The sequence below is a fragment of the Streptomyces sp. HNM0645 genome (assembly GCF_030056615.1).
Lineage (GTDB): Bacteria > Actinomycetota > Actinomycetes > Streptomycetales > Streptomycetaceae > Streptomyces > Streptomyces marianii.
Genome location: NZ_JASHLT010000048.1, coordinates 1 through 56,703 on the forward strand (window position 1 = coordinate 1; position 56,703 = coordinate 56,703).

At 72.6% G+C, this 56,703-nt stretch carries 49 protein-coding genes and 5 pseudogenes (1 of these 54 only partly in view); 38 read left to right on the forward strand and 16 right to left on the reverse strand.

The genetic code is table 11. From position 1 onward, the window contains the following. The first annotated feature begins 717 nt into the window (after positions 1-717). The 3 genes from QMZ92_RS27905 to QMZ92_RS27915 all read left to right on the forward strand — a co-directional run bounded on the left by QMZ92_RS27905 (position 718) and on the right by QMZ92_RS27915 (position 2,695). Positions 718-918 carry a hypothetical protein gene (locus QMZ92_RS27905; RefSeq protein ID WP_283300274.1) on the forward strand — a complete coding sequence of 67 codons (201 nt, stop codon included), beginning with the start codon at positions 718-720 and terminating at the stop codon, positions 916-918. Between the two features lie 700 nt (positions 919-1,618). Continuing rightward, positions 1,619-2,116: a hypothetical protein gene (locus QMZ92_RS27910; RefSeq protein WP_283300275.1), complete on the forward strand. Its 498-nt coding sequence runs from the start codon at positions 1,619-1,621 to the stop codon at positions 2,114-2,116. Between the two features lie 393 nt (positions 2,117-2,509). Then, positions 2,510-2,695: a DUF1737 domain-containing protein gene (locus QMZ92_RS27915; protein WP_283300276.1), complete on the forward strand. Its 186-nt coding sequence runs from the start codon at positions 2,510-2,512 to the stop codon at positions 2,693-2,695. Positions 2,696-3,262: 567 nt separating this feature from the next. Here QMZ92_RS27915 and QMZ92_RS27920 read toward each other — a convergent pair. From QMZ92_RS27920 to QMZ92_RS27930, 3 genes are all read right to left on the reverse strand, one after another. Then, positions 3,263-4,150, reverse strand: a complete 888-nt coding sequence (locus QMZ92_RS27920) for a F510_1955 family glycosylhydrolase (protein WP_283300277.1) — start codon at positions 4,148-4,150, stop codon at positions 3,263-3,265. Positions 4,151-4,246: 96 nt separating this feature from the next. Further along, a complete protein-coding gene (locus QMZ92_RS27925) occupies positions 4,247-4,372 on the reverse strand; it encodes a hypothetical protein (protein WP_283300278.1) in 126 nt (41 codons plus the stop codon). 89 nt (positions 4,373-4,461) lie between these two features. Further along, positions 4,462-4,911: a DUF6153 family protein gene (locus QMZ92_RS27930; protein ID WP_283300279.1), complete on the reverse strand. Its 450-nt coding sequence runs from the start codon at positions 4,909-4,911 to the stop codon at positions 4,462-4,464. 347 nt (positions 4,912-5,258) lie between these two features. On the opposite strand from QMZ92_RS27930, the gene QMZ92_RS27935 reads away from it, so the two are divergent. The 3 genes and pseudogenes from QMZ92_RS27935 (at position 5,259) to QMZ92_RS27945 (ending at position 8,814) form a co-directional block, all read left to right on the forward strand. Continuing rightward, a complete protein-coding gene (locus QMZ92_RS27935; protein ID WP_283300280.1) occupies positions 5,259-7,781 on the forward strand; it encodes a heavy metal translocating P-type ATPase in 2,523 nt (840 codons plus the stop codon). A gap of 117 nt (positions 7,782-7,898) precedes the next feature. Beyond that, a pseudogene (locus QMZ92_RS36540) lies at positions 7,899-8,084 on the forward strand (response regulator); the annotation flags it as partial. Positions 8,085-8,226: 142 nt separating this feature from the next. Beyond that, the gene (locus QMZ92_RS27945; protein ID WP_283300281.1) at positions 8,227-8,814 is read left to right on the forward strand and encodes a class I SAM-dependent methyltransferase; all 588 of its coding nucleotides are present in this window, start codon (positions 8,227-8,229) and stop codon (positions 8,812-8,814) included. 211 nt (positions 8,815-9,025) lie between these two features. On the opposite strand, the gene QMZ92_RS27950 is transcribed toward QMZ92_RS27945, so the two are convergent. Then, a complete protein-coding gene (locus QMZ92_RS27950; RefSeq protein ID WP_283300282.1) occupies positions 9,026-9,424 on the reverse strand; it encodes a DUF302 domain-containing protein in 399 nt (132 codons plus the stop codon). A gap of 154 nt (positions 9,425-9,578) precedes the next feature. On the opposite strand from QMZ92_RS27950, the gene QMZ92_RS27955 reads away from it, so the two are divergent. From QMZ92_RS27955 to QMZ92_RS27965, 3 genes are all read left to right on the forward strand, one after another. Further along, positions 9,579-10,946, forward strand: coding sequence for an MBL fold metallo-hydrolase (locus tag QMZ92_RS27955; RefSeq protein WP_283300283.1), 1,368 nt, complete (start codon positions 9,579-9,581; stop codon positions 10,944-10,946). A 165-nt stretch (positions 10,947-11,111) separates the two neighbouring features. Further along, positions 11,112-11,477: a rhodanese-like domain-containing protein gene (locus QMZ92_RS27960; protein WP_283300326.1), complete on the forward strand. Its 366-nt coding sequence runs from the start codon at positions 11,112-11,114 to the stop codon at positions 11,475-11,477. Further along, entirely contained in the window at positions 11,474-12,217 is a 744-nt protein-coding gene (locus QMZ92_RS27965) for a sulfite exporter TauE/SafE family protein (RefSeq protein ID WP_283300285.1), read from the forward strand. The genes QMZ92_RS27960 and QMZ92_RS27965 overlap by 4 nt, the downstream gene beginning before the upstream one ends. Positions 12,218-12,254: 37 nt before the next feature. On the opposite strand, the gene QMZ92_RS27970 is transcribed toward QMZ92_RS27965, so the two are convergent. Continuing rightward, the gene (locus tag QMZ92_RS27970; RefSeq protein ID WP_283300327.1) at positions 12,255-12,542 is read right to left on the reverse strand and encodes a metal-sensitive transcriptional regulator; all 288 of its coding nucleotides are present in this window, start codon (positions 12,540-12,542) and stop codon (positions 12,255-12,257) included. An 81-nt stretch (positions 12,543-12,623) separates the two neighbouring features. Between QMZ92_RS27970 and QMZ92_RS27975 the strand changes: the two genes are divergently transcribed. Continuing rightward, positions 12,624-13,199 carry a rhodanese-like domain-containing protein gene (locus QMZ92_RS27975; protein WP_283300286.1) on the forward strand — a complete coding sequence of 192 codons (576 nt, stop codon included), beginning with the start codon at positions 12,624-12,626 and terminating at the stop codon, positions 13,197-13,199. Between the two features lie 282 nt (positions 13,200-13,481). Here the strand turns inward: QMZ92_RS27975 and QMZ92_RS27980 are convergent, their stop codons facing one another. Together QMZ92_RS27980 and QMZ92_RS27985 are read right to left on the reverse strand one after the other, a co-directional pair. Then, the gene (locus tag QMZ92_RS27980; RefSeq protein ID WP_283300287.1) at positions 13,482-14,102 is read right to left on the reverse strand and encodes a mycothiol-dependent nitroreductase Rv2466c family protein; all 621 of its coding nucleotides are present in this window, start codon (positions 14,100-14,102) and stop codon (positions 13,482-13,484) included. A 52-nt stretch (positions 14,103-14,154) separates the two neighbouring features. Then, on the reverse strand, positions 14,155-14,568 hold the full coding sequence (locus QMZ92_RS27985) for an ester cyclase (RefSeq protein ID WP_283300288.1): 414 nt from the start codon (positions 14,566-14,568) through the stop codon (positions 14,155-14,157). Positions 14,569-14,765: 197 nt separating this feature from the next. On the opposite strand from QMZ92_RS27985, the pseudogene QMZ92_RS27990 reads away from it, so the two are divergent. Further along, positions 14,766-14,992 (forward strand): annotated as a pseudogene (locus QMZ92_RS27990) (helix-turn-helix transcriptional regulator). Between the two features lie 505 nt (positions 14,993-15,497). Then, the gene (locus QMZ92_RS27995; protein WP_283300289.1) at positions 15,498-16,442 is read left to right on the forward strand and encodes an endonuclease/exonuclease/phosphatase family protein; all 945 of its coding nucleotides are present in this window, start codon (positions 15,498-15,500) and stop codon (positions 16,440-16,442) included. A gap of 159 nt (positions 16,443-16,601) precedes the next feature. Here the strand turns inward: QMZ92_RS27995 and QMZ92_RS28000 are convergent, their stop codons facing one another. Further along, positions 16,602-16,793 (reverse strand): hypothetical protein, encoded by a 192-nt coding sequence (locus QMZ92_RS28000; RefSeq protein ID WP_283300290.1) that lies wholly within the window; start codon positions 16,791-16,793, stop codon positions 16,602-16,604. Positions 16,794-17,005: 212 nt separating this feature from the next. Beyond that, the gene (gene msrA, locus QMZ92_RS28005; protein WP_283300291.1) at positions 17,006-17,527 is read right to left on the reverse strand and encodes a peptide-methionine (S)-S-oxide reductase MsrA; all 522 of its coding nucleotides are present in this window, start codon (positions 17,525-17,527) and stop codon (positions 17,006-17,008) included. A 418-nt stretch (positions 17,528-17,945) separates the two neighbouring features. Between msrA and QMZ92_RS28010 the strand changes: the two genes are divergently transcribed. The 3 genes from QMZ92_RS28010 (at position 17,946) to QMZ92_RS28020 (ending at position 20,271) form a co-directional block, all read left to right on the forward strand. Further along, a complete protein-coding gene (locus QMZ92_RS28010) occupies positions 17,946-18,293 on the forward strand; it encodes an alpha-amylase inhibitor (protein WP_283300292.1) in 348 nt (115 codons plus the stop codon). An 88-nt stretch (positions 18,294-18,381) separates the two neighbouring features. Next, positions 18,382-18,990, forward strand: coding sequence for a ribonuclease FAU-1 family protein (locus QMZ92_RS28015; RefSeq protein ID WP_283300293.1), 609 nt, complete (start codon positions 18,382-18,384; stop codon positions 18,988-18,990). Positions 18,991-19,506: 516 nt separating this feature from the next. Beyond that, the gene (locus QMZ92_RS28020; RefSeq protein ID WP_283300294.1) at positions 19,507-20,271 is read left to right on the forward strand and encodes an aldehyde dehydrogenase family protein; all 765 of its coding nucleotides are present in this window, start codon (positions 19,507-19,509) and stop codon (positions 20,269-20,271) included. 450 nt (positions 20,272-20,721) lie between these two features. Here the strand turns inward: QMZ92_RS28020 and QMZ92_RS28025 are convergent, their stop codons facing one another. Further along, positions 20,722-21,441: an SDR family NAD(P)-dependent oxidoreductase gene (locus QMZ92_RS28025; protein ID WP_283300295.1), complete on the reverse strand. Its 720-nt coding sequence runs from the start codon at positions 21,439-21,441 to the stop codon at positions 20,722-20,724. Positions 21,442-21,881: 440 nt separating this feature from the next. On the opposite strand from QMZ92_RS28025, the gene QMZ92_RS28030 reads away from it, so the two are divergent. After that, on the forward strand, positions 21,882-22,289 hold the full coding sequence (locus tag QMZ92_RS28030; RefSeq protein ID WP_283300296.1) for a hypothetical protein: 408 nt from the start codon (positions 21,882-21,884) through the stop codon (positions 22,287-22,289). Between the two features lie 379 nt (positions 22,290-22,668). On the opposite strand, the gene QMZ92_RS28035 is transcribed toward QMZ92_RS28030, so the two are convergent. After that, the gene (locus QMZ92_RS28035) at positions 22,669-24,744 is read right to left on the reverse strand and encodes a SpoIIE family protein phosphatase (protein ID WP_283300297.1); all 2,076 of its coding nucleotides are present in this window, start codon (positions 24,742-24,744) and stop codon (positions 22,669-22,671) included. Between the two features lie 122 nt (positions 24,745-24,866). Next, positions 24,867-27,296 (reverse strand): SpoIIE family protein phosphatase, encoded by a 2,430-nt coding sequence (locus QMZ92_RS28040; RefSeq protein ID WP_283300299.1) that lies wholly within the window; start codon positions 27,294-27,296, stop codon positions 24,867-24,869. A gap of 360 nt (positions 27,297-27,656) precedes the next feature. Between QMZ92_RS28040 and QMZ92_RS28045 the strand changes: the two genes are divergently transcribed. The 14 genes and pseudogenes from QMZ92_RS28045 to QMZ92_RS28105 form a co-directional block, all read left to right on the forward strand. Then, positions 27,657-27,752, forward strand: a complete 96-nt coding sequence (locus tag QMZ92_RS28045) for a K(+)-transporting ATPase subunit F (RefSeq protein ID WP_283300300.1) — start codon at positions 27,657-27,659, stop codon at positions 27,750-27,752. 346 nt (positions 27,753-28,098) lie between these two features. Next, positions 28,099-28,455, forward strand: a pseudogene (locus tag QMZ92_RS28050) (HAD family hydrolase); the annotation flags it as partial. 117 nt (positions 28,456-28,572) lie between these two features. After that, complete coding sequence (locus QMZ92_RS28055; protein ID WP_283300328.1) at positions 28,573-28,989, forward strand: cell division protein SepF; 417 nt, start codon at positions 28,573-28,575, stop codon at positions 28,987-28,989. 56 nt (positions 28,990-29,045) lie between these two features. Further along, positions 29,046-30,185 carry an AAA family ATPase gene (locus tag QMZ92_RS28060; protein WP_283300301.1) on the forward strand — a complete coding sequence of 380 codons (1,140 nt, stop codon included), beginning with the start codon at positions 29,046-29,048 and terminating at the stop codon, positions 30,183-30,185. Next, the gene (locus QMZ92_RS28065; protein WP_283300302.1) at positions 30,182-30,553 is read left to right on the forward strand and encodes a nucleotide pyrophosphohydrolase; all 372 of its coding nucleotides are present in this window, start codon (positions 30,182-30,184) and stop codon (positions 30,551-30,553) included. The genes QMZ92_RS28060 and QMZ92_RS28065 overlap by 4 nt, the downstream gene beginning before the upstream one ends. Positions 30,554-30,678: 125 nt before the next feature. Continuing rightward, positions 30,679-31,254, forward strand: a complete 576-nt coding sequence (locus tag QMZ92_RS28070; RefSeq protein WP_283300303.1) for a DUF6099 family protein — start codon at positions 30,679-30,681, stop codon at positions 31,252-31,254. A gap of 283 nt (positions 31,255-31,537) precedes the next feature. Next, positions 31,538-32,461, forward strand: a complete 924-nt coding sequence (locus QMZ92_RS28075; RefSeq protein WP_283300304.1) for an LLM class F420-dependent oxidoreductase — start codon at positions 31,538-31,540, stop codon at positions 32,459-32,461. 47 nt (positions 32,462-32,508) lie between these two features. Next, positions 32,509-33,423: a homocysteine S-methyltransferase gene (mmuM, locus tag QMZ92_RS28080; protein ID WP_283300305.1), complete on the forward strand. Its 915-nt coding sequence runs from the start codon at positions 32,509-32,511 to the stop codon at positions 33,421-33,423. A gap of 83 nt (positions 33,424-33,506) precedes the next feature. Next, positions 33,507-35,123 carry a 3' terminal RNA ribose 2'-O-methyltransferase Hen1 gene (locus tag QMZ92_RS28085; RefSeq protein ID WP_283300306.1) on the forward strand — a complete coding sequence of 539 codons (1,617 nt, stop codon included), beginning with the start codon at positions 33,507-33,509 and terminating at the stop codon, positions 35,121-35,123. Beyond that, positions 35,120-37,675 carry a polynucleotide kinase-phosphatase gene (locus QMZ92_RS28090; protein WP_283300307.1) on the forward strand — a complete coding sequence of 852 codons (2,556 nt, stop codon included), beginning with the start codon at positions 35,120-35,122 and terminating at the stop codon, positions 37,673-37,675. The genes QMZ92_RS28085 and QMZ92_RS28090 overlap by 4 nt, the downstream gene beginning before the upstream one ends. 469 nt (positions 37,676-38,144) lie before the next feature. Further along, positions 38,145-39,395: an arginine deiminase gene (locus QMZ92_RS28095; RefSeq protein ID WP_283300308.1), complete on the forward strand. Its 1,251-nt coding sequence runs from the start codon at positions 38,145-38,147 to the stop codon at positions 39,393-39,395. A gap of 85 nt (positions 39,396-39,480) precedes the next feature. Further along, positions 39,481-40,488: an ornithine carbamoyltransferase gene (gene argF, locus QMZ92_RS28100; protein ID WP_283300309.1), complete on the forward strand. Its 1,008-nt coding sequence runs from the start codon at positions 39,481-39,483 to the stop codon at positions 40,486-40,488. A 128-nt stretch (positions 40,489-40,616) separates the two neighbouring features. Beyond that, positions 40,617-40,742: a hypothetical protein gene (locus QMZ92_RS36545; protein WP_502962157.1), complete on the forward strand. Its 126-nt coding sequence runs from the start codon at positions 40,617-40,619 to the stop codon at positions 40,740-40,742. Further along, positions 40,727-41,169: pseudogene (locus tag QMZ92_RS28105) on the forward strand (APC family permease); the annotation flags it as partial. The gene QMZ92_RS36545 and the pseudogene QMZ92_RS28105, both read left to right, overlap by 16 nt. A gap of 125 nt (positions 41,170-41,294) precedes the next feature. Here QMZ92_RS28105 and QMZ92_RS28110 read toward each other — a convergent pair. After that, positions 41,295-41,760: pseudogene (locus tag QMZ92_RS28110) on the reverse strand (ATP-binding protein). A 240-nt stretch (positions 41,761-42,000) separates the two neighbouring features. Between QMZ92_RS28110 and QMZ92_RS28115 the strand changes: the two are divergent. After that, positions 42,001-42,828, forward strand: a complete 828-nt coding sequence (locus tag QMZ92_RS28115; protein ID WP_283300310.1) for an enoyl-CoA hydratase family protein — start codon at positions 42,001-42,003, stop codon at positions 42,826-42,828. Next, entirely contained in the window at positions 42,825-45,317 is a 2,493-nt protein-coding gene (locus QMZ92_RS28120) for a bifunctional salicylyl-CoA 5-hydroxylase/oxidoreductase (RefSeq protein WP_283300311.1), read from the forward strand. The genes QMZ92_RS28115 and QMZ92_RS28120 overlap by 4 nt, the downstream gene beginning before the upstream one ends. A 173-nt stretch (positions 45,318-45,490) precedes the next feature. Here QMZ92_RS28120 and QMZ92_RS28125 read toward each other — a convergent pair whose 3' ends face one another. Together QMZ92_RS28125 and QMZ92_RS28130 are read right to left on the reverse strand one after the other, a co-directional pair. After that, a complete protein-coding gene (locus tag QMZ92_RS28125) occupies positions 45,491-46,306 on the reverse strand; it encodes a PaaX family transcriptional regulator (RefSeq protein WP_283300312.1) in 816 nt (271 codons plus the stop codon). Between the two features lie 4 nt (positions 46,307-46,310). Beyond that, on the reverse strand, positions 46,311-47,951 hold the full coding sequence (locus tag QMZ92_RS28130) for an AMP-binding protein (protein WP_283300313.1): 1,641 nt from the start codon (positions 47,949-47,951) through the stop codon (positions 46,311-46,313). 145 nt (positions 47,952-48,096) lie between these two features. On the opposite strand from QMZ92_RS28130, the gene QMZ92_RS28135 reads away from it, so the two are divergent. Further along, positions 48,097-49,239 carry an acyl-CoA dehydrogenase family protein gene (locus QMZ92_RS28135; RefSeq protein WP_283300314.1) on the forward strand — a complete coding sequence of 381 codons (1,143 nt, stop codon included), beginning with the start codon at positions 48,097-48,099 and terminating at the stop codon, positions 49,237-49,239. Next, complete coding sequence (locus tag QMZ92_RS28140; RefSeq protein ID WP_283300315.1) at positions 49,236-49,634, forward strand: RidA family protein; 399 nt, start codon at positions 49,236-49,238, stop codon at positions 49,632-49,634. Before QMZ92_RS28135 ends, QMZ92_RS28140 begins: the two co-directional genes overlap by 4 nt. 27 nt (positions 49,635-49,661) lie before the next feature. Here the strand turns inward: QMZ92_RS28140 and QMZ92_RS28145 are convergent, their stop codons facing one another. Then, entirely contained in the window at positions 49,662-51,047 is a 1,386-nt protein-coding gene (locus QMZ92_RS28145; protein WP_283300316.1) for an aminopeptidase P family protein, read from the reverse strand. 207 nt (positions 51,048-51,254) lie between these two features. On the opposite strand from QMZ92_RS28145, the gene QMZ92_RS28150 reads away from it, so the two are divergent. The 4 genes from QMZ92_RS28150 to QMZ92_RS28165 form a co-directional block, all read left to right on the forward strand. After that, positions 51,255-53,630, forward strand: a complete 2,376-nt coding sequence (locus QMZ92_RS28150; RefSeq protein ID WP_502962158.1) for a collagenase — start codon at positions 51,255-51,257, stop codon at positions 53,628-53,630. A 69-nt stretch (positions 53,631-53,699) separates the two neighbouring features. Next, positions 53,700-54,890: an NAD(P)/FAD-dependent oxidoreductase gene (locus QMZ92_RS28155; RefSeq protein ID WP_283300318.1), complete on the forward strand. Its 1,191-nt coding sequence runs from the start codon at positions 53,700-53,702 to the stop codon at positions 54,888-54,890. Continuing rightward, on the forward strand, positions 54,887-55,201 hold the full coding sequence (locus QMZ92_RS28160; protein WP_283300319.1) for a (2Fe-2S)-binding protein: 315 nt from the start codon (positions 54,887-54,889) through the stop codon (positions 55,199-55,201). Before QMZ92_RS28155 ends, QMZ92_RS28160 begins: the two co-directional genes overlap by 4 nt. Beyond that, positions 55,182-56,703 carry the 5' portion of an FAD/NAD(P)-dependent oxidoreductase gene (locus QMZ92_RS28165; protein ID WP_283300320.1) on the forward strand. Its footprint extends 131 nt past the window's final position, so only the first 1,522 of its 1,653 coding nucleotides appear in the window; its start codon is at positions 55,182-55,184; the stop codon falls past the right edge of the window. Before QMZ92_RS28160 ends, QMZ92_RS28165 begins: the two co-directional genes overlap by 20 nt.

A 56,703-nucleotide genomic window follows, 5' to 3' on the forward strand; every position in this document is an offset into this window, starting at 1 on the left:
CCTGCGGCGCTGTCCCTGCCCGCCCACCACCGAGGAACCCGTTGGAGACCCCGACCCGAGCGTCGGGCCCAAGCCATGCCCACTCAACGACCAGGGGCCGACCGCACCAATCCTCCGCCATCACCCCAGCTCAACCACTCGAAGCGAAACGGGGAGGCTAGAGCACTTTCTGATGCATGGTCAAGCATCGGATCTGTCGGGGACGTAATGGACGAACGCCCCCGACAGGACGCAGGTACTGGGCTGTTGACTAATTCGCATTAGTTGCTTAGCGTCCCGAAGGGTCACCTCGAACCGTCTCGTGCTTTCGTCAGGAAGTTCCTGGTCAGGGGCGTGATGTTTGCCGAGCGTGGCCGATCTCCTCCTCCCGGGGCTTGCCCTTTCCGTGTCCAGGGGGTGGTCGCGGCGGTGCGTCCGACAGTCACGAGTGGAAAGCGGGGCCGTCGCAGCGTGAATGAGAAAGCCCCTGCGTCAGTAAACCTGGTGGCATGTCCTCGTGGCGGATGGCTATGGGAGTCCGGCGGAGTACGCCGCCCTGGGAATGGCTCAAGGTGGCGCCCGGGTCGGCGTCATCCCCATCAAGATGTTCCCCGAGGGCCTGTCTCCGGAGATGCCCGACCTGCTCATGGACTCCACACCGTACGAGGAAGGGCCCGTTCTCTTCTCCACTGCGCCCTGGAGCCTGAGCTCGGGCCCTGCGCGGGGACCGGGCACTTCGTGCACACCATGTGGGAGTCGAGCGAACCGCCCGCCGACTGGCCCCGCAAGCTGAACCGCGCCCGCGCGGTCGTCGTACCGGCCCGCTTCGTCGCCGACGTGTGCCGCCCCAACGGCATGACCGTTCCCGTCGGAGTGATCCCGAGGGTGTCGACCCCGAGCTGTGCCCGTGGAGCGGCCGCCCCGTCGGCGAGGGCGTGACGACCTTGATCGTGGGCGCGGTGCTGCCGCGCGAGCGCGCCTCCGAGGCGATCGCCCCCTGGCAACCGGCCTTCGAGGGCTACCCGGACGCGCGACCGACGTCGTTCGAGTAGTCCTCGCCCTGGATCCGACCTGATCGAACTGGGGTCGGAGAGGGCTCACCCTCGCTTGCGAGGTGCCTTGCTTCGTGGGACTGATGCGGGTGCGGGAACTCCCGTCATTCCAGGCCGGCAGGCATTTCTGCTCATTCCTTCGTTCAGTGGCCGACCGTCGCACGGTGGGTCCAGGCTCAGATCCTCCTGTGTTTCTTATGGGTTTCCTGTGCCTTGTGGTCTCTCTGTTGCCTGGGGCCGCCGTGCATACGTACGTTCCGGATGACGTCGGCGGTCAAGTGCGGCGTGAACGAACCGAAGAGCGACCGGGCGGGGGCTCTCGGTCGCGTGACCGGCCTTCCTGCCACGCGGGCGAGGCGGTCGGCCCGTCCATGCTCCACCTACCGGTGAGGTAACTTCCGATGTATCGAATCCGTGCTGCCGTTCTGTGTCTCCTGTTCTCTTCTTCGGTTGCCGCCTGCACGGCGGGAGCCGATTCACAAGGAGTGGATCAGGCGGACAGATCGGAAAGCACGTACCAAATTGACGTCTGGGCTGACAACTGGATGGCGGTCCACGTCGATGGTTCACCCGTCGGAGAGGACTCGGTGCCGATCACGACCGAACGCTCCTTCAATTCCGAGACGTTCACGTTCACGGCCACGGCTCCATTCACGGTCGCGATCGAGGCGAAGGACTACAAGGAGACGGATTCGGGGCTCGAGTACATCGGCACGGGAAAGCAGCAGATGGGCGACGGCGGCCTGATCGCACAGATCACGAACACCGAGAACGGGGAAGTCGTCGCGGTGACGGACTCCTCCTGGTCCGCGCTGGTCGTGCAACGCGCCCCGCTCAACACCGCGTGCGAGCAGAGCGACGACCCCACCACGTGCGAGTCCGAGACCATCGACACGCCGGAGAACTGGACGAGTGCCGACTTCGACAGCGCACCGTGGGCGTCGGCAACGGAGTGGACTGCCGACGAGGTCGGGCCGAAAGAGGGATACGCCGACGTCGACTGGGACGCCGGCGCCAAGCTGATCTGGGGTTCCGACCTCAAAGTGGACAACACAATCCTCTTCCGCAAGGAAGTCGGTGAGTGACGTGCCTCCACCGTGCCGCCGGTGAGGGGCAGGGCCCTGCAAGGTCGCGTTGTCCTGTGAGGTTGCTGGTCAGGGCAGGCCGATGGGGTCGAGGGGCCCGGGACTTGCAGGAGGCGTGGTGGAGGGCGGCGACGCTGCGGCGTGGACGGCCGGAGGCGATCCGCCGCGCCTCGGAACGCCGGTCCGATCTCGGCGCGGAAGCGACTCGATGAATGGATCTCGGCTCTCGCGGTTGCCGGCCTGCATGCCGCGGAGGCCGCTGACGCTGGCCTGGACCCGGTGGCGATACCGGGCGGAACCGACGAAGGGGAGCAGCGGCCTTGGGAGCCACCGAGTTCTGGACGTGACGGCCCGGCGGCTCGGTTGGCGGGTGAGTTTGAGATCCTTCTCCTCATGAGCACCCCACCAGACGGATTGCCTGTCTACCGAGTCTTGACCGGCCCGGACGACGCCGCGTTCTGCCGACGTGTGAGCGAAGCGATCGGACTTGGCTACGAACTGCACGAAGGCCCCGCCGTCACCTTCAACGGTGAGAACGTCATCGTCGCCCAGGCGTTGGTCTGGCCTGCACTGCCGTAACGCCTACGGGAGCAGCGGTGGCCGTGATCGGCCCGTGAAGTGAGAAGAGAGCAATCGCCGACCCCGAGCTGTGCGGTCACCTCGCCGTCGAGGCCGCTCGGGCAGACGCTGGAAAGCCGCAGGCCGGTTCCGGCCTGGAGGTCGGCTGTGACCTTCCTCGTCGGGAAGGCGGCGGGACGGGTGGCCGCTCCACGGCGCCCTGTGCGAGGGGGTGAGCCGGCGTCTGAGGCCACGGGGGAGGAGCCGGTGGGTGACCGGACCGTCGCAGCCTGTGCGTCCCGAATGCGGGGGACGGACCAAACGGCGGTGACGCTCGCCCCTGTCGCGACGTCGACGGCGAACCCGGCGGCGCTGTGGGGCGTGCCCGCGCACCGCGGTGGCGCGCCGCGGATTGCCGGAACGCCATACGGCGAACGTTGCCGGTGGCGGGCCTCGGGGGCCCTGGGCGGAGCCGGGTGCGCGTCGCCTGTTCGTACGCGTCGTCCGGCGTTGCCGGCCTGGACGAAGACCCCGCCGGAGCCGGTGCCGTGGGGCGCCGGCTCCGGCGGAGTCTTCCGGCCGTGTGGGTCAGTGGCCGTCGCCGGCCTCGACCGCGAACCGCTGGGTGAACGTCTTTCCACCGTCCCGGGACTCGTAGACGCCGCTCTGTGTGGCGGCGAGGATGTGACGGTCGTCGATCGCGGTGAGTGCCTGGGCCTGTCCGCCGGGAACGGTGCCCGCCTGCTGCCAGGTGGCGCCACCGTCGCCGCTGCGGCTGAGCCCGCCCGCGTCGTCGATCCCGTACAGAGCCCCGGACTCCGGCCATGAGAGGAACGCCATAGCCGGCTGCCGGCCCTTGGCGAAGGTCCTGCCGCCGTCGGTGCTCTGTGCGACGCCGTCGACGGTGGTGGCGAGGACGGTGTCCGGGCTGTCCGGGCTGACGGCGATGTCCAGTGCCTGGAGGCGGGCGCGGTCGTCCCAGGCCGTTCCGTCCTTGCTGATGCGCAGCAGGGCGTTGGTGCTGTCGTAGCCGTAGATGGTGCCGTGGGCGTATTCGAGGGCGTGGAAGTCGACCTCGCCGGACAGGGAGCGGGTCTTCCAGGTCTTGCCGGAATCGGTGCTCTCGATCAGGCCGAGGTTGGCGGGGCCGCCGGTACCGGTGGCGGGGTGGCCGCTGGCCAGGAACGTCCCCGCCTCGGCGACGGTGAATCCCATGAAATCGTCCGCGCTTGCGCTGACCCGCTCGGCCGCGCCGTCCTTGCCCGGCGTGAAGAGGCCTTCGTGGGTGGCGACGTAGAGCCGGCCGTCGGCGGGGTCCGTGCCCAGCCCGTGGACGTGGCCGTGCAGCGAAGCGGACGTCTCCCCGGCAGTGGTGCCGGTGCCCGTGCCGCTGTCGCCGGCGCAGGCGGTCAGTACGAGTCCGAGGGCGAGGGCCGCGGTGGCGGCCAGGGGGCGTTTGGGAATGCTGAGCTTCATCTTCTTCTTGTCCTGCCGAGGGATGGGGCGAGTAGGGCGCGCGCACGCTGTCCGGGCCTTGCGCGAAGGCTCGGACAGTGTGGAGCACGGCGTGGATCAGAGCCGGTCGAGGATGCTCCGCATCTGTACTACCTCGGCGGACTGGTTCTTGACGACCTCGTCGGCGAGCTTCCTGGCGGCGGCGTTGCGGCGCTTGGCTGCGGTCAACTTGGTTGTGGTCATGTTCCGGCCTCGTGGTGTCGATCGTGCGTGTGGATGCGTAGGCGTGACGGCAGGGCAGAGCCGATGGCCCCCTGCGCGGGAGATTCGGCCTAGATCCGCAGAATCGACAGTTGGGCGAGGTCGGGAGCTCTCGGGGGATCGGGGCGCGCGGCTGCGAGAACCCTGGTGGCGAGGCTCGCGAACAGGACGCGTCGCCCCACGAACACGGTGTGCAACAGTGCGGCCAGAGCCCAGGAGCCGAGGACGGCCAGACACAGCGAGGCCATGTCCAGCGCCGTACCGGGTACGTCCGCCGGTGCGGGGCCGATGGCCTGCTCCGGTCCGGCGGCCGCGTCCGCAGTGCGCGGAGCCGGAGGCAGCCCCGTGTCGGGGACGGCGTCCGCGCCGCGGCCGTGGCCGGGAATCCCGGCCATGCTCGTCATGTGCGAGGGGGAGGCCGTCCCCGTCGCGGAGCCGTCAGCGGGGTGACCCACGGTGTGCATGATGAACACGCCGAGTGCCAGCACCACGACGAGCAGGAGACGCGCTGCGACGCCCATTGCCCGTGTGTACTGCTGCACCTTTACGTTCACCTCCGCAGTCGAAGATAGCCGAGGCTCCGGGATCCGCGCTGCGGCGGCCGGTTCGTCAGCGGCTCCGGCCCGACCGGACCGATCCCACGCGGCCGGCGGGCGTGGCGGGCGACAGCGGGGGCGCGGCCGGGATCAGCCCGTACGGTGGTGGCCGTGCCCGGGAGTCCCCGCCGCCGGGCATCGTCTCCTTCCGTCCCCGGCACCGCCCACCGCCGCCTTGCCACCCCTGGGGGGAGGCGTAGCTTCGGATTCAGGAGCCCGGGTGATGCTGCGGCCGGCACCGCTGAACGACCGGCCCGCGGAGGGAGGACGTCATGAGCGCCGCGGATATCGGGGTCGTGGCTGGGGCGGTCGCGCTGATCGCGTTCCTGGCCTGGTACTTCTTCGGTTCGAAGAAGTCGAGCCGGGCCGTGCTCAGAGACGGCTTCCAGGAGATCGGCGTCACGGTCAAGGGCAGCTACGCGCCGGACCTGATCCGGGTCCGCCAAGGGGTACTGGTTCGGATGGTCTTCGACCGACAGGAGGCGGGGGACTGCACCTCCCGGGTGCTCTTCCCCGACTTCCGGATCGCCGCCTCGCTCCCGGCGTTCGCCACGACCGTGGTGGAGTTCACCCCGGACCGGCCGGGCCGGTTCGGCTTCGTGTGCGGGATGAGCATGGTGCACGGAACGTTGCTCGTCGAGCCGAGCGACGGCGAGATCCCGGCGCCCGCCGCCGGCGCCGCCGAGGAGGAGCGGGCTCCGCTCGCGCGGCCCCAGGCGGGCGCCGCGGAGCGGGAGGACGCCGAGGCGGCCGCGCGGCGAGCGGAGATCGCCGATCTGACGCGGCGTGTCACCGTCGGGGCAGTGCTGTCGCTGCCGGTCGTGGTGGCCGTCATGCTGCACGAGGTGTTCGGTGTGGACGTGCCCGGCCTGCTGCTCAACCGGTGGTGGCAGTTCGCGCTGATCACGCCGGTGATGTTCTACACCGGGTGGCCGATCCACCGCACCGGCTGGCTCGCCCTGCGTAACCGCACCGCCGAGATGAACGCGCTGATCACGCTGGGCACGTCGGCGGCGTACGGCTACAGCGTGCTGGTCACCGTGGCGCCGGGACTGCTGCCCGTGGGCGTGCGCGAGGTGTACTACGAGGCGGTCGGCGTCATCCTCACCCTGATCCTGCTCGGCCGCCTCTTCGAGGCGAAGGCCAAGGCGGGCACCGGGCAGGCGATCCGTGAACTGCTGAACCTGCAGGCGAAGACCGCCCGGGTGGTGCGGGACGGCGCGGAGGTGGAGGTGCCCGTCGAGCAGGTCGCCGCCGGGGACGTCGTCGCCGTCCGCCCCGGGGAGAAGGTCCCGGTGGACGGGGTGATCGTGGACGGCCGATCCACGCTGGACGAGTCCATGGTGACGGGGGAGTCGATCCCGGTGACCAAGAGCGCGGGTGACGAGGTCGTGGGCGCGACCATCAACCAGACCGGGGCCTTCCGCTTCCGGGCGACCAAGGTCGGCGCGGACACGGTGCTCGCCCAGATCGTCCGGCTGGTGCAGCAGGCGCAGGCATCCAGGGCACCCATCCAGCGGATCGCCGACCTGGTCGCGAGTTACTTCGTACCGGTGGTGGTGTTCATCGCCGTCGCCTCGTTCACCGTGTGGTTCCTCGTCGGGCCTGCCCCGGCGCTGACCCTCGGGCTGGTGGCCGCCGTGGCGGTGCTGATCATCGCCTGCCCGTGCGCGCTGGGCCTGGCGACCCCGCTGTCGATCATGGTGGGCACCGGGAAGGGAGCCCAGGCGGGGATCCTGATCCGCTCCGCCGAGGCGCTGGAGACCGCCCAGCGGCTGGACGTGGTCGTGCTGGACAAGACCGGTACCGTCACCCGGGGGCGGCCCGAGCTGACCGACGTACTCGCCGCCGAGGGCACCGCCGAGGACGAGATCTTGCGCCTGGTCGCCTCGGCCGAGCACTCCTCCGAGCATCCTCTGGGCCAGGCGATCGTCTCCGGTGCCACCGGCCGTGGCATCGCCCTGGCCCGGGTCGGCGAGTTCGACTCGGTCACCGGACACGGCATCACCGCCGTCGTCGACGGCCGCCGGGTGCTGGTGGGCAAGGAAGCGCTCCTGTCCGACCAGGGCATCGACACGGCTGGCCTGTCGGCGGAGGCGGACCGGTTGGCGGCAGAGGGCAAGACAGCCGTGTACGCCGCCGCCGACGGCCGGCCGCTGGGGCTGGTCGCCGTCGCGGACACGGTCAAGGAGGACTCGGCCGCCGCCGTCACCGCGCTGAAGCGGCTCGGCCTGGAGGTCGTGATGATCACCGGGGACAACGCGCGGACCGCCGAGGCCATCGCGGCCGAGGTCGGCATCGACCGGGTGCTGGCCGAGGTGCTGCCCGAGCACAAGGCGGACGAGATCCGCCGCCTCCAGGAGGAGGGCAAGCGCGTCGGCATGGTGGGCGACGGCATCAACGACGCCCCGGCGCTCGCCCAGGCGGACGTCGGGTTCGCCATCGGCACCGGCACCGATGTCGCCATCGAGGCGGCCGACATCACACTGATCTCCGGGTCCTTGGGCGGTGTGGTCAGCGCGGTGACGCTGAGCCGGGCCACGATGCGCAACATCCGCCAGAACCTGTTCCTCGCGTTCGTCTACAACACCGCGGGCATCCCCGTCGCGGCCGGTGTGCTCTACCCGTTCACCGGCTGGTTGCTCAGCCCGATCGTCGCGGCCGCGGCGATGGCGCTGTCCTCGCTCTCGGTGGTGGGCAACGCCAACCGGCTGCGCCGCTTCGCCCCCGGCCCGCTCCCCGGCGCCCCGCCCGCACGGGCCGAGGCCGAGGCCCCGGCTCACGTGGCCGCATGAGCGGATCCACACGGGAGGAAGGCGGACTGCTGATGGCGACGGTGCGGGTCGCCGACGACGAGGTGAAACCGCGCGGCCTGCCGCGCGACTACCCGGAGCGCGACGGCTGCACGGTCGCTGGAGGCGGGCGACGGCCGCCGTGCCCTCGACCTCGCCACCGCGGCCCACCCCGATCCGGTCGTCCTCGACCTGGGCCTGCGGGGCGTGTCCGGCGAGGAGGTGGCCCGGCTGCTGCGCGAGGGCGGCGACGTGCCGATCGTGATGCTCACCGCCGGGGCGAGCGAGAACGACCGGGTGACGGGGCTGCGCCTGGGCGCCGACGACTACGTGGTCAAGCCGTTCCGCCCGCGCGAACTGGTCGCCCCATGTCGCCGACGACCTGGCCGGCGGCCGACGCGACCGGCGCGCGAGCGGCACCGGCGGCCGGGATCCGAGGAGGAGGGACATGGACGCGAACGCCTGGGACGAGCGGTACAGGGTGTCGGAACGCGTGTGGCCGGCCGAGCCCAACAGATGGGTGGTCAGGGAGGCATCCGGGCTGGCCCCCGGCCGGGCCCTGGACCTGGCCGCGGGGGAGGGGCGCAACGCCCTGTGGCTGGCCGGCCGCGGCTGGCGCGTGGACGCCGTCGACTTCTCCCCGGTCGCCGTCCGGCGTATCGCCGACGCGGCGGACGGCCGGCAGGCGCAGGTGCGGGCCGAGGTCGCCGACGTCACCCGGTACACCGCCGAAGAGGCCGCGTACGACCTGGTCCTCCTGTCCTACCTCCAACTCCCCCGGCAGGACATGGCGGGGGTCCTGGAAACCGCGTGCAGGGCCGCACGGCCCGGGGGAACGCTGCTCCTCGTCGGTCACGACGTCGCCAACCTCGCCCAGGGGACGGGCGGGCCGCAGGATCCGCGGGTGCTCTCCAGCGTGGAGCAGGTCAGGGCGGCGTGGGAACGGTGCGCCGATGTCGTCGTGGCCGAGGTCGCACGCCGCCCGGTGGGGCAGGAGGAGGCACTGGACACGGTGGTCCGCGCCGTCCGCCGGTGAGGTCGACCGGCGGTCTCCGCGCGCCCTGCCGCCTGACCGCCGGCGAGGCACCCTGCACGACGGCGCTCGCCGGGTTCGTGCCACCGGCCCGGCGCCGGCGGTGCCGGCGCCGGGCGGACGCGTCCCCGCCCACGGGCGGCGGGGGACCGGCTGCGGCGGTGGCCTTGGACGGGCCGTCGTCGCGGGACCTGGCGCGCTGAGGGCGCGGCCGTCATGCGCCGGCGGCCTTGAGGGAGGCGAGGGCCGCGTCGAGACGGCGGGTGGCCTCACGCGCGACGGGTGCCATGGCGTCCAGGCCGGTGAGGGAGACCATGGCGCCGGGGTCGAGGGCCTGCACGACGACCTGGTCGCCGTCGGCCCGGACGACGACGTTGCAGGGCAGCAGGAGCCCGACGGAACGGTCGGCCTCCAGGGCCTGGCGTGCCAGGGGCGGGTTGCAGGCACCGAGGATCAGGTACCGCTCCATGTCGTGGTCGAGCCTGGCCTTGAGCGTCGCCTGTACGTCGATCTCGGTCAGGACGCCGAAGCCCTGCTCGGCCAAGGCCTGCCGGACGGCCTGCTGCACCTGCTCGAACGGTGCCTTCAGCGTCACGGTCCGTTCGTAGGACACGGTCCTCCACCTCGTTTCCGGTACGGCCGGGGTACCCGGCGGTTGCGCTGCACATGTGACGTCCGCCACTCGGGGAAATATACCCCCGGGGGTAAGAGTGTTAGGGTGGGTGTCATACCCCTGGGGGTAATTTCCATGCGAAAGGAGTATCCCGGTGTTCTTCGTTGACACGATCGAGCTCGAGGGCCTGGGCAACCGCAGCTACCTCGCCGGCGGCGAGCGGGCGGCGGTGGCGGTGGACCCACCCCGTGACGTCGACCAGGTGCTCGCCGCGGCCGCCCGGCGGGGAGTGCGCATATCCCATGTGGTGGAGACGCACCTCCACAACGACTACGTCACCGGCGGCCTGGAACTCGCACGCATCACCGGAGCCGCCTATCTCGTGCCGGCCGGCGCGCGGGTCTCGTTCACCCGGACCCCGGTCGTCGACGGCGACACCGTCGACATCGACACGGACCTGACCCTGACGGCCGTCGCGACGCCCGGGCACACGCCCCATCACACCGCTTACGTCCTCCGAGTGGAGGGGCACCCGGTCGCCGCGTTCACCGGCGGCTCCCTGCTCATCGGCACGGTGGGCCGTCCGGATCTCGTCGAGCCCCGCCTGACCGAACAGCTGGCCCGCGCGCAGCACGCCTCCGCGCACCGCCTCGCCGACGCCCTGCCGGATGACACGGCGGTTCTGCCCACGCACGGGTTCGGCAGCTTCTGCTCGTCCGCGCAGGCCGACGGCGACGCCACGACCATCGGCAAGGAGAAGGCCGCCAACACGGCTCTCACCGCCGATGTGGAGACCTTCGTCGCCGACCTGCTCGCAGGACTCGAGGACGTGCCCGCCTACTACGCCCACATGGGTCCGGCCAACGCCGCCGGCCCCGCCCCCGTCGACCTGACCCCGCCCGCGGTCGCCGACCCGGCCGAGATCGCCGCACGGCTCGCGGCCGGAGAGTGGGTGGTGGACCTGCGGAACCGGATCGCGTTCGCCGAGGGCCACGTCGCCGGTTCGTTCAACTTCGAGGCGGACGGCAAGCTCGCCACCTACCTCGCCTGGATGATCCCGTGGGGCAAGCCGGTCACCCTGCTCGCCGACACGGCCGGGCAATTGGCCGCCGCTCAGCGGGAACTGGTGCGCGTCGGCATCGACCGCCCGGCCGCCGCCGCGACCGGCGGTCCCGGTGACTGGCTCCGCGCCGGCGAGAGCCCCGCGTCCTTCCCCCGTGCCACGTTCGCGGAACTGGCCGAGCGGGACGGGCAGGGCGGGAACGGGATCGTCGTGCTCGACGTGCGCCGCGACTCCGAGCGCGCCGAAGGCCGGATAGCGGGATCGGTCCACATCCCGATCCACCAGCTGCACCGCCGCCTCGGTGAGGTGCCCGACGGCACGGTCTGGGTGCACTGCGCCGGCGGCATGCGCGCCGGTATCGCCGCCTCGCTGCTGGACGCCGCCGGACGGCGGGTGGTGGCCGTGGACGACGGCTTCGACGCCGCCGCCGAGGCCGGGCTGACCGTCGTCACCGGCTGAACCGGGCGGGGCCCGGCGGCCCGGCACGCCCCAACAGGGCACCTGGGCAGGGCGCCTGAGCAAGAAGACCGCACAAGAAGACCGCACAAGAAGACCGCACAAGAAGACCGCACAAGAAGGCCGCACAAGAAGCAAGAAGGCCGAGAGAAGGGTGAAGTGGAGACGATGTTCCTCTTCCGTAGGAGCGCACCGCGCCTGTCCGTGGACGAGGCCCGTACCCGCACCAGTGGGGACCGGCCGGAAGCCGTCCTGCTGGACGTGCGGGAGAAGCCCGAGTGGCAGGCCGGGCACGCCCCGGGTGCCGTGCATGCCCCGCTGACCCGGCTGGCCGCGGGCGCGGCGCTGCCCGCCTCCGCGCAGAGCCGTCCGCTGGTGGTGATCTGCCGGAGCGGACACCGCTCGCAGCAGGCCGCGAAGCTCCTCACGGAACGGGGTGCGGACGCGACGGACGTCGAGGGCGGCATGAACGCGTGGGCCGCCGCCGGATTCCCGGTGGTCGACCATCGCGGGAACAGCGGCTCGATAGCGTGAGCACCCTGGTCCTCGCCCTGATCGCCGGGGCCGTCATCGGCCTGGCCCTCGGCGCCCTCGGCGGCGGTGGCAGTGTGCTCGCGGTCCCCGCGCTGATCTACCTGCTGGGGTTCTCGCCCGCGTCGGCGACCACCGCGAGCCTGATCATCGTCGCCGCGACCTCGGCCACAGCCCTCTACGCCCACGCGCGAGACGGCAACGTCGTCTGGAAGACCGGGACGCTGTTCGCGGCTGCGGGCATCCTGCCGGCGTTCCTCGCCGGAGCGGTTGCGGGTCGCCTCCCGGCAGAGGTGCTCACCGCCGCCTTCGCGGTCATCGCCGCGCTGGCCGCCCTGCGCATGCTGCGACCCGCGAACTCCCCGCCGCCGGAGCGGATACGTCCCGCCAGGGCGGCGGGAGCGGGGGCCGGGCTGGGAGCCGTGACGGGCTTCCTCGGCGTGGGCGGCGGGTTCCTCGCCGTCCCGGCCCTGGTGGGGGTCCTCGGTCTGCGGATGAAGCAGGCCGTGGGCACGAGCCTGCTGGTCATCACCGTCAATTCGCTGGCCGCGCTCACCGCGCGGACCGGAACCGGCGGGGACCTGCGCTGGGAGGTGATCGCCCCGTTCACCGGAGCCGCGGTCCTCGGTGCCTGGGACGGGAAACGCCTTGCCGCGAAGATCACCGGCCAGGCCCTGCAACGGGCCTTCGCCTTCGTCCTACTGGGTGTGGCGGCCTTCATGCTCGTCGACGTGGTCGTCTGAGCGCGGGCCGCCGCGCCTCCGGGCGGCTGAGGACGACTCAGGCCAGCGAGAGGAAGAGCTTCTCCAGCCGGCCGCGCATCTCGTCGCGGTCCTCACCGGAGCGGCTGCCGTCCTCCGTCTCGGTCAGGCACTGCTGCAGCCCCGTGGCGATGATCGCGAACCCGGCCCGGTCCAGCGCGCGGGACGCGGCAGCCAGCTGGGTGACGACCTCCTCGCAGTCCCTGCCCTCCTCGATCATCCGGATCACTCCGGAGATCTGGCCCTGTGCCCGGCGCAGCCGGTTCAGGACCGCCTTCAGCTCCGCTCCCGCCAGATCAAGTTCCATCATCACTCCTCACTAAATACCCCCAGGGGTAAGATACTCCCCTCGTCGGGGGCACTGCTGACAGAAAGGATGACATCCGCCATGGTCACGCCCACCACCCTCGGTCCCGGCGAAGCCCGCACCCGGCTGCACGAACTGACCGTCATCGACGTACGCACCCCGGGTGAGTACGCCGGCGGCCACCTGCCCGGCGCACGGAACATCCCCCTCGACCACATCCAGCGGGCCCTGCCCGACATCCGCCACGCGGCCGACCGCGGCGACGTCCTCGTCGTCTGCGCTTCCGGCGCCCGCTCGGAGAACGCCTGCCGCATCCTCGCCGAGAACGGCATCGCCACCGCCACGCTCTCCGGCGGCACCGGTGCCTGGGCTGCCGACGGCCATGACCTGCACCGTCCCCAGGGCGCCACTCGCGCCACCTGGGGCATGGAACGACAAGTCCGCCTCACCGCCGGCGCCTTCGTCCTCCTCGGCCTCCTCCTCGGCCTCCTCGTCCATCCCGCATTCCAGATCCTGTCGGCGGGCATCGCCGCCGGACTGGTCTACTCCGCCCTCACCAACACCTGCGGCATGGCCGCCATGCTCGCCAAGCTCCCCCACAACCGCCCCCGCGCCGCCGAGCTCGACCACACCCTGGCCCGACTCCGCGACCGCTGAGCCGGGGAGAGGTGGGGACCCGGCTCGCCGGGTTCCCACCCCCTCTCTTCCGGAGGGCCCGAGGCCCTGACTGCGTCCCCCGCGCGTCGACAGCTCCTGAGCACCGGGGGTCGTGCGGCCCGGCCGAGTGCGGCAGGGCGGCGGAGGACGCCCGGAGCTTGGTGGGGACCGCGGGCACGGGGCACGCGCTGCCGGGCCCGGTGCGCCGGCCGCTCGCCGATGCCGTGCTCCGGCGCGTGCACCGGCAGCGGTGGGCGGCGCGGCCGCCACCGGACGTGCGGGTCAGTCGGCCATGTCGAACCGGGGCTCGCCGGTCCGGGTGCGCTTGACCTCATGGAAGCCCGGAACAGCGGCCATCAGCACGAAACCGTCCCACAGCCGTCCGGCCGCCTCCCCGGTGGGCGCGGGGGAGACGACCGGACCGAAGAAGCCGACACGTTGGCCACCGGGACCGGCAACCGAGATCACCGGGGTGCCGATGTCACCGCCGGCCAGGGCGACGGCCTGCGCGTGCGAGGACCGGATCACCTCGTCGTGGGCGGTGGACTCGGCGGCCTCCGCGATCTCCTCCGGCAGCCCGGCATCCGCCAGCACCGCGGTGAGGTTCCCCCAGTCCCCCTGGAGGTGGAAGCGGGTGCCCATCGCCGTGAAGAGGTCGCCGAGCGCCTGCTGGCCGAACCGCTCCTCCACGGCGGCGCACACCCGCACCGGAGCCCACATGTAGTCCTCCCAGTCGCCCTCGGGGTTGTCGTCCCGGTGCTCGTTGAGCACCGAAAGACTCATCACCCGCCAGCGGACGTCCACCGGCCGGACCTTGGTGACCTCCACCATCCACCGCGAGGCGATCCACGTGTACGGGCACACGGGGTCGAACCAGAAGTCGACGGCCCGCAGTTCGGTCATGATCGGCTCCTCGCACGGTCGCGTTCTGTCGGCGCCGGCCCTGCGACTCCGGTCACGGCTCACCGAGCCGGCGGCACGTGCTCCGGTACTCGGGCCAGTCCCGATGGTCCCTGACCTTGCCGTCGACGACGCGCAGCGAAGGGATCCGCTCAACCGTGAAGCGGCGGCCGGTGGGTGCGAAGCCCGCCAGCGGTCCGATGCGCCGGCCGCAGAGTGCCGGGGACGCCCGGACCCAGTCGCCCCGCTCCTCGACTCGACGTCCTCCAGATGCGCGACGCGCGTCCTCGGGGAAGGTCATCCGCGGCCAGGCTACCGCCATCGCGAACGCCTCGGGCCCTTTCCCGAACTCGTGCTCGATCGTGGCCCGATTCAGGTGCTCCGGGTCGAAGAGTGCGTGGACGTCGCCGGTCCTGCCCGTGTTGTACGCCCGGATCATCCGTCTTACGGCTTCGATGCTCTGACTCATCGTCATGCCTTCGGGTCTCGGCGTGCTCGTCGCCGACGAGCATCGCGACACCGCCGACGCGCCGCGGCACGTCGGCGCCTGAGCCGGAGACCGGGGCGTCGGATCCCCGGCCCGGCACCGGCACCGACAAGCCCGCCGCGGGCCGACGGGCAGCCCGTGAACAGGGACGCCCCCGGGGCGGCGCCGGGACCGAGACGGTGCACAACCGAATCGCCGTGCTGCGGGTGGAGCGCGCCATCACCCGCAGGCAGCTCGCCGATGCCCTCGGGGTGCACTACCAGACGGTGGGCCATCTGGAGCGCGGTGAGTACAGCCCAGCCTGTACCTGGCCCTGCGGATCGCGGAGTACTTCGAGGTCCCGGTCGAGGTGATCTTCTCGACCACCCCGTTCCCCCGGATCGGGAGCACCCCACCCTCCGAGTGAGGGATGCCGTGGCCGCGCGGGCGTCGATTCCCCCGCGGCCACGGCGCGCCGGACACCGGGCGGTCGGATGCCGGATGCCGTGGAGACGGTGCGCGTATCGGCGGAGCAGGTGTCGGGCAGGTGCTGCCGGCCCGCCCCATGTCCGCGGTCCGGCAGGGCGTCGGGTCGGTTTGCCGCGGGTTCGGTGGCCGCTGCGCCGTCGTCGGGGGCGGCGGAGGGCCGCCCGGCCGGACCGGACGGTTGTGCCCGGCCGTCCCCGACCGGGAAGATGAGTTTATGACAACCCGTCAGTTCGAGCCGGCGCGCGTGTTCCACGCCGGAGCGGTGTCCGCGCCCGCACGGGCCGGAGCCGGCGGCGTCACGACGGGTGCCGTGCCGCAGGCGGCGACCTGCGTGCCGCAGACCCGGTGCGGCCACCCCGGCTGCGCCCGGCGTCGGCCCGCACGGGCCGTGGTCTCCCGTGGTGCAGACGTCCCCCGCCGTCCCCCCAGAGAAGGGCCAAGACATGTCCGCACCACGTGAAGCAGCACGGTTCGGCATGCTCTGCGTGAGCCTGACGGCGGTCGTCGCGGCCACGGTCGCGTCCCCCGCCGCATACGCGGACGACTCCCCGACCGCGCCCCTCACCGGCACCTTCGACGTGCTGACCTACAACATCGCCGGACTTCCCGAACCCCTGTCGGGCAGTCGGCCCGCGCGGAACACGAAGGAGATATCCAAGAGGATCAACGCCTACGACGTCGTGAACGTCCAGGAGGACTTCGCCTACCACGCCGACCTCGTCAAGTACGACGAGCACCGCTACCGGACACCTCCGTCGGTTCCCTCGTGGGTGCCGGTGCCCGGTGTGCCCTTCTCGGACGGTCTCAACACGCTGTCCGCTTTCAAGCTCAGGAAACTCGACCGGGTGACGTGGAACCGGTGCACCAACGCCGACTGCCTCACGCCGAAGGGCTTCACGTACCTGCGGCTGGAACTTCCCGGCGGGCGGTCGCTCGACCTGTACAACGCGCACATGAACGCGGGTTCCGGCACGGAGGAGATGCTGCGCGCCCGCCGTGACAACGTCCGCCAGCTGTCCGGCTACATCAAGAAGCACTCCGCCGGGAGGGCCGTCATCGTCAGCGGTGACACGAACAGCCGATACACGAGGTCCGGCGACGTCATCCGCGAACTGCGGGACGGCAACGGGCTCACCGACGCCTGGGTCCAGCTGGTCAGGGGTGGCTCGACGCCCGGAGTCGACGACTCGGCACCCACGTGCAAGGAGTCCACCGCGTGCGAGCTCCTCGACAAGATCTTCTACCGCAGCGGTCCGGGGCTGACGCTGGAAGCGGTCCGCTACGGCAACGAGTACGAGCGGTTCCTCGACGGCAAGGGGAAGCCGCTGTCCGACCACAATCCGCCGTCCGTCACGTTCACCTTCACCGCGGACGGCGACGACGGCTGACGCCCGCGCCTCCTTCCGGGCGGCGCGTACCCGGCGATCCGCCGGAGCGGACTGCGCGAGAACCGGGGAGGGGCACTGGCGCCCTTCCCCGGCTCCGGGGCGTGTTGGGAACGTCCCCGGAGCCCCTGCGGGCGGACCGGGCCACTCTCGCGACAGCCCTCAGAAGACGAGCACGCCGACCGCGAACACGGACAGGGACACCGCCACGCACACGCAGACCAACGCGATGCGGTTCCGCCACGCGACGGACCTACGGTAGTGAGCCAGGAACCGGGCCGTCTCCCGTAGGTCCCGCTCGAAGCTGTCGGAGCTCCGTCCGCCGTCCCTCATGGCCGGCCCCCCGTCCGTCATCGCGTCCCGCCTCGTCACGCTTCTTCGGCCCCGGTCGCCGGCACCGGCCGGTGACCCCTGTCGAACCGGGCTGGTCACGCTATGCCTGCCCGGCTCAGGAGGTCAAGCCGTGCGCATCCCGTGTGCAGGGCCTGCCGGCAGGCCCGGTGACCTGGGTCTGCGGCGCGGCCGCACCTGGGCCGGACAGCCGCAGGGGCTTGCCGTGCGGGCGGTCAGCTCGCCGCGTCGGCGGCGCGCCGGGGGAGCTTCCAGCCGGGTCGGGGGAAGTGGCAGGTGTAGCCGTCCGGGTACCGCTCCAGGTAATCCTGGTGCTCCGGCTCCGCCTCCCAGAAGTCGCCCGCGGGCTCCACCTCGGTCACCACCGGGCCCGGCCACAACCCGCTCGCCTCGACATCGGCGATGGTGTCGACCGCGACGCGCTGCTGCGCCTCGTCCGTGTAGTAGATCGCGGAGCGGTAGCTGCGGCCGATGTCGTTGCCTTGGCGGTCCTTGGTGGTCGGGTCGTGGATCTGGAAGAAGAACTCCAGCAGATCCCGGTAGCTCGTCGCGCCGGGGTCGTAGACGATCTCGATCGCCTCGGCATGGTCCCCGTGGTTCCGGTACGTGGCGTCGGGGGTGTCGCCCCCGGTGTAGCCGACCCGGGTCGCCAGCACGCCCGGCTGCCTGCGGATGAGGTCCTGCATCCCCCAGAAGCAGCCGCCCGCCAGAACGGCCTTCTCGGTTCGGGCAGTCATGTCCCACTTCCTTTCTGTCCGGTCCCCAGTCTCCTCCGGCCGGTGTGTCCTGTGCGAACGGGGGTGTCCCGTGGCGCCTGGTGCCGCCCGGACCCCGGTCCACGCGAGGGCCGTCCCACGGTCGTCGTCCCGCCGTCCGTCGGCGGGCGCGGCAGGGGCCTTCGCCACCCTGCTCCCGCGCTCGTCCCCACGCCGGGCCCGTGTCCTCCGGCATGGTGAGTTGCACGGTCGGTTCGGACACCGCGACCGGGCGTCCGGGCGCGGTGCCCGCGTGGTGGGAACGGCGGCCCAGGACCCCTCCCGAGGTCCACTCCCGTCGCGATGCCGACGCCGTCCGCGCAGGTTTCACTTCATGATCTGAAGTCACCTCTCCAGGAAAAGGGCACTGGATTGCGCCCTAGTGCCGCAGACTGGGTACATGGATTCAATATCTGAACTCGAATTACCGAATCGGCAGTTGATTGTTCCACTTGTCGTCGCTGCGGTGGTGGCGGCGTTGTTCTCGGCCGGCGCGGCCCGGGCGGCGCCGGCAGCGGCCCCGGGAGGCGAACCGGCTCCCGGATGCGTCCGGTACGCGGCGAGCTGGCGCTACACCCATGTCGGCAACGGCTGCGACACCGCGCACCGGCTGACGGTCGAGTACGCCGACGGCACCGACGTACCGTGCCGTGAGGCGCAGCCCGGGACGACGGTCACGTTCCCCGGGTACGGCACCGGCGGCAACGCCGTGCTGGGGGTGCGGCTCTGCCCGTCGCCGTCCGGCTGACCCCCTCCCGCGAGGCCCCGCGGCGGCACCGGTCGGCCGCTCACCGGCGTCGCCGGCGCGTCTGACCGCCACCGTAGGGTGGCGCCCCATGGACAGACGATTCCGCGTGGGCGAGGCCATCGTCCGCAGAGAGATGCTGGACGGGCGCGAATGGCTGGTCCACCCCGTGCGGGTGGCCGGTGACGACGAGCACGCGCTCGCCGTGTACCTGGCCCAGGGCACGCCCCTCACCTTCGGGCAGGGGGACTTCCGCTGGGGCCCGCACCCCTGGCGCGAGTTCCCGCACGTGTGGCAGTCGAGCGGTGTGCTCCAACTCCAGCGCCCGGGCGAGGGGTACGCGGTGTGGGGCCGCTGGGAGGGCGGTGGACTGAGGGAGTGGTACGTCAACTTCCAGGCGCCGTACACCCGTACGGCGCATGGGTTCGACACGCTCGACCATGAACTGGACCTCGTCATTCCGGGCGACGGTTCCCCGTATCGGTGGAAGGATGTCGAGCATTTCGAGGAGCGCGTGCGCACGGGCGGTTTCACGCCCGGGGAGGCGGCCGCCGTGCGGGCGGCCGCCTCCCGCGTCGCCGGTCTCGTCGAGCGCGGTGAGTGCTGGTGGGAGCGGTGGCGGGAGTGGACACCGCCCGCCGGATGGGACGTCCCCGCACCCGTCGCCCTGACGGACGGCGGCTCCCCGGGCGCGCTCTGAGGGCCGCCGCGCCCCGGCCGCACCGGCGCGCTCGGCGGCCCCGCCCGGCACGACCGCCCGGACCACGGCACGACCGCCCGTACCAGGAGGGAAGCCCGGAACAGGGGGGTCCCGGGGTTCGCGTTGCGCCCGGCACCCGGGGACGGCAGCATGGTGGGGCGGCCCGTGGGACGGGCCACCCGCCGATGAACCGGCGGCGACCGCCGGGACCACCGGCGTACAGGCGGTGCGGCGATTCCTCCCAGATCAGCCGGTCACTCCGGGAACGGCTGAGCGGGCGCCCCGGGCGCCACGGAAGTCCGAGCGACTCCACCACGAGACCGATCAGCGTTCTTGCACGAGACGGATCTGCCACTCGGGTACACCGGCGGCGTCGGCGCGGAGACGGCCGATGCGGGCCGCGGCGCGTTGCACGGCGCCCGGCCTCGTCCGGTACGGCGGCCATGTCGGGCGGCGAAGCACCGAACAACGACGTGTCCGTTCACTCATCGCTCCGGACGAAGCTGGGAGTGAGCCATGACGACTGGGACCGCGTTGCACTGGATCGACGGCACCTGGGTGGGTCCGGGCGGCCGTGGCGGCGCCGGCATCCGTCCGGCGCTGGGGGAGCGGGGCACGCATCGACGCGCCGGCGACGGGCAGGAGATGGCGGCTCGGGCGCTCGCGGCGGCCCGGCGGGCCTTCGGCGAGACCCGCTGGAAGGACGACCGGCATCTGCGTGCGAGGACCCTGCACGAGATGGCGGACGTGTTCGCCGCGCACATCGGGCAGTTGACCGAGGCACTGGCCCAGGCGGACGGAAGGCCGAGGCAGCACGCGCGCTTCGAGGCGGAGGCGGTGCCGTCGCGGCTGCGCTACTTCGCCTCGCTCGTGCGCACCGGTCACGGGCGCGCCCTCGAAGTCGCCCCGGGGAACTGCTCCCTCGTCCTGCGGCGCCCGCGCGGTGTGGCCGGAATCGTCGTGCCGGGCCGGTCACCGGTCGTCCTGCTCATCTGTTCCCTGGCTCCGGCACTGGCGGCCGGTACGACCAGCGTGGTGCGGATGCCGGGGCAGACCGCCCGCGTCAACGCCCTGGTCTTCGGGATGTTCTCCGAGGTCGAGTCCCTGCCGCGCGGCGTCGTCAACGGGTTCACGGAGGACGACGGCGCGGGTGCCCGGTACCTGGTCGCCGCGGCCGATGTGCCGTGCGCTCTGGACGGGACCGCCGGGGAGGCGTCGGCGATGGAGGACTTCATCGAGTGCGAGCGTGTGACGATCACTCCGGGAACCATCCAGCGCTAGGCCCCTGTACTCCCGAAGCTGCCGCGAAGTGACAAGTAGCTCTCTGCGGCCGGTCCGACGGCCTGTTGTCCCGGTTTCTCGCGTTCTGGCCCTGACTCTGTTGTGCTCGCGTCACCTTGGTCGCGTTGTGGTGATCAAGGAGAGGCGCCGGGCGGGCTTCGTAGCGGCGGCGCAGTCTGCGGCATCAGGCGAGCCAGGACATCGTGCGGTCGATGGTCCAGCGGTGGCGGCCCAGCCGGGCCGAGGGCTCGATGCCTTTGCAATGCGATGCGATGAGTGCACGTCAGGAAAATCTATCGCCGCGGCGGAGGCGGGGGTCACCTCGCCGGAGGATCTGCGGACGTCTGCCAGGGTTGGCGCCCATCTTCTTGGCGCGAACATGCCTAGAAAGTTGACGGTGCCGGTACTGGTCCGGCTCGGGCGAGATGCGCCCTGGCACGGGTGATGGCGTTACCAGGGCAGTTGCTCTCTGCCGAGGAAGAAACCGCCAGTGGGGCCGTCGGGTGGGCAGCAGGTCAGCCACAGCAGGGAATCAGCCGCCTGGTCAGCGGAGAGCGCTGGCGTGCCGCGAGTCATCCGGGTGTCCACGCCACCGCCCGGGCTAGCGGCGTTCACCTTGATGTTCTCGTCCTCGGTCTCGGCTGCCAGGATGCGGGTCAGTGCGTTGAGGGCGGCTTTGGATATCCGATAGGCGGGACAGTCCGCTTCCATTCGTTCCAGGGAGCCCAGGCAACTGGTGACATTGACGATCCGGCCGTAGTCGTGGACCCGCATCAGGGCGATGGCTGCCTGAGCGCAGCGCCAGGCGCCGAACAGGTTCGTCTCCAAGGTGGCGCGTGCGGCCTCCATGTCGATGGTGGTCGCCCGCAGGTGCCAGTCGATGGCTATGCCGGCGTTGTTGACCAGTGCATCCAGGCGCCCGTAGTTGCGTTCGACGTCGGCGAACAGCTGGCAGACGCTGGCGGGGTCGGTGACGTCAAGCGTGTGCGCCATGACCTCGGTGTCCCGTCGCAGTCGCGCGGCTGCCGACCGGGCGTCTTGCTCGCTGCGCCCCGTGACAACCACAGCATGATCACCGGTGCGGGCCAGCGCGCGGCCGATGGCCAAGCCCAGGCCGCGGTTCGATCCGGTGACCACAGCGACGCGCGGGGTGACCGAGGAGCGGTTCACAGATCCCATGTAATCAGACCACGGTTCCGTCCGCACGCGCTCGGTCGCAGAGAGCCAACGCCGCATCCTCGTAGGTCACTCGCGCATGTTCTGCTGAAGACCCGCGGGGAGCCGGGAGCGGCCAAACCAACAGGGTTGACCATGCTCCGGGTCTCCTTGACAGTCCCGGCACTGCCCAGTACGCGAGCCGGGCCTTCGTCGATGTCCGCAGGCGACACGGCATCCGTCGCAGCATGGGACGCGTCGGGTCCAGCCATGACTGTGCGGATGGTCAGGTGCCGCTCCGGGGGGTGGCCTGACTCGGGCCACGACCGGCGTCGTTGCCTTGGCGTTGAGCTGTCGGCCGCTGTCCGGAGCGGTATCCGCTGCCGCCGGGCGGCAGCCGCTACCCCGCAGAAGCGAACGTTCTCAAGGCCCTCGACACCGTAGCGGTCCGCCCCTTGAACGACGGGGTCCGACGGCTTCGGCTCGGCCTGGGTGGTGGCGGATCGTGGCTCCGGGCCCATCTCGCCCCCGACGGCGTCCACGATCTCCTCCCGGTTCCGGCGAACTGCTACTGGCTCGGTACTCCGAACGCTCGCGGCGACGAGACCGGTTGGTGGCAGTGCACCATGCTGCTGCAGATGTACGACGGAGAGCAGGTCGGCGGCATGGTCGCCGTACTCCCGGGGACCTTCACGGCGTTGCCCTCGACATCGCTCCGCAAGGACCAGCTGCGACTCGTCCACCGCGTCCGCTCCATCGAGCGAGAACACCTCCCATGGGGCCGAGACCACAAGGCCGAATGCGCACCGCAGCTTTGCGGCTACGTCCCCGAAGCAACCGATGACGCCCCGACGACTACGTGACCGCAGCACGGTGGCATCGCTACTGAGAGCCAATTGACACTCGGCGGCAGCTTCGGGAGTGCAGGGCCGGTAGGGCGTCCCGGGCGGGAAACCGGCCCGGGACGGCCGGTTGACGGCACGTCACACGGAAGGGTGGGACCCGGCCCCGATCCGTCGCGGACGGGGACCGGTGCCACCGACGCCCCCGCTGCACGATCCCGCGGTGGTGCGGCCTCTCCGCCGGGCGCCTGTCCTCGGCCGGCCCCTCGCCCGAGGACGGTGCCCTCCACGTGCTCCACGTCCTGGGCGCCTCCCGCGACCGGTCGGCGCGCAACGGCACCCCGGCAGGGCGGCTCCGCGCACGCCGGCGCCACCCCGCGATGACGCCGCCGGCCGGTCCTCACTCCCGCACACGGGCGATGAGCAGCGCCACGTCGTCCTCCACGGGTCCCCGCCGCAGCGAGTCCAGGAGGCGGTCGCACGTCTCCTCCAGCCCGGCCGGTGGCCCCGCCAGCAGCGTCAGGAGCACATGCAGCCGCGCGTCGATGTCCTGGTCGCGAGTCTCCACCAGACCGTCGGTGTAGAGCACGAGGGTGTCCCCGGGGCCCAGTGCGAAGTCGACGGAGCAGAACTCCACCCCGCCGACGCCCAGCGGGACACCGGTGGGCAGGTCGAGCAGCACCGGCGCCTCACCGGGCCGCTGCAGCACCGGCGGCAGATGGCCGGCCGTGGAGATGCACACCCGGCCCTCGTGCGGGTCGTACAGCGCGTACAGGCACGTCGCGATGTACGGCTCCAGCTCACCCGTGATCGCGTCCAGGTGCCGCAGTACCTCGTCGGGCCCGAGGCCCAGCGAGGCGAGGGTCTGGGTGGCGGTGCGCAGCCGCCCCATGGCCGTCGCCGCGTTGATCCCGCTGCCCATCACGTCCCCCACCACCAGCGCGGTCTTCCCGCCGCTCAGGGGGAGGATGTCGAACCAGTCGCCGCCGACCTCGCTGACCGCTCCCGCGGGCTGGTAGCGGGAGGCGACCTCCAGTCCGACCAGGTTCGGCGGATGCCGGGGCAGCAGACTGCGCTGGAGGGCGAGTGCCGCGTTGCGCTGCTGGTGGTACCAGCGGGCGTTGTCGATGCACACCGCGGCCCGGCTCGCCAGTTCGCTGGCCAGCAGCACGTCGTCGGAGTCGAACGGGACGGGATTGCGGAAGCGCTTGAGGTCCAGCGCCCCGAGCACCTCCCCGCGGGCGATCAGCGGCACGGCGAGGTACGAGTGCACCCCCGCCGCGGCCAGGAGCACCGCCGCCGAGGCGTCCCGAGCGATGCGGGGCAGGTCCTCGTTCGCCACGTGCGGCACCACGATCGGCTCGCCCGTCTGCACGCACTGGGTGACCAGCCGGTCGGCCTCGTAGCGGGTGATCTCGCCCGGAGGGTCCGCGGCCTGCACGGCGACGGTCGGGTGCGCGGCGGCGACGGCGAGGGCGCGGAACACCGCGGTGCTCCCGGCCTGCACCGACTCCCGGCGCCCCTCGACCGCCGAGTCCAGCACGTCCACCGCGGCGATGTCGGCGAGCTCCGGCACCGTCACGTCGGCCAGCTCCCGGGCGGTCTCCCACAGGTCCAGGCTGGTGCCGATGCGCATCGACGCGTCGGCGACCAGGGACAGCCGGTGCCGGGCCCGCTCCGCCTCCTTGGCGGCGTGGTGCCGGTCCGTGACGTCCACCACGGACGCCGCGACCCCGAGGATGCGGCCGCGAGGGTCCTCGAGCCGGTACAGGGACACCGACCAGGCGCGCTCGGTGTCCCGGTCGGACGGCGTGTGCCCGAGCACCTGGCGGTCCACCATCGGCGTGCCGGTCTCCAGCACCCGGCGCATCGCCGCCTCGATCCGGGGGGCGTCCAGGAACGGCAACGTCTCGCTCACCCGCCTGCCCACGTGCTGCTCCGCCGGGAGCCCGCTCACGCCCGCCAGCGCCGGGTTGACCGTCACACACCGCAGATCGGGGTCGAGCACGGCCAGACCGATCGGCGACTGGTCGACCAACCGCACCGACAGGGCCAGGTCGCGCTCCACCTGGCGCAGGGTCTCCTGGCTGGTGGACAGCCCCAGGGCGTAGAAGCCGCCGTGCCGGTCCTGGAGGCGCATGTTGCGGAACTCCAGCTGACGGAGCGCGCCGTCCTTGTGCCTGACCGGGAACACCCCGGCCCAGTTCTCGCCGCTCTCCATCACGCTGGAGAACAGTTCGAGGACGGTCTCGATGTGCTCCTCGTCGACCAGCAGCCGCAGCGCGTACTCCCCGAGCGCCTCTTCCGCGGTGTAGCCCAGCAGTTCCTCGGCCTGCTGGCTCCACAGGGCGATCCGTCCCTCGGCGTCCAGTACCACCGGTGCCAGACCGAGCACGTCGAGCAGCCCGCCGGGCGGGGCGGGGCCGGCCTCCACGCTCGGTACCAGGTCACCGGGGAACGCTTCGGTGCCACCCATCCGCAGCTGCTCCTCCCGCCACCGTCACAGGGTATGTGTGCAGGTCATGCCCACCCCGCCGGAAACCTGGGCGCTCTCATCGTCCCTCCGAGCCCGGATCCGTGCAGCTTCGGCCCCACCGGTCAGCCCGGCAGCTCCTGCTCGGTCCAGACAGTCTTGCCCTCATGTGCGTGCCGCGTACCCCACCGCGACGTCAGTTGTGCCACGAGCAGCAGTCCGCGGCCGCCCTCGTCGGTGCTGCGGGCCCGCCGCAGATGCGGCGACGTGCTGCTGGGGTCGGAGACCTCGCAGATCAGACGGTGCAGACGGATCAGTCTCAGGGTCACCGGACCGCCGGCGTAGCGGTAGGCGTTGGTGACGAGTTCGCTCACGACCAGCTCGGTGGTGAAGATCATCTCCTGCAGGCCCCACTCGGTCAGCTTCTGGGAGGTCAGCACCCTGGCCCGGGCCGGGGTGGTCGGCTCGGCGGGCAGCACCCAGGTCGCGACCTGCTCGGGGGCGAGGGTCCGGGTCCTGGCCAGCAGCAGGGCCACGTCGTCGGAGGGCCGTGCGGGAAGCAGCGCGTCCACCACCGACTGGGCCATGTCCTCCAGCGGCCGGTCCGGGCCCCGCAGGGCCTCGGACAGCCGGTGGAGACCCGCGTCGATGTCATGGCCGTCGCCCTCGATGAGCCCGTTGGTGTACAGGGCGAGCACGCTGTTCTCCGGCAGCTCCAGTTCCTCGGACTCGAACGGCAGCCCCCCGAGGCCCAGTGGCGGCCCGGCCGGCAGATCGGGCAGGCTCACCCCGCCGTCCGGTGCGACGAGCGCGGGCGGTGGATGACCCGCGCGGGCCACGGAGCAGATCCGGGACACCGGGTCGTACACGGCGTACAGGCAGGTGGCGCCGACCACCTGCTCGCCGGGGGAGCCCTCGTCGCCCTGCTCCTGCTCGCCGGCCAGCCGGGTGACCAGGTCGTCGAGGTGGGACAGCACCTCGTCCGGTTCCAGGTCCAGATCGGCCAGGGTGTGCACCGCGGTGCGCAGCCGGCCCATCGTGGCGGCGGCGTTGATGCCGTGGCCCACGACGTCGCCGACGACCAGCGCGACCCGGGCCCCGGAGAGCGGGATCACGTCGAACCAGTCACCGCCGACGCCCGCCGAGCCGCCCGCCGGGAGATACCGGTGCGCGACGCGCACCGCCGGCTGCGAGGGGACCTCGCGCGGCAGCAGCCGGCGCTGCAGGGCCAGTGCGGTCCGGTGCTGCTGGGTGTAGCGGCGGGCATTGTCGATGGCGACCCCGGCCCGGGCGGCGAACTCGTTCGCCAGCGTCAGGTCGTCCTCCTCGAACGGCTCCGGGGCGACGTACCGCCACAGGCAGACGAGCCCCAGCACCAGGCCTCGGGCGGTCAGCGGCACGACCATCAGCGAGTGGACGCCCAGCGCCCGGGCGTGCTCGGCCCGTCCGGGGTCCAGCCCCAGCTCCACGTCGTCGGGATCCATGTGGGGAACCAGCACCGGGCGCCGGCTCACCAGGCACTGGGCCTGCGGAGAGTCCCTCGGGAACGATCTGAGCGTGCCCACCGGGTACATCACCCGCTCGGGGTACGGCGCGACCGACTTGAACGCGGCCCTGCGCAGCGGCCCGCCGCGCTCCGGGAACAGCGCCTCGCCCAGTCCCACCGCCGGCAGGAGGTCGACCGTCACACAGTCGGCGATACCGGGCACGGCGACGTCCACCAGCTCCTGCGCCGTGGTCTCGACGTCCAGCGTGGTGCCGATGAGCTCGCTCGCCTCGTTCAGCATCGCCAGCCGGCGGCGCGCCCGGTGCCGGTCGGTGACGTCCTCGACGAGCTGGGTCACGCCGAGCGTCCGGCCGCCCGAGTCCTCCATGCGGAAGGCGGACACGGCGACGTACCGCTCGATCCCCGGCTCACCGAGCAGCCGGCAGGGCTGCTCGGTGAAGATCATCGGAATTCCGGTCTCCAGGACCTCCTTCAGCCGGGACTCGATCGTCTCGGCGTCCATGGCCACCAGGAAGTCGCCGATGCGATGGCCCCGGGCCTGGTCGCTGGTGATGCCTCCGATATGCGCTATCGGCCGGTTGATCCGCAGGATCGCGAGATTGGGGTCGTGCACCGCCAGACCGATGGGGGAGCGGCGGAACAGCCCCTCCATGACCGACCGGTCGATCTCCCACTGGGTGACCTCCTCGGCCGGCGCGCCCACCAGCAGCCACTCGTCCGCCCGGCCCGGCCGTATCACCCGTCCGGCCCGGACCCCGTAGCGCGACCTGCGGCCCTCCCGGTCGAGGACCGGCACCGCCCCGAACCAGCCGCCGTCCCGTACGCAGCCCGCCGCGGCCTCCCGCACGAGGCCGCGGTCCGGCCCGTCGACGAGGAAGTCCTCCGCAGGGCGGCCGAGGGCCTCCTCGTCGGTGAATCCCAGGAGTTCGCTCGCGCGCTCGCTCCAGCCGACCACCGTCCCACGCTCGTCCAGCACCAGGGAGAGGGCCCGCCCCAGCGAGAACGGGTCCTCCGGGCTCTCACTGATCAGGGTCATGGATCCGGTCATCACTCTCATGCTCCACCGGCTCCGACGGTTGCGCACGCCCCGCGGCCCGGTCGACGCCGATTCACCGGGAGGACCGCAGCGGCGGCGGCGGGCACCGTCCAGGCCCGCACGCACACGCCTCTGCCTGCGGTTTTGCCGCGTCGGGGCGCACCGGCCGTAAGCGACGCGCCAAGGAGGCACCCGGAGACGTCAGGGCATCGTCAAGGGAGCGCGCAACGGCCCGGCGGCGGGTTTTCCTCTGACCCGTCCGATCCGAACCTCCGAACATCGAGGAGCGCACGATGGCCGACGCGGCCTCCGTCGTCACCACGGTCGCGGTGTTCGCGCTGGTGGCTCTCGTCGCCGAGGGGTGGCGAAGCTGTGACCGCCGAGAACGTCGTCGGCCTGCTCGTGGCCGCCGCCCTGCTGGGCCGTCTCCTCCTCGCCCTCGTCAACCGGGGAGGTCCTGTGCACTGATATGGGCTCGTTCCTCGCCGGTGTGCTCCGGCTGCCGGCGCTGATCGCCGCGCTGGCTCCGGCGTACCGTCCCCTGGGCGACCACACGGCCCGCGTCCACTCGTCCGACGGGCATCCGCGGGTGGACCAGAGGATCTACAAGGCGATCTGCGCCGATCCGAGCACCGGGTTACGCCGGCCCGCGTATCTGCGTGGTGTCCTCGCCTTCTCCCCGGTCGGCGCGTTCCTCCGCTACCTGCTGCGGCGGCTGCAGCAGGCCATCTGCCCGGCTCGCTCGGCTGCTCTGTCGACGCCGACCCCCTCGACGAGGGTCGGCGCGCTGCTCTCGGCGATCGGTGTCGCCGGCATGGACCGGCTGGTCCAGCACGGTGTGCCGGCCGTGTCCGGGCGTGCGGTCGAGGCCGCCGGCGACACGGACGCCCTCGGCGAGCACATCTCGGAGGCGGGCGGCACGCCGCTGGTCGTCGCCGTCCACGATGCCGAAGGCGCCCGGATCCTCGGTGCCGTCCGTCTCAGGGCCGTCGTCAAGGACGGCATGCGGGCACCCTTCGCCGAACTCCGCCGCATGGGCATCCGCACGGTGATGGTCACGGGCGTCGATCCGCTGACGGCCAAGGCGATCGCTGCGGCGGTGGGCTTCGACGACTTCCTCGCCGAGGCCACCCCCGAGGACAAGACGGCCCTCGTCAAGCGCGTCCGCAGGCGACGTTCCGAAGCCTCCGCGGCCCGCCGCCGGAGCCGGTTCTCCCGTCCACGTGCGGGCGCGGACTCGTTCGTGTCGCTGTTGGGCCGAATGGGTGAGGGGCGCGAAGATGGTCGCATGAGCAGGTACGAGAGGTACGACGTCACCGACGAACAGTGGGAGGGCCTGGCCCAGGTCGTGCCGCTGCGGGGCCGCAACGAGTGGCCCTCACGCGTGGACCACCGCACGATCCCCCGGGAGGGCCTGGCCGCCGCGTCCGGTGCCGAGGTGGAGCAGCGTCGGATGGTCGTCCTGCGCGTTCAGGTCTTCGCCGATGCCCGCGACGTCGCCGAGCACCTGATCGCCCGGGTGCCCGTTCTGCTCGACCTCACCAGTGCCGACGCCGAAGTGGCCAAGCGCATCCTCGACTTCAGCAGCGGCGTCGTCTTCGGTCTCGGCTGCGGGATGCACCGCGTCGACCGCAACGTGTTCCTGCTCGCGCCCGTCGGCACGGAGGTCGACGGTCTCGCGGCGGCGGCCGTCCCCCATTCGTAGGAAGCGTTTGCCGAGGTAACGGTTCGGCGTGCCGGGCCCTGCGTAGCGTCCCCCGCATGGACGCACCAGCCATCCGCCCCACCGTCACCGAACTGCGACTCTCCTCCTTCGCCGCGCACCGGGGGAGAGTCCTGCCGGTCGGCCCCGTGACCCTCTTCGCAGGGCCGAGCGGCAGCGGCAAGTCGACCGCCCTGCGCGCGTACGAGGCCCTCGCCCGGCTCGGGGCCGGCGCCGCACTGGGCGAGGTCTTCACCGATCCGGCGGGCTGCGTGCCCGAGGGCGCGGCACGCGACGAGCAGGGCCGGCGGGGCTTCAGGATCGGTTGCACGGCCGACGGTCCGGAAGGCCCCGTCCGGCTCGACCTCGCCGTGCAGGCCGAACCCGAACTGCGCATCGTCGGCGAGCGGTTGACCGCCCGCGGACGGACGCTGCTGAGCACCGCCCTGCGCGACCCCGGGCGCTCGAGCGTCCAGGCGGCGTGGCACACCGCGGGCGACGGCCGGGTCACCCGCGCACCGTTACCCGACGACCTGCTCGGCACCGCGCTCCTGCCGCTGCGGGTCGCGGGGACGACGGACGGGCAGCGGCAGGTGCTCGCGGCCGCCGAGCAGGTCGTGGTGGCGCTGCGGTCGGTGTTCCCCTGCGATCCGCGGCCCGAGCGGATGCGGGAGCCGGTGGCGCCGGGGGAGGCACGGCTGCGGCGCGGCTGCGACAACCTCGCCGCCGTGCTCCACCGCACCCGCCACGAGTGCACGCGCCGCCATGCGCGGCTGACGTCCGCGGCCCGTGCGGCATGCGCCGGCCCCGTCAGCGACGTCGGGGTCGAGGAGCTCACCGACGGAACGGTCCGCGCGGTCCTCGGCCGGGGCCCGGCGGACGGCACTGGCGCCCGGGCGACCCCGCTCGGCCGCCTCGGCGACGGCGAACTGCGGTTCCTGGCGCTCGCCCTGGTCCTGCTGACCGGACCCGGAGTGCTGGCGGTCGACCAGGCGGCGGAGGTCCCGCGGGCGCTGCAGTCGCTGACCGTCCTCGCCGAGAACCTCGACCGCGCCCTGGACGCCGCCCAGTTCGGCGCCCTCCTCGCCCTGGCCGCGTCCGTCTGCGCCGACGGGCACCTCCGGCTGGTGGGGGAGGTGGGGGAGGCCGCGGCCGCCCGGGAGGTCCGGGGCGTGACGGTGGTAGACCTGGTGCGATGACGGAACTGGACGTGCGGGCGCTGCAGCGCAGACTGGCCGAGTTCGCCGAGGCGAGGAACTGGCAGCCCTACCACACACCGAAGAACCTGGCCGTGGCGCTGACGGTCGAGGCGGCGGAACTCGTCGAGATCTTCCAGTGGCTGACGCCGGAGGAGTCGGCGAGGGTGATGGACGATCCTCGCAAGGCCCACCGGGTGGCCGACGAAGTCGCCGATGTGCTCGCGTATCTGCTCCAGTTCTGTGAGGTGGTCGGGGTCGACCTGCTCCGGGCGCTGTCGGAGAAGATCGACCGGAACGAGCTCCGCTTCCCGCCGGCCGAACGGGCGTCCGACGGCCCGTCCGAACAGGATCGTCACTCTACGGAGTGACTGATCTTTCCCCAAGCGGCCACCTGTCCACAGATTTCCGAATTCCCCTGGCTTTTCGTCTGGAGCGCCTTCACTCTGGGTAGTGATTCAGTGGGCAGACAGTCGTACGAACGGGGGCGGCGTACATGGACGCGGAACGGCTCGTGGCAATCGGCAGGCGCGCACTCGCGGAGTGCCGCACGGCGCTCGACGTGGTGGAGGAGGCGTGGCAGGCGCAGGCCCTCGCCCAGGCGATCGGGGGCCGGCTGGCGGTGAGCGGACCGCAGGAGTTGAGAGGCGAGGCGCGCGGACTCAGCGAGGCAGGTGGCCGGGCCGGCATGCTCGCCGACCCGGCCGTCCTGCGCTCGGGCGGGCCGAGAGCCGCCCGCCTCTCCGAAGTGGCGGACCCCGGAGGCTCGTTGGACGCGCTCGGGACCCTGCTCGGCGAGGTCGGCATAGCACTCGTCGGCGTCGCCTGCGCCACGGACGAGGAGGGGCTCTACTGGCAGTGCATCGAGGCGATCGACGCCGCGGACGAGTCCAGCGACCACGTCCGCGCCATGCTCCACCGCCTCTTCCTGTGCGAGCGCGACTGGGAGCGCCGAAGAGACCGCGACCTCGACCACCACCGGGAGCGGGGACGGGAGGGCGGCGGCGCCGGTGGCCGCGGGCTCGCCGCGCGCCGTCCGGATGCGGCGGAACCGACGGCGAGCCCGCCTTGAGCCGGAATGTTCCGCACCCCCACTGACCGCGCGTCCCCCCAGTCGCGCGCCCGCTCCGCCGCAGGTCCACTCCCGCGGCCCGCGCGGTCGGCCCGCCCGGCGCCGCTGTCGGTGCGACCGGCCCGACGCGTGCGGACCGGCGCGGCACGAGGCGTCCGCCACGGCATGACGGTCGCGGCCTCCGCGGCCCGGCCCGGTCCGGCCCGGCCTGCGCGGCACGGCGCGGTGCGGTGCGGCACGGCACGGTGAGGTCGAAGCACGGACCGAGGTGCAGGATGGATGGATGGACCTTCGAATCTTCACCGAGCCCCAGCAGGGGGCCTCCTACGACACCCTGCTCACCGTGGCCAGGGCCACCGAGGACCTGGGCTTCGACGCCTTCTTCCGCTCGGACCACTACCTCAGCATGGGATCGGCGGACGGCCTGCCCGGACCCACCGACGCCTGGATCACCCTGGCCGGCCTCGCCCGGGAGACCAAGAGGATCAGGCTCGGCACCCTGATGACGGCCGGCACCTTCCGGCTGCCGGGTGTGCTCGCGATCCAGGTCGCGCAGGTCGACCAGATGTCCGGCGGCCGGGTCGAGCTCGGCCTCGGCGCCGGCTGGTTCGAGGAGGAGCACAGGGCGTACGGCATCCCCTTCCCCAAGGAGAAGTTCGCCCGGCTCGAGGAGCAACTGGCCATCGTCACCGGCCTGTGGAGCACCGACACCGGTAAGTCCTTCAGCTACGACGGCCGGTACTACCAGCTGCAGGACTCCCCGGCGCTGCCCAAGCCCGCCCAGCGAAAGGTCCCGGTGCTCATCGGCGGCCACGGCGCGACCCGCACCCCGCGCCTGGCCGCGCAGTACGCCGACGAGTTCAACATCCCGTTCGCGTCGCCGGAGGACACGGAGCGGCAGTTCGGGCGGGTCCGCGCGGCCGCCGAGAAGGCCGGACGCTCCCCCGGCGACCTCGTCTACTCCAACGCCCTCGTCGTCTGCGTCGGCAGGGACGACACCGAGGTCGCCCGACGCGCCGCCGCCATCGGCCGCGAGGTCGACGAGCTGAAGGCCAACGGCCTCGCCGGCTCGCCCGCCGAAGTCGTCGACAAGCTCGGCCGCTACGCCGCCGCAGGGTCCTCCCGCGTCTACCTCCAAGTCCTCGACCTCGACGACCTCGACCACCTCGAGCTCATCTCCGCGCAGGTCCAGTCCCAGCTGAACTGAGGCCGTCCGCCGTCCAGGACGCCCGCCCACCGGAAGTGGGGCCACCCGTGAAGCCCGCCCGCAGCCTGGCCGCCGCCCTGGCCGGGGACGGTCCGCTCGTCCTCGACGGCGGACTGTCCAACCAACTGGAAGCACAGGGCTGCGACCTGTCCGACGGCCTCTGGTCGGCACGGCTGCTCGCCGACGGCCCCGAACAGATCGAGGCCGCGCACACGGCGTACGTGCGGGCGGGAGCCCAGGTGCTCATCACCGCCAGCTACCAGGCCACGTACGAAGGGTTCGCCAGGCGCGGTGCCGGCCCGGACGAGGCGGCCGCGCTCCTCGAACGCAGTGTGGCGCTCGCGCGCGCCGCGGGGGAGCGGACGAGGAGGGAGGTGTGGGTGGCCGCCTCGGTGGGCCCGTACGGCGCGCTGCTCGCGGACGGCAGCGAGTACCGCGGCCGCTACGGACTCACGGTGCGGGAGCTGGAGGCATTCCACCGGCCCCGCATCGAGGCCCTGGCCCGAGCCGGCCCGGACGTGCTCGCCCTGGAGACCGTGCCGGACACCGACGAGGCCACGGCCCTGCTGCGGGCCACGGCGGACACCGGCGTGCCGGTGTGGCTCTCCTACACGATCGAGGGCGGACGCACCCGCGCCGGCCAGGACCTCGCGGCGGCCTTCGCCCTCGCCGCCGGCCACGACCACGTGGTCGCCGTCGGCGTCAACTGCTGCGAGCCCGCCGACGCCGGACCGGCCGTGGAGATCGCCGCCCGCGAAACGGGTAGACCGGTCGTGGTCTACCCCAACAGCGGGGAGCGCTGGGACGCCCGGGCCCGTGCCTGGACCGGCGACATCACCTTCGACCCGGCCCGGCTCTCCGACTGGGCCGCCGCGGGGGCCCGTCTGGCCGGCGGATGCTGCCGCGTCGGCCCGGACCGCATCGCCGCCCTGGCCGCGCGCACCCGGACGGCACGCCCCTGAGCCCGGCCCCGCAGTCGCGCCGAGCGGCCGACGGCCGAGGAAACCGCTGGTCGGGAGGGAACGAGTCGGCGATACTCGGACATGTGTTCCTGACGATCAGTACGACCGGCACCCCCGAGCGCCCCGCCACCGACCTGGGCTTCCTGCTGCACAAGCACCCCGACAAGGCGCAGGTGTTCTCCACCTCGCACGGCACGGCCCACGTCCTCTACCCCGAGGCGAGCGCCGAACGCTGCACGGCCGCACTGCTCCTGGAGGTGGATCCCGTGGCGCTGGTGCGCCGCGGCAGGGGCAAGGGCAGCGGCGGAGCCCCCGACGCCGCGCTCGCCCAGTACGTCAACGACCGCCCCTACGCCGCGTCCTCGCTGCTCTCCGTCGCCATGAGCAGCGTCTTCAAGAGCGCGCTGCGAGGCGTGTGCGCCGCGATGCCGGAGCGGGCCGCGAGCCCGCTGCCCCTGCGGATCGAGGTGCCCGCACTGCCCGCGCGCGGCGGAGCCGAACTCGTCCGAAAGCTCTTCGGGCCCCTGGGCTGGCACCGGGTGGAGGCCGAACCGGTCGCCCTCGACGCGCAGTTCCCGGAGTGGGGCGACTCCCGCTACGTACGGCTGGCACTCCAAGGGGAGCTGCGCCTCGCCGACGCGCTCCGCCAGCTCTACGTCCTGCTTCCGGTCCTCGACGACGCCAAGCACTACTGGGTGGCACCCGACGAGGTCGACAAACTGCTGAGGGCCGGCGAGGGCTGGCTGGCCGACCATCCCGAACGGAACCTGATCACCAGCCGCTATCTGTCCCGCCGCTGGGGCCTCACCCGGCAGGCGACGGAACGACTCGAACTGGTACGGCTCGCCGAGAGCGACGACCTCGAGGTGGAGGACGTCGACAACGCGGTGGACGAGACCAAGGACACCGACGAGCGTCCCGTCCCGCTCGCCGAGCAGCGCCGCGCCGCGATCCTGGACGCCCTCCGCGCGGCGGGCGCGTCGAGCGTCCTCGACCTCGGCTGCGGTCAGGGCCAGCTCGTCCAGGCGCTCCTGAAGGACGTCCGGTTCACCGACGTCGTCGGCGTGGACGTGTCCGCGCGGGCCCTCGCGGTCGCCGCCCGCCGGCTGCGCCTGGAACGCATGGGCGAGCGGCAGTCCGGCCGCGTCACTCTCCTCCAGGGCTCGCTCACCTACACCGACAAGCGCCTGACCGGTTATGACGCCGCGGTCCTCAGCGAGGTGATCGAGCACCTCGACCTGCCGCGGCTGCCCGCCCTCGAGTACGCCGTGTTCGGTTCCGCACGCCCTCGTACGGTGATCGTCACCACGCCGAACGTCGAGTACAACGTGCGCTGGGAGACGCTGCCGGCCGGTCACGTACGCCACAGCGACCACCGCTTCGAGTGGAGCCGCGAGGAGTTCCGGGCCTGGGCCGCCCGGGTCGCGCAGCGGCACGGCTACGGCGTCGCGTACGCCCCGGTCGGCGACGACGACCCGGTGGTCGGCCCGCCGACCCAGATGGCGGTGTTCACCCTGGTCTCCCCGGAGCCGGCGGCCGGCGGCCGGACCGCCGCAGCCGCGGGCACCGGGACCCCTGCGCCCGGGACGCCTGTGCCCGGGAACCCGGACGCCGACGCCCACCCGAAGCCCGCGGCAGCCACGGCCGGCACGACCGGCACCACGACCACCACGACCACCACGAAGGAGGGGGCGGCATGACCACCACCACCCGCGAACTGCCCGTCACCGACCTCTCCCTCGTGGTCCTCGTCGGCGCCAGCGGATCCGGCAAGTCCACCTTCGCCCGCAGGCACTTCAAACCCACCGAGGTGATCTCCTCGGACTTCTGCCGCGGCCTGGTCGCGGACGACGAGAACGACCAGAGCGCGAGCGGGGACGCCTTCGACGTGCTCCACTACATCGTCGGCAAGCGGCTCGCCGCCGGCCGGCTGACCGTCGTCGACGCGACCAGCGTGCAGCGGGAGAGCCGCCGCGAACTGGTCCAGCTCGCCCGCCGGCACGACGTCCTCCCGATCGCCATCGTCCTCGACATGCCCGAGGAGGTGTGCGCCGCCCGCAACGCCGCCCGCCCCGACCGGGCCGATATGCCCCGCCACGTCATCCAGCGCCACCGGCGCGAACTGCGCCGCTCCCTGCGGGGCCTGGAGCGCGAGGGCTTCCGCAAGGTCCACGTCCTGCGGAGCGTCGAGGAGGCAGACGCCGCCGAGATCGTCCTGGAGAGGCGCTACAACGACCTGCGCCACCTCACCGGCCCCTTCGACATCGTCGGCGACATCCACGGCTGCCGCTCCGAACTGGACACCCTGCTCAGCCGGCTCGGCTATGTGGACGGAGCACACCCCGAGGGCCGTACCGCGGTCTTCGTGGGCGACCTCGTCGACCGCGGGCCGGACAGCCCCGGCGTGCTGCGCCGCGTGATGGACATGGTCGCCGCCGGCAACGCCCTGTGTGTGCCGGGAAACCACGAGAACAAGCTCGGACGCTGGCTCAAGGGCCGCAACGTCCAGCACACCCACGGGCTCGCCGAGACCGTCGAGCAGCTGGAGCGCGAGGACGCCACCGACCCCGAGTTCCGCGAGCGGGTGGCCGCGTTCATCGACGGGCTCGTCAGCCACTACGTCCTCGACGAGGGCCGGCTCGTCGTCTGCCACGCCGGCCTGCCCGAGAAGTACCACGGCCGCACATCCGGCCGGGTCCGCTCCCACGCCCTCTACGGCGACACCACCGGCGAGACCGACGAGTTCGGTCTGCCCGTGCGCTACCCCTGGGCCGAGGACTACCGCGGCCGCGCCGCGGTGGTGTACGGACACACCCCCGTGCCCACGGCCACCTGGGTCAACAACACCATCTGCCTCGACACCGGCGCCGTGTTCGGGGGCAAGCTGACCGCGCTGCGCTGGCCGGAGCGGGAACTCGTCGACGTCCCCGCCGAGCGGGTCTGGTACGAGCCCGTCAAGCCGCTCGCCACCGAGGCACCCGGAGGGCACGAGGGCCGCCCGCTCGACCTCGCCGACGTCCACGGACGCCGCACGGTGGAGACCCGCCACATGGGACGCGTCGCCGTCCGCGAGGAGAACGCCGCCGCCGCGCTGGAGGTGATGAGCCGTTTCGCGGTCGACCCGCGCCTGCTCGCCTACCTCCCGCCGACCATGGCGCCCACCGCCACCTCGCAGAAGGACGGCTACCTGGAGCACCCGGAGGAGGCGTTCGCCCAGTACCGGGCCGACGGGGTCGACCGGGTCGTGTGCGAGGAGAAGCACATGGGCTCCCGGGCCGTCGCCCTGGTCTGCCGCGACGCGCACGTCGCGCGGGAGCGCTTCGGCGCCGACGGCGTCACCGGCACGCTGCACACCCGCACCGGCCGCCCCTTCTTCGACGACCCTGCCGTCACCGAGCAGATCCTGGCCCGCCTGCGCACGGCGGTCACCGGAGCCGGGCTCTGGGAGGAACTCGGCACCGACTGGCTGCTCCTGGACGCCGAACTGATGCCGTGGTCGCTCAAGGCGTCCGGGCTGCTCCGCAAGCAGTACGCCGCCGTCGGCGCCGCGTCCCGCGCGGTGCTCCCCGGAGCCACCGCCGCCCTCGAGGCGGCCGTGGCCCGAGGGATCGACGCCGGGGCCCTGCTGGCCCGCCAGCGGGAACGCGCCGTGGACGCGTCCGCGTTCACCGACGCCTACCGCCGCTACTGCTGGACCACGGACGGCCTGGACGGTGTGCGCCTCGCGCCCTTCCAGATCCTCGCCGTCCAGGGCCGGTCCCTGGCCACGCTGCCCCACGACGAGCAACTGGAACGGCTGGACGCCCTCGTGGAAGCCGACGGCACGGCCGGCGGAGCGGGGCTGCTCCAGCGCACCCGCCGCCTCGTCGTGGACACTGCGGACGAGGCGTCGGTGAAGGCCGGCACCGACTGGTGGCTGGAGATGACCGCGGCGGGCGGCGAGGGCATGGTCGTCAAGCCCCTGCACGCCCTCGTCCGCGACGCCGGGGGGCGGCTCGTCCAGCCGGGGATCAAGGTCCGCGGACGGGAGTACCTGCGGATCGTCTACGGCCCGGAGTACACCCGCCCGGACAACCTGACGCGGCTGCGCGGCCGGTTCCTCGGCCACAAGCGCTCCCTGGCACTGCGCGAGTACGCGCTCGGCCTGGAGGCCCTCGACCGTCTCGCCGACGGCGAGCCGCTGTGGCGCGTCCACGAGGCCGTGTTCGCGGTGCTCGCGCTGGAGTCGGAGCCGGTCGACCCCCGGCTGTAGACCGGCCCGAGGCGGACCCGGAGCCGTGCGGTCGCCGTGCCGGAGCATACGGGGAGGCACTGTCGGTGCCTCCCCGTACGGTGGGACCACCCGCTCCGGGCAGGCTCTTCGGGACGGCGTCCGGGCGGGTGCGCACCGTGTGCGCAGTGGGACGGCGTGGGAGGACGGCGTGGGAGGACGGCGTGGGGGAAAGGACCACCACCGGGTCGGGCGCCGGTCCGGGCGACCGGAGGAGACGCGGCGCCACAGCCGCGGCCCGCGGGCGGTCGCGTCCGCGTCACCCACCACCGGCGGGCCCCGCGGTCCGCGTACCGCTCCGGGGCCGGGAGCCGGAGCGGGCCGGCGGGGCGCCCCTCGTCCCCGAGCCGGCCGCCCAGGAGCGCCCGGCGGCCGCGCGGCGCGGGATACGGCAGCGCACGGTCCGGGCGTTCGCCGGGTGAAGTGCCCTCCGGACGGCCAGGATGGGGGCATGGGATTCCACGTCGACTCCGAGACCGGGCGGCTGCGCCGGGTCGTTCTGCACCGGCCGGATCTGGAGCTGAAGAGGCTCACGCCCAGCAACAAGGACGCGCTGCTCTTCGACGACCTGCTCTGGGTCCGGCGCGCCCGCCAGGAGCACGACGGCTTCGCCGACGTGCTGCGCGACCGGGGCGTCGCCGTCCATCTCTTCGGCGACCTGCTGCGCGAGTCGCTGGAGATCCCGGCGGCGCGCAAGCTCGTCCTGGACCGGGTCTTCGACGAGAAGGAGTACGGTCCGCTCGCCACGGACCATCTGCGGGCCGCCTTCGACGAGATGGACACCCGAGGGCTCACCGAAGCGCTCATCGGAGGCATGACGAAGCGGGAGTTCCTCGCCGGCCACTCCGAGCCGTCGTCGGTCCGCTTCCACGTGATGGACCTCGACGACTTCCTCCTCGGCCCCCTGCCCAATCACATCTTCACCCGCGACACCTCCGCCTGGATCTACGACGGCGTCTCCATCAACGCCATGCGCTGGCCCGCCCGTCAGCGCGAGACCGTGCACTTCGAGGCGATCTACAAGCATCATCCGCTGTTCACCGGCCCCGAGGCGGGCGAGTTCCACCACTGGTCCGAGGGCCAGGACGACTACCCCTCCACCATCGAGGGCGGCGACGTCCTCGTCATCGGCAACGGGGCCGTGCTCATCGGCATGAGCGAGCGCACCACCCCGCAGGCCGTGGAGATGCTCGCCCGGGGACTGTTCGCCGCCGGCTCGGCCCGGACGATCGTCGCGCTCGACATGCCCAAGCGCCGCGCGTTCATGCACCTGGACACGGTGATGACGATGGTGGACCACGACACGTTCACGCAGTACGCGGGCCTCGGCATGCTGCGCTCGTACACGATCGAGCCGGCGGGGGGCGACCGGCCCGTGTCCCTGCGGGTCACCGACCACCCGCCGGAGCACATGCACAGCGCCATCGCGGCGGCTCTCGGGCTGAAGGACATCCGTGTGCTCACCGCGACGCAGGACGTGCACTCGGCGGAACGGGAGCAGTGGGACGACGGCTGCAACGTCCTCGCCGTGGAGCCCGGCGTGGTCGTGGCCTACGACCGCAACGTGACGACCAACACACATCTGCGCAAGCAGGGGATCGAGGTGATCGAGATCCCGGGGAGCGAACTCGGCCGCGGCCGGGGCGGCCCCCGCTGCATGAGCTGTCCCGTGGAGCGGGACGCCGTCCAGCCGGGCGCCTGACGCCGCCACCCGACCCGGTCGTATAGCAATACAGGAGTGTGTATAGAATTCCATTGTCCCGTTCGCGATCCAGGAGCAGCCGACCATGGCGACACAACTCGAAGGCCGCCACTTCCTCAAGGAGCTCGACTTCACGGCCGAGGAGTTCCGCGGCCTCGTCGACCTGGCCGCCGAGCTCAAGGCCGCCAAGCGGGCCGGCGCCGAGGTGCCGCGTCTGCGCGGGAAGAACATCGCGCTGATCTTCGAGAAGACGTCCACCCGCACCCGCTGTGCCTTCGAGGTCGCCGCCGCCGACCAGGGGGCGTCGACGACGTATCTCGACCCGGCCGCGTCCCAGCTGGGGCACAAGGAGTCGGTCAGGGACACCGCACGCGTGCTCGGCCGGATGTACGACGGCATCGAGTACCGGGGGGAGAGCCAGGCGGCCGTCGAGGAACTCGCCGCGTACGCCGGGGTCCCGGTGTTCAACGGGCTCACCGACGACTGGCACCCCACCCAGATGCTCGCCGACGTGCTCACCATGACCGAGCACACCGACAAGCCCCTCACCTCGATCACCCTGGCCTACCTCGGCGACGCCCGCTTCAACATGGGCAACTCCTACCTCGTCACCGGAGCCCTGCTCGGCATGGACGTGCGGATCGTCGCCCCCAAGGCCTACTGGCCCGCCGACGACGTCGTCGCCGCGGCCCGCGCGGCCGCGGAGGCGAGCGGGGCGGCGATCAGCCTGACCGAGGACATCGCCGAGGGCGTCGCCGGCGCGGACTTCGTCGCCACCGACGTCTGGGTCTCCATGGGCGAGCCCAAGGTGGTGTGGGACGAGCGCATCGCGGCCCTCGCCCCCTACGCCGTGACCATGGACGTCCTGCGCGCCACCGGCAACCAGGACGTCAAGTTCCTCCACTGCCTGCCCGCCTTCCACGACCTGGGCACCCGCATCGGCCGTGAGCTCCACGAACGGCACGGCCTCACCGAGCTCGAGGTCACCGACGAGGTCTTCGAGTCCCCTCACTCGGTCGTCTTCGACGAGGCCGAGAACCGGATGCACACGATCAAGGCCGTCCTCGTGGCGACCATGGCCGCGGCCGGATAGCCGTACACGCGATTCGGGGCGTATGCGGCTCTGCGGTGCATCTCTCCCGTTCAGGTGGGGTCCGGGCTCACAAGGCCCGGACCCCGTCGCGTTGCACGACCCCGGCACCACCGAGAAGGGATCCACCCATGCGCGTCAAGAGCCCGGCCCAACTGATCGCCGACTCCGGCGCCGATCGCGAGGGCCACGGCCTCAAACGCACCATGGGACTCTTCCGGCTGGTTTGCTTCGGCGTCGGCCCGCCGTCGTCGTGATCCTCCTCGCCGCGACGCTCCTCGTCCGCGGCATCCGCGAGTCCGCCCGCGCCACCGCGGCCATGGCGCCGTCGTCAAGCCGGCCGTCCTCGCTCTCTTCTGCGCCGTCGCGTTCACCGCCTACGAGTCCGGCAACCTCTCCCCGTTCGCCCCCCACGAGCTCGCCGGCATCACCTCCGGTGCCTCCCTGGCGTTCTTCTCGTACATCGGCTTCGACGCCATCACCACCGCCGGCGAGGAAGTGAAGAACCCGCGCCGCGACATCCCCCTCGCGATCATGATCTGCATCGGCCTGGTCACCCTGCTGTACTGCACCGTCGCGCTCGGCGCCATCGGCGCCATGTCCGCGGACGACGTCGCCGACAAGCCCGCCGCCCTCTCGCTCATCGTCGACAAGGTCACCGGCTCCGGCGTCGGGGGCGGCGTGGCTCCAGTTCTCCGCCTTCCTCTCCGCCGGCGCCCTGGTGTAGGGCCTCCACGGCCGCCGCAACTCGCGCCTCGCCGGCACCGGAGCCACCCCTTCCGGGACGGCGGACGAGACGAGGGCCGAGGTCACACCTGAGCGGGAGCCCCAGGGAGTCTGAACCAGACGGCCTTCCACCGCGCGGTCGGACGGTGTCCGCACGTCGCGCTCGGCATGCGCACCGGCAGCAGCCCGCGGCCGTGCTCCTGCCGCGGGTCGGGCACCGGGTGCCGGGGGAGGGCCGGACAGCCGGCCGGGCGGGGACGGGTCGGGGTCGTGCACCTCGACCCGGCGGCCCTCCGGCAGCAGCTCCACCGTCAGCTCGATCGGGGTGACGCCGTCGGTGTGCCCGACGGCATGGGCGACCAGCTCCGCCGTGAGCAACTCCGCCGCGTCGCAGTCGGCCCCGTCCTCGACGTCCGCCAGGGCCGTGCGCACCAGCGCGTGGGCGATCGGCACCGCCGGGTTGGCGTGCGGCAGCGCGATCCGCCAGAGGGCGGTGGCCGCGGCGGCGGGGGCGGTTCCGGGGGAGTGGGACAGGGCTCTGATTCCCATCACGGCCCGCATGCGGCCGGTGCTGCGTCTGGTACTGGCCTTACGAGACGGAATCGGGAGCGACGCCATGCCCCCGTCGTTCCGCCGGGAGTCGTGCCGCACCCACGGCAGGCCTTTCGTCGAGCCGCGACGCCCGCCCGAGTTATCGCGTCCTCGTGACGGAAGTCACGCACAAGTGATAAATTCAGGTGGCAGGCAGACGTGGGACGAGACGCGCCCACCGAAGGAGGCCACACGTCCATGAGCCCCTTTCCGAGCTCCGCACCCCGTACCCAGCAGTGGCGCCACATCCGGCTGACCAGGCAGGACGGCATCGCCACCGTCACCCTCGACCGACCGGAGAAGCTCAACGCGCTCACCTTCGGCGCCTACGCCGACCTGCGCGACCTGCTCGCGGAACTCTCCCGGGAACGCTCCGTGCGCGCCCTGGTCCTCGCCGGCGACGGCCGCGGCTTCTGCTCCGGCGGCGACGTCGACGACATCATCGGTGCCACCCTCGCCATGGACACCGCCCAGCTCCTCGACTTCAACCGGATGACCGGCCAGGTCGTGCGCGCCCTGCGCGAATGTCCCTTCCCCGTGATCGCCGCGGTCCACGGTGCCGCCGCCGGCGCCGGGGCGGTCCTCGCCCTCGCCGCAGACTTCCGCGTCGCCGACCCCACCGCCCGGTTCTCCTTCCTCTTCACCAAGGTCGGGCTCTCCGGCGGAGACATGGGCGCCGCGTATCTGCTGCCCCGCGTCGTCGGCCTCGGCCACGCCACCCGGCTGCTGATGCTCGGCGAACCCGTCCGCGCCGCAGAGGCCGAACGCATCGGACTCATCAGCGAACTCACCGAGGAGGGCCAGGCCGACAAAGCCGCCGCGGACCTCGCCCGCCGCCTCGCCGACGGCCCCGCCCTCGCCCACGCCCAGACCAAGGCGCTGCTCACCGCGGAACTCGACATGCCGCTCGCCGCCTCGGTCGAACTGGACGCCGCCACCCAGGCCCTGCTGATGAACGGCGAGGACTACGCCGAGTTCCACGCCGCCTTCACCGAGAAGCGCGCCCCGAACTGGCAGGGACGATGACCCCGCCGCCACCCCGTACTCCGGACGCCCCGCTCCCGTCCGGCACCGCCCCCGGAGCGCCGCCCCCGGGCACATCGGGCACGTCCGGCGCCCCGGACGCCCCCCGCCTCCTCCCGGGCGCCGACCGGACACCACGCCGGAGCGTCCCCCTGCGTGTCGCCGTCGTCGGCGGCGGCCCCGGCGGCCTCTACGCCGCCGCACTCCTCAAACGCCTCGACCCCGCACGCGACATCACCGTCTGGGAACGCAACGCCCCCGACGACACCTTCGGCTTCGGAGTCGTCCTCTCCGACGAGACGCTCGGCGGCATCGAACACGCCGACCCCACCGTCCACCGCGCACTCCAGCGCGCATTCGTCCGCTGGGACGACATCGACATCGTCCGACGCGGCCACACCCTCACCTCCGGCGGACACGGATTCGCCGCACTCGGCCGCCACAGCCTCCTGCGCGTCCTCCACGACCGCTGCCGGGAACTCGGCGTGAAACTCCGTTTCCGCACCCCGGCCCCACCCGCGGCCGAACTCGCCGCCCACCACGACCTCGTCATCGCCGCCGACGGCGTCAACAGCACCACCCGCACCGCGCACGCCGACGTCTTCCGCCCCCGCATCACCACCCACCGCTGCCGCTACATCTGGCTCGCCGCCGACTTCGCCCTCGACGCCTTCCGCTTCGACATCGCCGAGACCGAACACGGCGTCATGCAGCTCCACGGCTACCCCTTCGAACGCCCGGAACCCGGCCCCGACCCGCAGACCGAGCACTCCGGCGAGCCCCGCACGACCGGAGCGTCCACCGTCATCGTCGAAATGCGCGAAGAGGTCTGGCGCGCCGCCGGACTCGACGAATGCGACGAGCAGCAGTCCGCGGAACGCTGCGCCAAGATCTTCGCCGAAGCCCTCGGCGGCCGCCCCCTCCGCGGCAACAACTCCGCCTGGACCGCCTTCCGCACCGTCGTCAACGAACGCTGGTCCCACGGCAACACCGTCCTCCTCGGCGACGCCGCGCACACCGCGCACTTCTCCATCGGCTCCGGCACCAAACTGGCCGTCGAGGACGCACTCGCCCTCGCCGCCTGCATCGAGGAACACCCCGGCCTCCCCGACGCCCTCACCGCCTACGAGGCCGAACGCCGCCCCGTCGTCGAATCGACCCAGCGCGCCGCCGCCGCAAGCCTCCGCTGGTTCGAGGACCTCCACACCTACCTCGACCAGCCACCCCGCCAGTTCGCCTTCAACCTCCTCACCCGCAGCCGCCGCGTCACCCACGACAACCTCCGGATGCGCGACCCCGCCTTCACCCGCACTGTCGAGGACGACTTCGGATGCCCGCCCGGCACCCCGCCCATGTTCACGCCCCTGCGGCTGCGCCGGCTGACCCTGCGCAACCGCGTGGTCGTCTCACCCATGGACATGTACTCCGCCGACGACGGCAACCCCGGCGACCTCCACCTCGTCCACCTCGGCGCCCGCGCCCTCGGCGGAGCCGGACTCGTCATGACCGAGATGGTCTGCGTCAGCGCCGAAGGCCGTATCACCCCCGGCTGCGCCGGCCTCTACACCGACGCACACGCCACCGCCTGGCGCCGCATCACCGACTTCGTCCACGGACAAGCACCCGGCACCGCGATCGGCGTCCAACTCGGGCACTCCGGCCGCAAAGGGTCGACCCGGCTCATGTGGGAAGGCATCGACCAGCCCCTGCCCGACGGCAACTGGCCCCTCGTCGCCGCCTCACCCCTCCCGTACCGGCCCGGCGTCAACCAGACCCCGCACCAGCTCGACCGCGCCGGACTGACCCTCGTCCGCGACCAGTTCGCCGCCGCCGCCCGCCGCGCCGCCGACTGCGGATTCGACCTCCTCGAACTCCACTGCGCCCACGGCTACCTCCTCTCCGGCTTCCTCTCCCCCCTCACCAACCACCGCACCGACGCCTACGGAGGCAGCCTCGCCAACCGCCTCCGCTACCCCCTCGAAGTCTTCGACACCGTCCGCGGCATCTGGCCCGACGACCGGCCCATGACCGTCCGGATCTCCGCCACCGACTGGGCCGCCGGAGGTACCACGGCCGACGACGCCGTGGAGATCGCCCGTGCCTTCGCCGCCCACGGCGCCGACGCCATCGACGTCTCCACCGGCCAGGTCGTCCCCGACGAACGCCCCGAGTACGGCCGCTCCTACCAGACCCCCTACGCCGACCGCATCCGCAACACCCTCCGCGTCCCCGTCATCGCCGTCGGCGCGATCTCCTCCTGGGACGACGTCAACTCCCTCCTCCTCGCCGGCCGCACCGACCTCTGTGCCCTGGCCAGGCCCCACCTGTACGACCCCCACTGGACGCTCCACGCCGCCGCCGAGCAGAGCTACGCCGGACCCGCCGCACCCTGGCCCGCGCCCTATCGGGCCGGCAGCCGCACACCCCCGACCGGCCGCACCGACGCCCCCAAGCCGCGCCTCACCCTCACCGGGGCACCGAAGAAGCCGTGACCCACCGGGTCCGGGTGTGAACGAGACCGTCACCCGTACCGTGAACGAGACCGTCACCCCTACCGTGGACGCCCGACGCCCGACGCCCGACGCGGCCGGACTCGCCCGTCAGGACCGGCGCCCGCGCGAGGCCCGTCCGGCGACGGAGCCGAACCCCCGCAACCGCCGACCGCTCACACGCCGTCAGGCCGGACGTACCCCGCGCCCGCGTCCCGCAGCCGCTCGTGCAACCCCGAGAACACCTCCGCCGAACGCCCGCCCGGCCAGTCCTGCGGCAACAGCTCCGCCGGCAGCCCCGGATCCGCGTACGGAAGCCGACGCCACGAATCCAGCGCCAGGAGGTAGTCCCGGTACGCCTCCTCCGCCGGTGTCGCCCCACGCGACTCCCAGGCCCGCAGCACCGGGCCGTGCGCGTCCAGGAACTCCTCGTGCTGCTTGGCCACCCCCGCCAGGTCCCACCAGCGACCCACCGCCTCGGCCGTCGCAGCGAACCCCAGATGCTCGCCCCGGAACAGGTCCACGTACGGATCCAGCTGCAGCCGCCGCAGGGTGTGACGCGTCTCCTCGTAGAAGCGCGCCGGCGCGATCCACACCCCCGGCGCCGCCGTGCCGAACCCCAGCCTGCCGAGACGCGACCGCAGCAGATGCCGCTTGTGCCGCTCCGCCTCCGGCACCGAGAACACCGCCAGCACCCAGCCGTCCGACAGCAACGCCGCACGGCGGCCGAAGATGCGTTCGTCACCGTCGTCCAGCAGCTGCCGCGCGTCGGCCGACAGGGCGTAGCCCGCCGCCCCGGTCCCCGTCCGCTGCGGGACGAGCAGCCCCCGCCGCTTCAGCCGCGACACCGACGAACGCACCGAAGGGGCGTCCACGCCCACCGCCCCCAGCAGCCGGATCAGCTCCGCCACCGCGAACGGCCCCGCCGACTCGCGTCCGTACGCGCCGTACAGGGTGACGATCAGGGAACGGGGAGTGTGCTGCTCGGCCACGTGATCACTCTAGGCCCCGCAACCGGAACCGCTGCAGCTTCCCCGTCGGCGTGCGCGGCAACGCGTCCAGGAAGACGATCGCCCGCGGGCACTTGTACGGCACCAGACGCGTCTTCACGAACTCCCGCAACGCCTCGGCACCCGCCTCGTCGCGCGCGGTACCGTCCCGCACCACCACGTACGCCACCACGATCTGGCCCCGCAGCTCGTCGGCGCGGCCGACCACAGCCGCCTCCACCACATCCGGATGCGCGAGCAGGGCGTCCTCCACCTCCGGGCCCGCGATGTTGTACCCCGCCGAGATGATCATGTCGTCGGCGCGGGACACATAGCGGAACCACCCGTCCGGCTCCCGTACGTACATGTCACCCGTCAGGTTCCAGCCGTTCCGCACGTACACGCCCTGCCGCGGATCCGACAGATAGCGGCAGCCCACCGGCCCCCGCACCGCCAGCAGCCCCGGCTCACCGTCCGGCACCGGATCCCCTGAGTCCCCGTCCACCACCCGCGCCTCCCAGCCCGGGACCGGAACGCCCGTCGTCCCCGGCCGGATGTCCCCGTCCGCCGCCGAGACGAAGATGTGCAGCAGCTCCGTCGCCCCGATGCCGTTGATGATCCGCAGCCCCGTCCGCTCCCGCCACGCCTGCCACGTCGCGGCCGGCAGGTTCTCCCCGGCGGACACACAGCGCCGCAGGGAGGAGACGTCGTGGCCGCCGACAGCGTCCAGCATCACCCGGTACGCCGTCGGCGCGGTGAACAGCACCGACACCCGGTGCTCGGCGATCGCCGGCAGCAACTGACCCGGCCCCGCCTGCTCCAGCAGCAGCGTCGATGCCCCCGCCCGCAGCGGGAACACCACCAGACCGCCCAGACCGAACGTGAAACCGAGCGGAGGGCTCCCCGCGAACACATCGTCCGGCGACGGCCGCAGCACACGCGCCGAGAACGTGTCGGCCACGGCCAGCACATCCCGGTGGAAGTGCATGCACCCCTTCGGCCGGCCCGTCGTCCCGCTCGTGAACGCGATCAGCGCCACGTCGTCCGCCGCCGTCTCCACCGCCCGGAACACGGCCGGACCGCCCTCCGCCCGCCGCAGCAGATCGTCGGGCCCGTCCCCGCCGAACGCGGTGACCCGCAGCCCGGGCACCTCCGCCTTCACCAGATCGTCCACGGTGCGGACGTCGCACAACGCATGCGTCACCTGTGCGATGTCACACATGACGGCCAGTTCCCGGGCCCGCTGCTGGGCGAGGACCGTCACCGCCACCCCGCCCGCCTTCATCACCGCGAGCCAGCACGCGGCCAGCCACGGCGTGGTCGGGCCCCGCAGCAGTACCCGGTTGCCGGGCACCACACCCAGCTCACCGGTCAGCACATGCGCGATCCGGTCGACGCGCTCACGCAGTTCCCCGTACGTCCAGACGGCGCCCGTGCCGTCCCGGAACGCGGGACGGCCGGCCCCGTGACGCCCGATCGTGGTGTCGAGCAACTCCCCGCCGCAGTTGAGCCGCTCCGGATACCGCAGCTCCGGCAGATCGAACAGCAACCGCGGCCACTGCTCCGGCGGCGGCAGATGGTCCCGCGTGAACGTGTCGTGATGAGCCGAAGGAGTCAGCTCCGGGCCGGCCGAGGGTGTCAGCACCATTTCGCCCCCTTGTCGTGGTGGGGTCGCGCAACGAGCGTAGCGTGATGGTGACGACAGTCAACGGTCCGCGATAGCCTGCTTCACGAGGTCGCCGCGCAACCGCGCCACCCGCCCCGTCATCCGGCCGCAGGAAGTGGGGAATCGGATGCCCGCATTCTCGCTCGAACCGGCACAGACCGCCTGGTGCGCCGAACTACGCACCCTGGCCGCCGAACGACTGCGCCCCCTCGCCGACAAGGGCGAACCCGGCCGTGTCAACCGGCCGCTCCTCACCGCCCTCGGTGAACTCGGCCTCCTGGCACGACTCTTCACCGCCGGCGCACTCGACCTGTGCCTGATGCGCGAATCCCTCGCCCACGGCTGCACCGAGGCCGAGACCGCACTCGCCCTCCAGGGACTCGGCGCCCACCCGCTCCACCGATCGGGTACCCCCGCCCAGCGCGACCGCTGGCTGCCCGCCGTCGCCGCAGGCCGCGCCGTCGCCGCGTTCGCCCTCAGCGAGCCGGAAGCCGGCTCCGACGCCGCCGCGCTCGCCCTCCACGCCGCAGCCGAACCGCACGGCCCGGGCTGGCGCCTCACCGGCGAGAAACTCTGGATCTCCAACGCCCCCGAGGCCGACTTCTACACCGTCTTCGCCCGCACGGGTGAAGCCCCCGGCGCCCGCGGCATCACCGCCTTCCTCGTCCCCGCCGACCGCCCCGGCCTCACCGGCCGCCCCCTCGACATGCTCTCCCCCCACCCGATCGGCGCCCTCACCTTCGACGGCGTCCCCGCCACCCCCGACGACGTCCTCGGCATCCCCGGCGCCGGCTTCCGCGTCGCCATGGACACCCTCAACCTCTTCCGGCCCAGCGTCGGCGCCTTCGCCGTCGGCATGGCCCAGGCCGCACTCGACGCCACCCTCCACCACACCGCACACCGCAACGCCTTCGGCGGCCCCCTCAAGAGCCTCCAGGCCGTCTCCCACCAGGCAGCAGACATGGCCACCCGGACCGAAGCCGCCCGCCTCCTCGTCCACGCCGCCGCCTGCGCCTACGACGCCGGAGCCCCCGACGTGCCACGCCGCTCCGCCATGGCCAAACTGTTCGCGACCGAGACCGCCCAGTACGTCGTCGATACCGCGGTACAACTCCACGGCGCACGCGCACTCCAGCGTGGCCATCTGCTCGAACACCTCTACCGGGAAGTGCGCGCCCCACGCATCTACGAAGGCGCCAGCGAGGTCCAGCGCGGCATCATCGCCAAGGAGCTGTACGCCACCGCCGGCACCGAGGAGACCACCCGATGAGCCTCGAACGGATCAACCCGCCCAGGCTGTCACCCGCCGGCGGCTTCTCCCACGCCGTCGCCGCCACCGGCTCCCGCCTGGTCTTCCTCGCGGGCCAGACCGCACTCGACGCCGACGGCAAGGTGACCGGCGACGGGCTCGTCGAGCAGTTCGAAACCGCCCTCACCAACCTCCTCGCCGCCCTCGCCGCGGCCGGCGGCACACCCCACGACCTCGCCCGCGTCACCGTGTACGCCACCGACGTCGCCGACTACCGCCGCCACGCCGGCGAACTCGGCCGCATCTGGCACCGGCACGCCGGCCGCGACTACCCCGCCATGGCGGTCATCGGCGCCGTGCGCCTCTGGGACGAACAAGCCCTCGTCGAACTCGACGGATTCGCCGTACTGCCCTGATCCGGTCGCCACGCGGCCCGCCCGCCGTCAGCCCTCCAGCAGTGACCCCATCCACTCCTCGACGGCCTCCGGCACCCGCGGCAGCGCCCCCGACATCAGCCGCGCCCCGTCCGCCGTCACCACCAGGTCGTCCTCGACGCGCACCCCGATCCCTCGCAACTCGGCGGGCAGCGTCCCGTCGTCGGGCTGGAAGTACAGACCCGGCTCCACCGTCAGCACCTGCCCCTCCTCCAGCACCCCGTCGAGATACGCCTCGGCACGCGCCCGGGCGCAGTCGTGGACGTCGAGCCCGAGCATGTGGCCGCTGCTGCACAGCGTGTACCGGCGGTGGAGGTCGCCCTCCCGGTCCTTCAGCACCCCCCAGTCCGCCAGACCCTCCGCGATCACGCCCATGCAAGCGCGGTGGAAGTCACGGAACCGGCTCCCCGGCCGAAGCGCCGCCATGCCCGCCTCCTGTGCGGCGAGGACGAGTTCGTGCACCCGCCGCTGCACGGGGGAGAAGCGGCCGGACAACGGGAGCGTGCGTGTGACGTCCGCCGTGTAGAGGGTGTCCGTCTCCACGCCCGCGTCGAGCAGCAGCAGCTCCGACGGGTCGAGTCGGCCGTCGTTGCGGGTCCAGTGCAGCACGCACGCGTGCGCCCCTGACGCGGCGATGGTCTCGTAGCCCGTACCGTTGCCCTCCAACCGGGCCCGCAGCCCGAACACACCCTCGACCAACCGCTCACCGCGCGGATGGGCGAGCGCACGCGGCAGCGCACGGACGACGTCCTCGAAGCCGGCCGCCGTGTGGTCGACGGCACGCTGCAACTCACCGATCTCCCAACGGTCCTTGACCAGCCGGAGCTCGGCGAGGGCTGCGGCGAGCGGGGCATCGGACGCGGCGTCGCGGCCGGGAGGCAGCAGCCCGAGATCGTCGAGACGGACGCACCGGACGCCCGTCAACCGCTCGGCCTCGGCCAGGTCGGGTCGTCGACCGACCCAGAACTCCCCGTACCGGCGGTCCCGGTAGAACGTGTCGTCGCCGGCGGCCCGCACCGGCCGGGGGCGGACGTACAGCACGGCCTCGTGCCCGCCGGCCGGACCCGACGGCTCCAGGACCAGCACATGGCCGTGCTGGTCCTCGCCGGTCAGCCCCGTCAGCCAGGCGTAGGCGCTGTGCGGACGGAAGCGGTGGTCGCAGTCGTTGGAGCGGACCTTCACCTCCCCGGCCGGAACCAGCAGCCGTTCACCGGGGAAGCGCGCCGAGAGCCGGGCCCGCCGGGCCGGCGTCACGTCACGGGCCGCGACGCGGGCGTCGGCGGGCGGCGTCCCCTCCGCCCATCCCTCGGTCATGAACGCCGCCAACTCCGGGGAAACCGGCAGGTCATGGCTGCCGGTGCGGGGGCGCTGGGGGAGGGGGGCGCTGCCGGCCATCTCGGCTCCTCGAGTCCAGGGATCCGTGAATCCTCGAATCCGCGCATACGGAACGGTGCTGAGGGGTTGTCAGTGCAATTTCACATTACTATGTTACGGGTCACATCGCGCTGCTCCGGTTACAACCAATCCCCTTGTACCTCAACGGAGTTCGCGACCATCGCACCGCTGACTCACCCCCAGCCACCTCCCACACAGGAGACACCGGTGTCCCAACCCCGACCCACGCTGTCCCGATCCCGCAGACCCCTGCTCGCCGCAGCGGTCGCCGTCGCCCTGCTCGCTCCGCTCGGCCAGGCCGCGCACGCCGGTGCCGCCGCACCCGGCGATCCCGCGGCCCGTCCCGCGCCCGCCGCCTTCACCGGCCGTCCCGCGCCCGCCGCCCACGGTGCGAACCCCCACGACGAGGTCGACCGCCTCGCGCGCGCCCCCAAACCCGCCGCAGCCCCCGCCCCCGCTCCGGGAGGCCTCGCCCAGGGCCGCACCCCCGGCCGCCAGAGCTCCGCCTCCGCCCGTACCGACGCGGCCGGGAGCGGCGGCACCCGCACCGCCGCCGGCGTCCCCTGCACCCTCGACGGCCTCACCCGCCTGGGCCCCCGGCAGCTCGCCGACTTCCTCGCCGACCCCGCCGTCACCGCCGACGGATGCCTCTCCGGCCTCATCTGGGACTGGGACGCCCGCCTCGCCCCGGTCATGTCCGACGCCCATGTGCAGGCCGTGGGCCGACGCATATCCTCACTCGCCGCCACGCACGACGGCACCAACGGCACCCACCTGCTGGAGATGTTCACCTTCCTCCACGCCGTCGCCTACCACGACTTCTCGCGCCCCGAGATCGACATCACCGACATCCCGACCACCGAGGTCCTGCGACGCGCGGTCAACGACTTCGGTACCGCCGCCCGCACCTTCGACGTCACCCGGGCCAACGCCGAGACCCTCCGGGAGGCGCTCTACACCGCCAGCGCCCCCGGCCTGCGGCACAGTCAGCTCGGGCTGGTCAAGAAGGTCCTCGCCACGATGGACAGGTACCACAAGGGCCAGTACGACGACGCCTCCTGGGGCGGCGCGGCGCTCGCCGCCCTCTCCGTCAACTACCTCGGCGTCTACCCGGGCAACAAGGACACCGCCTTCCACAACGTCGTCACGGGGAACGTCTCGTACCGCGCCGCCTTCCGGGCCTTCGCCGGCCACACCCACCTCAAGGGCACCGTCAACGAGTGGGTCGTTCGCGACGCGCTGAGCGAGTACGGCCGCTTCGGCCAGATCGCCGCGCTCAATGGCGGCATCGTCCCCGACCTCGGCGTCCTGCTGCCCGTCACCCGTGCCAACTTCGGCAACGGCAGCCGCCCCTGGGCCTCGCTCGTCTCCTGGCTCAACTTCTACGGGGCGTGCAAGCCCCACGCGGTCTGCAAGGACGACATCGAGCGGCGGATATTCCCCAACACCTTCACCTACGACAACGGCGCCATCAAGGTCCGCACCGGCCTCGACCGCACCACCGTCGACCAGCTCTACTACGCGAGCAAGCAGGTCAAGGCACAGTTCCACCGGGTGCTCGGCACCGAGACCCCGCTCGCCGGGGACACCAACACCTCACTCAACATCGTGCTCTACGCCTCCCGCGCCGACTACGAGGTCTACCACCCCCTCCTCACGGGCATGGGCACCGACAACGGCGGCATCTACATCGAACGCGGCGCCACGTTCTACACCTACCAGCGCAGGGTCCCGCAGGACTCCTCGCTCACCCTCGAGGAACTCTTCCGGCACGAGTACGTCCACTATCTCAACGGGCGCTGGGCGGTGCCCGGGTACTTCGGCGAAGGCCCCTGGTACAGCGGCGACCGCACCACGGCCATGGACGAGGGCACGGCCGAGTTCTTCGACGGCGCCACCCGCGACGACGGCATAGCCGTCCGCAGGTCCCTCGTCCAGGGCGTCATCGACGACACCGCCGCCGGCGGCCCCCGGATGACCGTGAACCAGCTCCTCCACGCCACCTACGACGGAGACGGATTCCGCTTCTACGACTACGCGGGCACCTTCTTCGAGTTCCTGTGGACCGAACGGCCCTCCCTGCTGCGGGAGATGTACGGCCTGCTCCGGGCGGACGACCCCGCGGGCTTCGATGCCTGGCGCGGCCGGCTCGGCGGCGACCCGGCACTCCAGCGCGCCTACGACGCGTTCCTCGACGCGCAGATCGCCAAGGTCGACGAGCTGTTCGTGCCCAACACCACCTACACCCCCAACGACCGGCTCAGGGACGCCTCGGCCGAAGCGGTCCGCGTCTCCTTCGCCGCCGCCACCCAGTCCCATCCCGTCTGCACGGAGAACGACGACCCCGGAAAGCGGCGCTTCACCTGCACCGGCCGGATCACCGCCAACCTCACCGACTCCGCCTCCCCGGACCTCGTCTTCAAGGACATGTCCGAGACCGTCGACTACTTCATCCTCGACCGCGCCGGAGTCGCCTCCACCAATCTCGCCGACATGAACTGCTCCTTCGGGCCGGTCGAGATCTGGTCCAACGGACGTGCCGGTACGTCCACTTACCGCTGCGAAGGGCCCCTGCGCAGCTGAGCCGGGCGGGGACGGAGCCGTTGCCGCGATTCCCTTCCCGGCGACACAGCAATGTGACATATTACTGCTGTGTCCACCGGAAACCCTCGCGGCCCCCTGGACGCCGTCGTCGTCGGCGCCGGTGTAGTCGGAGCGGCCTGCGCCCACTACGCGAGCCGCGCCGGCCTCGCCGTCGCCGTCGTCGACCGCGGCTCCGTCGCGGGCGGCACCACCGGCGCCGGCGAAGGCAACCTCCTCGTCTCGGACAAGGAGGCGGGCCCCGAGCTCGACCTCGCGCTGCTGTCCACCCGGCTGTGGCGCGAACTCGCCGACGTCCTCCCACCGGAGACGGAGTACGAACCCAAGGGCGGTCTCGTCGTGGCGCCCGACGAGACCGCCCTCACCGCACTCCGCCGATTCGCCGAAGCCCAGCGTGAAGCCGGCGTCGAGACACGCGAAGTCCCCGCCCACGCTCTCCGCGACCTGGAACCCCATCTGACCCCCGGCCTCGCCGGCGGCTTCCACTACCCCCAGGACGCCCAGGTCCAGCCCGCCCGCGCCGCCGCCCAACTCCTCGCCTCGGCCCGCCGCTCGGGCGCGGCCGTCCACCTCGGCGAACAGGTCACCGGCGTCCTCACCCACCCCGACGGCACCCTGCGCGGCGTCCGCACACCCCATCGCGAACTCCACGCCCCCGCCGTCGTCAACGCCACCGGAACCTGGGCCGGCGACCTCGCCCGCCTCGCCGGCACCCACCTGCCCGTCCACCCGCGCCGAGGCTTCGTCCTCGTCACCGAACCCCTGCCACGCGTCGTCCGCCACAAGGTCTACGCCGCCGACTACATCTCCGACGTCGCCAGCGGCTCCGCTGCCCTCCAGTCCTCCGCCGTCGTCGAGGGCACCCCCGCCGGACCGGTCCTGGTCGGCGCCACCCGCGAACGCGTCGGCTACGACCGCTCCCTGTCCGCCGAAGCCCTCCGCCGGCTCGCCCGCCAGGCCGCCGCCCTGTTCCCCGTACTCGCCCGTGTCCGCGTCATCCGCACCTACCACGGCTTCCGCCCCTACCTCCCCGACCACCTCCCCGCCATCGGCCCCGACCCGCGCGTCCCCGGACTGTTCCACGCGTGCGGCCACGAGGGCGCGGGCATCGGCCTCGCCCCCGCCACCGGGCTCCTGGTCGCCGCCGCACTGGCCGGCGACAGTCCGGCCCTCGACCTCCGGCCGTTCCGGCCCGAACGATTCGACCGGGAACGATTCGACCAGGCAGGAGCAGCGCAGTGACCACCACCCCGGCCCGGCTCGTCCGCGCAGAACCCGGCCCTCCGTACGAGATCAGCTTCGACGGGCTCCCCGTCCCCGCCCTGCCCGGGCAGAGCATCGCCGCGGCCCTGTGGGCCGCCGGCATCCTCGCCTGGCGCACCACCCGCCACGGCGGCTCACCCAGAGGCGCCTTCTGCGGGATCGGCACCTGCTTCGACTGCCTCGCCACCGTCAACGGCCGCCCCAACCGCCGCGCCTGTCTCGTCCCCGCCCGCCCGGGCGACGTGATCACCACGCAGAAGGGGACCGGCCATGACGACCTCGCCGTCTGAACCCGGCACACCCCCCGGCGCCGCCCGCGGTGACACGCCCTGCGACCTCGCCGTCGTCGGCGCAGGCCCCGCCGGACTCGCCGCCGCCGTCACCGCCGCCGGTCTCGGACTGCGCGTGACGCTCCTCGACGCGGCCGAACACCCCGGCGGCCAGTACTACCGCCACCCCGCACCCGGCCTCCGCGCCGCCCGGCCCCAGGCCCTGCACCACCACTGGCAGACCTTCGCCCGCCTCGAACGCCGGCTGCGCGCCCACTCCGCCACCGGCCGCCTGCGGTACCTGCCCGGCCACCACGTGTGGAGCGTCCTGCCCGAAAAGCCGACGGAAGCGGGGGAGTCCTCCCGGACTCCGGTCGGAGCCCCGGCCCCGGCCCCGGTCTGGCGACTGCACGCCGCCGCCGTCGAGGGCGCCGGCGCGGGCCGGGTCCCGGAGGACGGCGAACAGGACGCCGGCGGCGACGGCGACGAGAGACCCGTCACGGTCCGGGCCCGCACCGTCCTCCTCGCCACCGGAGCCCACGAGCACCAACTGCCCTTCCCCGGCTGGACTCTTCCCGGCGTCGTCGGCGCCGGCGGGGCCCAGGCCATGCTCAAGTCCGGACTCGTCCTCCCCGGCCGCCGGACCGTCGTCGCCGGCAGCGGCCCACTGCTGCTCGCCGTCGCCGCCGCCCTCTCGTCCGCCGGTGCCACCGTGCCAGCGGTCGTCGAGGCCGCCGCATACCCCGCCTACGCGCGCCGGCCGGCCGCCCTGCTGCGCAACCCCGGCAAACTCGCCGAAGGGGCTGCGCACGGCGCCACGTTGCTCCGGCACGGCGTAAGGGTCCTCACCCGCCACGCGGTCACCGCCGCCCACGGCACCGCCCGGATCGAGGCGGTGACGGTCGAACGGCTCGACCGCGACTGGCGGCCCGTGCCGGGAAGCGCCCGCCGCATCCCCTGCGACGCCCTCGCCACCGGCCACGGACTCGTTCCCCAGCTCGAACTCGCCACCGGACTCGGCTGCGCCACCCGCCACGCGGCCGACGGCACCCCCGCTCTCGCCCTCGACGACGAACAGCGCACCTCCGTGGCGGGTGTCTGGGCGGCGGGGGAGACCGGCGGGATCGGTGGCGCCGAACCCGCCCTGGCCGAAGGCGAACTGGCCGCCCGCTCCGTCGCCCGCGCCCTGCGCGGCATCCCGCTGCCGCCGCGAGCGGCGGTCCTGCGCGGGCGCCGGGACCGGCTGCGGGCCTTCGCCGACACGATGGCCGCCGTGCACCGGCCGGGCGACGGCTGGACCGCATGGCTCGACGACGACACCCATGTGTGCCGCTGCGAAGAGGTCACGGCAGGGGCGATCAGGCAGGCTGCCGGCGAACTCGGCGCGCACGACACCCGCACGGTCAAACTGCTCACTCGCGCCGGAATGGGCTGGTGCCAGGGCCGTATGTGCGGCCCCGCGGTCGCCCGGCTGGCCGGCGGGGCCCCGGCACCGGACCGTAGGCCCCTGTCCTGCCCCGTAC

Coding starts and splice junctions, on each gene's coding strand:
- QMZ92_RS27915 (WP_283300276.1), top strand. CDS start 2,510: ATGAGCACCCCACCAGACGGATTGCCTGTCTACCGAGTCTTGACCGGC.
- QMZ92_RS27920 (WP_283300277.1), bottom strand. CDS start 4,150: ATGAAGCTCAGCATTCCCAAACGCCCCCTGGCCGCCACCGCGGCCCTC.
- QMZ92_RS27925 (WP_283300278.1), bottom strand. CDS start 4,372: ATGACCACAACCAAGTTGACCGCAGCCAAGCGCCGCAACGCCGCCGCC.
- QMZ92_RS27930 (WP_283300279.1), bottom strand. CDS start 4,911: ATGGGCGTCGCAGCGCGTCTCCTGCTCGTCGTGGTGCTGGCACTCGGC.
- QMZ92_RS27935 (WP_283300280.1), top strand. CDS start 5,259: ATGAGCGCCGCGGATATCGGGGTCGTGGCTGGGGCGGTCGCGCTGATC.
- QMZ92_RS27945 (WP_283300281.1), top strand. CDS start 8,227: ATGGACGCGAACGCCTGGGACGAGCGGTACAGGGTGTCGGAACGCGTG.
- QMZ92_RS27960 (WP_283300326.1), top strand. CDS start 11,112: ATGTTCCTCTTCCGTAGGAGCGCACCGCGCCTGTCCGTGGACGAGGCC.
- QMZ92_RS27970 (WP_283300327.1), bottom strand. CDS start 12,542: ATGGAACTTGATCTGGCGGGAGCGGAGCTGAAGGCGGTCCTGAACCGG.
- QMZ92_RS27975 (WP_283300286.1), top strand. CDS start 12,624: ATGGTCACGCCCACCACCCTCGGTCCCGGCGAAGCCCGCACCCGGCTG.
- QMZ92_RS27980 (WP_283300287.1), bottom strand. CDS start 14,102: ATGACCGAACTGCGGGCCGTCGACTTCTGGTTCGACCCCGTGTGCCCG.
- QMZ92_RS27985 (WP_283300288.1), bottom strand. CDS start 14,568: ATGAGTCAGAGCATCGAAGCCGTAAGACGGATGATCCGGGCGTACAAC.
- QMZ92_RS27995 (WP_283300289.1), top strand. CDS start 15,498: ATGTCCGCACCACGTGAAGCAGCACGGTTCGGCATGCTCTGCGTGAGC.
- QMZ92_RS28000 (WP_283300290.1), bottom strand. CDS start 16,793: ATGACGGACGGGGGGCCGGCCATGAGGGACGGCGGACGGAGCTCCGAC.
- msrA (WP_283300291.1), bottom strand. CDS start 17,527: ATGACTGCCCGAACCGAGAAGGCCGTTCTGGCGGGCGGCTGCTTCTGG.
- QMZ92_RS28010 (WP_283300292.1), top strand. CDS start 17,946: ATGGATTCAATATCTGAACTCGAATTACCGAATCGGCAGTTGATTGTT.
- QMZ92_RS28015 (WP_283300293.1), top strand. CDS start 18,382: ATGGACAGACGATTCCGCGTGGGCGAGGCCATCGTCCGCAGAGAGATG.
- QMZ92_RS28020 (WP_283300294.1), top strand. CDS start 19,507: ATGACGACTGGGACCGCGTTGCACTGGATCGACGGCACCTGGGTGGGT.
- QMZ92_RS28035 (WP_283300297.1), bottom strand. CDS start 24,744: ATGGGTGGCACCGAAGCGTTCCCCGGTGACCTGGTACCGAGCGTGGAG.
- QMZ92_RS28040 (WP_283300299.1), bottom strand. CDS start 27,296: ATGACCGGATCCATGACCCTGATCAGTGAGAGCCCGGAGGACCCGTTC.
- QMZ92_RS28055 (WP_283300328.1), top strand. CDS start 28,573: ATGAGCAGGTACGAGAGGTACGACGTCACCGACGAACAGTGGGAGGGC.
- QMZ92_RS28060 (WP_283300301.1), top strand. CDS start 29,046: ATGGACGCACCAGCCATCCGCCCCACCGTCACCGAACTGCGACTCTCC.
- QMZ92_RS28065 (WP_283300302.1), top strand. CDS start 30,182: ATGACGGAACTGGACGTGCGGGCGCTGCAGCGCAGACTGGCCGAGTTC.
- QMZ92_RS28070 (WP_283300303.1), top strand. CDS start 30,679: ATGGACGCGGAACGGCTCGTGGCAATCGGCAGGCGCGCACTCGCGGAG.
- QMZ92_RS28075 (WP_283300304.1), top strand. CDS start 31,538: ATGGACCTTCGAATCTTCACCGAGCCCCAGCAGGGGGCCTCCTACGAC.
- QMZ92_RS28090 (WP_283300307.1), top strand. CDS start 35,120: ATGACCACCACCACCCGCGAACTGCCCGTCACCGACCTCTCCCTCGTG.
- QMZ92_RS28095 (WP_283300308.1), top strand. CDS start 38,145: ATGGGATTCCACGTCGACTCCGAGACCGGGCGGCTGCGCCGGGTCGTT.
- argF (WP_283300309.1), top strand. CDS start 39,481: ATGGCGACACAACTCGAAGGCCGCCACTTCCTCAAGGAGCTCGACTTC.
- QMZ92_RS36545 (WP_502962157.1), top strand. CDS start 40,617: ATGCGCGTCAAGAGCCCGGCCCAACTGATCGCCGACTCCGGCGCCGAT.
- QMZ92_RS28115 (WP_283300310.1), top strand. CDS start 42,001: ATGAGCCCCTTTCCGAGCTCCGCACCCCGTACCCAGCAGTGGCGCCAC.
- QMZ92_RS28120 (WP_283300311.1), top strand. CDS start 42,825: ATGACCCCGCCGCCACCCCGTACTCCGGACGCCCCGCTCCCGTCCGGC.
- QMZ92_RS28130 (WP_283300313.1), bottom strand. CDS start 47,951: ATGGTGCTGACACCCTCGGCCGGCCCGGAGCTGACTCCTTCGGCTCAT.
- QMZ92_RS28135 (WP_283300314.1), top strand. CDS start 48,097: ATGCCCGCATTCTCGCTCGAACCGGCACAGACCGCCTGGTGCGCCGAA.
- QMZ92_RS28140 (WP_283300315.1), top strand. CDS start 49,236: ATGAGCCTCGAACGGATCAACCCGCCCAGGCTGTCACCCGCCGGCGGC.
- QMZ92_RS28145 (WP_283300316.1), bottom strand. CDS start 51,047: ATGGCCGGCAGCGCCCCCCTCCCCCAGCGCCCCCGCACCGGCAGCCAT.